Source organism: Finegoldia magna ATCC 53516 (genome assembly GCF_000159695.1).
GTDB classification, from domain to species: domain Bacteria; phylum Bacillota; class Clostridia; order Tissierellales; family Peptoniphilaceae; genus Finegoldia; species Finegoldia magna_F.
On record NZ_CM000955.1, the window covers coordinates 1,573,210 to 1,630,880 of the forward strand.

Annotated in this window: 51 protein-coding genes and 1 other RNA gene (2 of these 52 only partly in view); 9 read left to right on the forward strand and 43 right to left on the reverse strand. The window is 29.3% G+C overall.

Annotation, left to right across the window (positions count from 1 at the left end; genetic code table 11):
- The 7 genes from dnaJ to lepB form a co-directional block, all read right to left on the reverse strand.
- Positions 1-321 carry the beginning of a molecular chaperone DnaJ gene (gene dnaJ / locus HMPREF0391_RS07625; protein WP_002836443.1) on the reverse strand. The gene continues 798 nt to the left of window position 1, outside the view, so the window shows 321 of its 1,119 coding nt (coding positions 1-321); the start codon lies at positions 319-321; the stop codon falls past the left edge of the window.
- Positions 322-418: 97 nt separating this feature from the next.
- Entirely contained in the window at positions 419-2,245 is a 1,827-nt protein-coding gene (dnaK, locus tag HMPREF0391_RS07630) for a molecular chaperone DnaK (RefSeq protein ID WP_002836444.1), read from the reverse strand.
- Between the two features lie 42 nt (positions 2,246-2,287).
- The gene (locus tag HMPREF0391_RS07635; protein WP_002836445.1) at positions 2,288-2,848 is read right to left on the reverse strand and encodes a nucleotide exchange factor GrpE; all 561 of its coding nucleotides are present in this window, start codon (positions 2,846-2,848) and stop codon (positions 2,288-2,290) included.
- Complete coding sequence (gene hrcA, locus HMPREF0391_RS07640; RefSeq protein WP_002836446.1) at positions 2,838-3,884, reverse strand: heat-inducible transcriptional repressor HrcA; 1,047 nt, start codon at positions 3,882-3,884, stop codon at positions 2,838-2,840. The genes HMPREF0391_RS07635 and hrcA overlap by 11 nt, the downstream gene beginning before the upstream one ends.
- Before the next feature lie 81 nt (positions 3,885-3,965).
- Positions 3,966-5,069: a radical SAM family heme chaperone HemW gene (hemW, locus tag HMPREF0391_RS07645; RefSeq protein WP_035109514.1), complete on the reverse strand. Its 1,104-nt coding sequence runs from the start codon at positions 5,067-5,069 to the stop codon at positions 3,966-3,968.
- A 47-nt stretch (positions 5,070-5,116) separates the two neighbouring features.
- Positions 5,117-6,928, reverse strand: a complete 1,812-nt coding sequence (gene lepA / locus HMPREF0391_RS07650) for a translation elongation factor 4 (RefSeq protein WP_002836449.1) — start codon at positions 6,926-6,928, stop codon at positions 5,117-5,119.
- Positions 6,929-6,937: 9 nt separating this feature from the next.
- Entirely contained in the window at positions 6,938-7,462 is a 525-nt protein-coding gene (gene lepB, locus HMPREF0391_RS07655; protein ID WP_002836451.1) for a signal peptidase I, read from the reverse strand.
- A gap of 122 nt (positions 7,463-7,584) precedes the next feature.
- Between lepB and rpsT the strand changes: the two genes are divergently transcribed.
- The gene (gene rpsT / locus HMPREF0391_RS07660; RefSeq protein ID WP_002836452.1) at positions 7,585-7,848 is read left to right on the forward strand and encodes a 30S ribosomal protein S20; all 264 of its coding nucleotides are present in this window, start codon (positions 7,585-7,587) and stop codon (positions 7,846-7,848) included.
- 53 nt (positions 7,849-7,901) lie between these two features.
- Here the strand turns inward: rpsT and holA are convergent, their stop codons facing one another.
- From holA to HMPREF0391_RS07720, 12 genes are all read right to left on the reverse strand, one after another.
- Positions 7,902-8,900 carry a DNA polymerase III subunit delta gene (gene holA, locus HMPREF0391_RS07665; protein WP_002836454.1) on the reverse strand — a complete coding sequence of 333 codons (999 nt, stop codon included), beginning with the start codon at positions 8,898-8,900 and terminating at the stop codon, positions 7,902-7,904.
- Positions 8,866-11,172 carry a DNA internalization-related competence protein ComEC/Rec2 gene (locus HMPREF0391_RS07670; protein ID WP_002836455.1) on the reverse strand — a complete coding sequence of 769 codons (2,307 nt, stop codon included), beginning with the start codon at positions 11,170-11,172 and terminating at the stop codon, positions 8,866-8,868. The genes holA and HMPREF0391_RS07670 overlap by 35 nt, the downstream gene beginning before the upstream one ends.
- A 58-nt stretch (positions 11,173-11,230) precedes the next feature.
- Positions 11,231-12,517, reverse strand: coding sequence for a phosphopyruvate hydratase (eno, locus tag HMPREF0391_RS09435; protein ID WP_002836456.1), 1,287 nt, complete (start codon positions 12,515-12,517; stop codon positions 11,231-11,233).
- A gap of 3 nt (positions 12,518-12,520) precedes the next feature.
- Positions 12,521-14,068 (reverse strand): 2,3-bisphosphoglycerate-independent phosphoglycerate mutase, encoded by a 1,548-nt coding sequence (gene gpmI, locus HMPREF0391_RS09440; protein ID WP_002836457.1) that lies wholly within the window; start codon positions 14,066-14,068, stop codon positions 12,521-12,523.
- Positions 14,058-14,813 (reverse strand): triose-phosphate isomerase, encoded by a 756-nt coding sequence (gene tpiA / locus HMPREF0391_RS07685; RefSeq protein ID WP_035109731.1) that lies wholly within the window; start codon positions 14,811-14,813, stop codon positions 14,058-14,060. The genes gpmI and tpiA overlap by 11 nt, the downstream gene beginning before the upstream one ends.
- Positions 14,814-14,817: 4 nt before the next feature.
- Positions 14,818-16,005, reverse strand: a complete 1,188-nt coding sequence (locus HMPREF0391_RS07690) for a phosphoglycerate kinase (protein ID WP_002836460.1) — start codon at positions 16,003-16,005, stop codon at positions 14,818-14,820.
- Between the two features lie 66 nt (positions 16,006-16,071).
- Positions 16,072-17,073 (reverse strand): type I glyceraldehyde-3-phosphate dehydrogenase, encoded by a 1,002-nt coding sequence (gene gap, locus HMPREF0391_RS07695; RefSeq protein WP_002836462.1) that lies wholly within the window; start codon positions 17,071-17,073, stop codon positions 16,072-16,074.
- A gap of 73 nt (positions 17,074-17,146) precedes the next feature.
- Entirely contained in the window at positions 17,147-18,745 is a 1,599-nt protein-coding gene (locus HMPREF0391_RS07700) for a Na/Pi cotransporter family protein (RefSeq protein WP_002836463.1), read from the reverse strand.
- 8 nt (positions 18,746-18,753) lie between these two features.
- Positions 18,754-19,221, reverse strand: a complete 468-nt coding sequence (locus HMPREF0391_RS07705; protein WP_002836464.1) for a tRNA (cytidine(34)-2'-O)-methyltransferase — start codon at positions 19,219-19,221, stop codon at positions 18,754-18,756.
- Positions 19,222-19,364: 143 nt separating this feature from the next.
- The gene (tkt, locus tag HMPREF0391_RS07710; protein ID WP_002836466.1) at positions 19,365-21,332 is read right to left on the reverse strand and encodes a transketolase; all 1,968 of its coding nucleotides are present in this window, start codon (positions 21,330-21,332) and stop codon (positions 19,365-19,367) included.
- Between the two features lie 49 nt (positions 21,333-21,381).
- Positions 21,382-22,452, reverse strand: a complete 1,071-nt coding sequence (gene dprA / locus HMPREF0391_RS07715; protein ID WP_002836467.1) for a DNA-processing protein DprA — start codon at positions 22,450-22,452, stop codon at positions 21,382-21,384.
- A 93-nt stretch (positions 22,453-22,545) separates the two neighbouring features.
- Positions 22,546-23,955 carry a L,D-transpeptidase family protein gene (locus HMPREF0391_RS07720; RefSeq protein ID WP_002836468.1) on the reverse strand — a complete coding sequence of 470 codons (1,410 nt, stop codon included), beginning with the start codon at positions 23,953-23,955 and terminating at the stop codon, positions 22,546-22,548.
- A gap of 206 nt (positions 23,956-24,161) precedes the next feature.
- Between HMPREF0391_RS07720 and HMPREF0391_RS07725 the strand changes: the two genes are divergently transcribed.
- The 3 genes from HMPREF0391_RS07725 (at position 24,162) to HMPREF0391_RS07735 (ending at position 28,966) form a co-directional block, all read left to right on the forward strand.
- On the forward strand, positions 24,162-24,980 hold the full coding sequence (locus tag HMPREF0391_RS07725; RefSeq protein ID WP_002836469.1) for a pyruvate, water dikinase regulatory protein: 819 nt from the start codon (positions 24,162-24,164) through the stop codon (positions 24,978-24,980).
- A gap of 15 nt (positions 24,981-24,995) precedes the next feature.
- Entirely contained in the window at positions 24,996-27,626 is a 2,631-nt protein-coding gene (ppdK, locus tag HMPREF0391_RS07730; RefSeq protein ID WP_002836471.1) for a pyruvate, phosphate dikinase, read from the forward strand.
- 110 nt (positions 27,627-27,736) lie between these two features.
- A complete protein-coding gene (locus tag HMPREF0391_RS07735) occupies positions 27,737-28,966 on the forward strand; it encodes a lipid II:glycine glycyltransferase FemX (protein ID WP_002836473.1) in 1,230 nt (409 codons plus the stop codon).
- A gap of 40 nt (positions 28,967-29,006) precedes the next feature.
- On the opposite strand, the gene HMPREF0391_RS07740 is transcribed toward HMPREF0391_RS07735, so the two are convergent.
- The 12 genes from HMPREF0391_RS07740 to yajC form a co-directional block, all read right to left on the reverse strand.
- The gene (locus HMPREF0391_RS07740) at positions 29,007-30,347 is read right to left on the reverse strand and encodes an MATE family efflux transporter (RefSeq protein WP_002836474.1); all 1,341 of its coding nucleotides are present in this window, start codon (positions 30,345-30,347) and stop codon (positions 29,007-29,009) included.
- A 13-nt stretch (positions 30,348-30,360) separates the two neighbouring features.
- The gene (gene hslO / locus HMPREF0391_RS07745; protein WP_002836475.1) at positions 30,361-31,239 is read right to left on the reverse strand and encodes an Hsp33 family molecular chaperone HslO; all 879 of its coding nucleotides are present in this window, start codon (positions 31,237-31,239) and stop codon (positions 30,361-30,363) included.
- A 52-nt stretch (positions 31,240-31,291) separates the two neighbouring features.
- Positions 31,292-31,495, reverse strand: coding sequence for a cold-shock protein (locus tag HMPREF0391_RS07750; RefSeq protein WP_002836476.1), 204 nt, complete (start codon positions 31,493-31,495; stop codon positions 31,292-31,294).
- An 87-nt stretch (positions 31,496-31,582) separates the two neighbouring features.
- Positions 31,583-32,299, reverse strand: a complete 717-nt coding sequence (locus HMPREF0391_RS07755; protein WP_002836477.1) for a class I SAM-dependent DNA methyltransferase — start codon at positions 32,297-32,299, stop codon at positions 31,583-31,585.
- Positions 32,292-32,813: a hypoxanthine phosphoribosyltransferase gene (hpt, locus tag HMPREF0391_RS07760; protein ID WP_002836478.1), complete on the reverse strand. Its 522-nt coding sequence runs from the start codon at positions 32,811-32,813 to the stop codon at positions 32,292-32,294. Before hpt ends, HMPREF0391_RS07755 begins: the two co-directional genes overlap by 8 nt.
- Complete coding sequence (locus HMPREF0391_RS07765) at positions 32,788-32,958, reverse strand: hypothetical protein (protein WP_002836479.1); 171 nt, start codon at positions 32,956-32,958, stop codon at positions 32,788-32,790. The genes hpt and HMPREF0391_RS07765 overlap by 26 nt, the downstream gene beginning before the upstream one ends.
- Positions 32,958-35,576, reverse strand: a complete 2,619-nt coding sequence (locus HMPREF0391_RS07770) for a valine--tRNA ligase (RefSeq protein ID WP_002836480.1) — start codon at positions 35,574-35,576, stop codon at positions 32,958-32,960. The genes HMPREF0391_RS07765 and HMPREF0391_RS07770 overlap by 1 nt, the downstream gene beginning before the upstream one ends.
- 14 nt (positions 35,577-35,590) lie before the next feature.
- Positions 35,591-36,199, reverse strand: coding sequence for an MBL fold metallo-hydrolase (locus HMPREF0391_RS07775; RefSeq protein WP_002836481.1), 609 nt, complete (start codon positions 36,197-36,199; stop codon positions 35,591-35,593).
- Positions 36,199-36,645, reverse strand: a complete 447-nt coding sequence (dtd, locus tag HMPREF0391_RS07780; protein ID WP_002836482.1) for a D-aminoacyl-tRNA deacylase — start codon at positions 36,643-36,645, stop codon at positions 36,199-36,201. Before dtd ends, HMPREF0391_RS07775 begins: the two co-directional genes overlap by 1 nt.
- A complete protein-coding gene (locus tag HMPREF0391_RS07785) occupies positions 36,645-38,816 on the reverse strand; it encodes a RelA/SpoT family protein (RefSeq protein WP_002836483.1) in 2,172 nt (723 codons plus the stop codon). The genes dtd and HMPREF0391_RS07785 overlap by 1 nt, the downstream gene beginning before the upstream one ends.
- A gap of 64 nt (positions 38,817-38,880) precedes the next feature.
- Positions 38,881-40,623 (reverse strand): single-stranded-DNA-specific exonuclease RecJ, encoded by a 1,743-nt coding sequence (gene recJ, locus HMPREF0391_RS07790; RefSeq protein WP_002836484.1) that lies wholly within the window; start codon positions 40,621-40,623, stop codon positions 38,881-38,883.
- Positions 40,624-40,689: 66 nt separating this feature from the next.
- Entirely contained in the window at positions 40,690-40,998 is a 309-nt protein-coding gene (yajC, locus tag HMPREF0391_RS07795) for a preprotein translocase subunit YajC (protein WP_002836485.1), read from the reverse strand.
- 274 nt (positions 40,999-41,272) lie between these two features.
- Here yajC and HMPREF0391_RS09610 point away from each other — a divergent pair, with 274 nt between their 5' ends.
- Both HMPREF0391_RS09610 and HMPREF0391_RS07800 read left to right on the forward strand, forming a co-directional pair.
- Positions 41,273-41,680: an IS110 family transposase gene (locus HMPREF0391_RS09610; RefSeq protein ID WP_002836486.1), complete on the forward strand. Its 408-nt coding sequence runs from the start codon at positions 41,273-41,275 to the stop codon at positions 41,678-41,680.
- On the forward strand, positions 41,670-42,449 hold the full coding sequence (locus HMPREF0391_RS07800) for an IS110 family transposase (protein WP_230454550.1): 780 nt from the start codon (positions 41,670-41,672) through the stop codon (positions 42,447-42,449). Before HMPREF0391_RS09610 ends, HMPREF0391_RS07800 begins: the two co-directional genes overlap by 11 nt.
- A gap of 127 nt (positions 42,450-42,576) precedes the next feature.
- Here the strand turns inward: HMPREF0391_RS07800 and tgt are convergent, their stop codons facing one another.
- The 5 genes from tgt to ruvC are packed head-to-tail and all read right to left on the reverse strand — an operon-like array spanning position 42,577 to position 46,871.
- Positions 42,577-43,716, reverse strand: a complete 1,140-nt coding sequence (tgt, locus tag HMPREF0391_RS07805) for a tRNA guanosine(34) transglycosylase Tgt (RefSeq protein WP_035109520.1) — start codon at positions 43,714-43,716, stop codon at positions 42,577-42,579.
- The gene (gene queA, locus HMPREF0391_RS07810; protein WP_002836490.1) at positions 43,709-44,746 is read right to left on the reverse strand and encodes a tRNA preQ1(34) S-adenosylmethionine ribosyltransferase-isomerase QueA; all 1,038 of its coding nucleotides are present in this window, start codon (positions 44,744-44,746) and stop codon (positions 43,709-43,711) included. The genes tgt and queA overlap by 8 nt, the downstream gene beginning before the upstream one ends.
- 9 nt (positions 44,747-44,755) lie before the next feature.
- Positions 44,756-45,763, reverse strand: a complete 1,008-nt coding sequence (gene ruvB / locus HMPREF0391_RS07815) for a Holliday junction branch migration DNA helicase RuvB (RefSeq protein ID WP_002836491.1) — start codon at positions 45,761-45,763, stop codon at positions 44,756-44,758.
- An 8-nt stretch (positions 45,764-45,771) separates the two neighbouring features.
- Positions 45,772-46,368 carry a Holliday junction branch migration protein RuvA gene (gene ruvA / locus HMPREF0391_RS07820; protein ID WP_002836492.1) on the reverse strand — a complete coding sequence of 199 codons (597 nt, stop codon included), beginning with the start codon at positions 46,366-46,368 and terminating at the stop codon, positions 45,772-45,774.
- 8 nt (positions 46,369-46,376) lie between these two features.
- A complete protein-coding gene (gene ruvC / locus HMPREF0391_RS07825; protein ID WP_002836493.1) occupies positions 46,377-46,871 on the reverse strand; it encodes a crossover junction endodeoxyribonuclease RuvC in 495 nt (164 codons plus the stop codon).
- Between the two features lie 116 nt (positions 46,872-46,987).
- Between ruvC and ymfI the strand changes: the two genes are divergently transcribed.
- The 3 genes from ymfI to HMPREF0391_RS07840 are packed head-to-tail and all read left to right on the forward strand — an operon-like array spanning position 46,988 to position 49,776.
- Complete coding sequence (ymfI, locus tag HMPREF0391_RS07830; protein WP_002836494.1) at positions 46,988-47,725, forward strand: elongation factor P 5-aminopentanone reductase; 738 nt, start codon at positions 46,988-46,990, stop codon at positions 47,723-47,725.
- Entirely contained in the window at positions 47,718-48,437 is a 720-nt protein-coding gene (locus tag HMPREF0391_RS07835) for a response regulator transcription factor (RefSeq protein WP_002836495.1), read from the forward strand. Before ymfI ends, HMPREF0391_RS07835 begins: the two co-directional genes overlap by 8 nt.
- On the forward strand, positions 48,427-49,776 hold the full coding sequence (locus HMPREF0391_RS07840; protein ID WP_002836496.1) for a sensor histidine kinase: 1,350 nt from the start codon (positions 48,427-48,429) through the stop codon (positions 49,774-49,776). The genes HMPREF0391_RS07835 and HMPREF0391_RS07840 overlap by 11 nt, the downstream gene beginning before the upstream one ends.
- A 35-nt stretch (positions 49,777-49,811) precedes the next feature.
- Here the strand turns inward: HMPREF0391_RS07840 and rnpB are convergent.
- The 7 genes from rnpB to HMPREF0391_RS07870 form a co-directional block, all read right to left on the reverse strand.
- Positions 49,812-50,141, reverse strand: an RNA gene (gene rnpB / locus HMPREF0391_RS09245) — RNase P RNA component class A.
- Positions 50,142-50,160: 19 nt separating this feature from the next.
- Positions 50,161-50,940 carry a Nif3-like dinuclear metal center hexameric protein gene (locus HMPREF0391_RS07845; protein WP_002836497.1) on the reverse strand — a complete coding sequence of 260 codons (780 nt, stop codon included), beginning with the start codon at positions 50,938-50,940 and terminating at the stop codon, positions 50,161-50,163.
- The gene (locus tag HMPREF0391_RS07850; protein ID WP_002836498.1) at positions 50,930-51,622 is read right to left on the reverse strand and encodes a tRNA (adenine(22)-N(1))-methyltransferase; all 693 of its coding nucleotides are present in this window, start codon (positions 51,620-51,622) and stop codon (positions 50,930-50,932) included. Before HMPREF0391_RS07850 ends, HMPREF0391_RS07845 begins: the two co-directional genes overlap by 11 nt.
- A gap of 1 nt (position 51,623) precedes the next feature.
- Positions 51,624-52,793, reverse strand: a complete 1,170-nt coding sequence (gene rpoD, locus HMPREF0391_RS07855) for an RNA polymerase sigma factor RpoD (protein ID WP_002836499.1) — start codon at positions 52,791-52,793, stop codon at positions 51,624-51,626.
- Between the two features lie 18 nt (positions 52,794-52,811).
- Positions 52,812-54,608: a DNA primase gene (gene dnaG / locus HMPREF0391_RS07860; protein WP_002836500.1), complete on the reverse strand. Its 1,797-nt coding sequence runs from the start codon at positions 54,606-54,608 to the stop codon at positions 52,812-52,814.
- A 15-nt stretch (positions 54,609-54,623) separates the two neighbouring features.
- Positions 54,624-55,634 (reverse strand): deoxyguanosinetriphosphate triphosphohydrolase, encoded by a 1,011-nt coding sequence (locus HMPREF0391_RS07865; RefSeq protein WP_002836501.1) that lies wholly within the window; start codon positions 55,632-55,634, stop codon positions 54,624-54,626.
- Positions 55,635-55,748: 114 nt separating this feature from the next.
- Positions 55,749-57,671, reverse strand: the 3' portion of a protein-coding gene (locus HMPREF0391_RS07870) for a bifunctional 4-hydroxy-3-methylbut-2-enyl diphosphate reductase/30S ribosomal protein S1 (RefSeq protein ID WP_002836502.1). The gene runs 105 nt beyond the window's last position; only the last 1,923 of its 2,028 coding nucleotides appear in the window; the start codon falls outside the window, past its right edge; its stop codon occupies positions 55,749-55,751.

Sequence of the window (57,671 nt, forward strand, 5' to 3'; positions counted from 1 at the left end):
TGGATTTCTAGAATATGATCTAGAACTAAAACCACCAAATATATCACCGAAAAAATCACCAAAAATATCACCGATATCTGAAAATCCTCCACCTGATCCTTGATCAAATATTCTATCTCCGTACATATCATATTTTTTTCTTTTTTCTTTATCGCCTAAAACCTCATATGCTCCGTTAATTTCTTTAAATTTATTTTCAGCTTCAGGATCACCACTGTTTATATCTGGATGATATTTTTTCGCTAATTTTCTATATGATTTTTTTATTTCTTCTTGAGTTGCGTTTTCATTAACCTCAAGTATTTCGTACAAATTTTTCATTATTCACCATCCTAATCTACTGACTTTTCTATTTTACTAAAAGATACAAAAAAATCAAGGGGTAAGAATTTTACCCCTTTTTAAGATTTTTTAGTTATTATTTATTTTCGTCGTCATCAACAACTTCATAATCAGCATCTACAACATCATCATCTTTTTTAGATTCTTGTGTAGCTCCTGATTGTTGAGCTGTGTTTTCATATAGTTTAGAACTTAATTTGTACATTTCTTGAGTTAATTCATCTGTTTTTGCTTTAATATCGTTGTTATCTCCTGAGTCTAGGATTGATTTTAAAGCTTCTACTTTTGAATTGATATCAGATTTTTCAGATTCCGAAACTTTGTCGCCTAAGTCTTTTATTGTCTTTTCAACTTGGTAAATTACAGATTCAGCGTTATTCTTTGTTTCAATAGTTTCTTTTTTATTTTTATCTTCTTCAGCATACTTACTTGCTTCGTCAACTTTCCTCTTGATTTCTTCATCGCTCATTTTAGTTGAAGAAGTAATTGTCATAGCTTGTTGTTTTCCTGATCCTAAATCTTTAGCACTTACGTTTACAATACCATTCGCGTCAATATCAAATGTTACTTCAATTTGAGGTACTCCTCTTGGGGCTGCTGGAATTTCAGTTAAGTTGAATTGTCCTAACAAAGTATTGTCAGCTGCCATTTCTCTTTCACCTTGAAGAACTTTGATTTCTACGGATGTTTGACCATCGGCTGCTGTAGTAAAGACTTGAGATTTTTTAGTTGGAATTGTAGTGTTTCTTTCGATTAATTTTGTACATACTCCACCTAAAGTTTCGATACCTAATGATAGAGGTGTAACATCAAGTAACAATAAGTCTTTTACTTCACCAGTTAAAACACCACCTTGTAATGCTGCACCAATAGCAACACATTCATCTGGGTTAATATCTTTTTGTGGATTTTTACCTATTAATTTTTTTACAGCTTCTTGAACAGCTGGAATTCTTGTAGAACCACCAACTAATAATACTTTTTCTATATCATTGTGACTTAATCCAGCATCTTCTAGTGCTTGTCTTACTGGTTTTAAAGACTCTTCAACTAAGTCAGATGTTAATTCATCAAATTTGGATCTTGTGATATCCATGTTTAAGTGAACTGGTGTTCCATTTACTGCAGAAATAAATGGTAAGTTAACATTAGTAGAAACTCTTGTAGATAATTCTTTCTTAGCGTTTTCTGCTGCATCTTTAAGTCTTTGTTTTGAAGTAGCATCTTTTCTTAAATCTACACCATTTTGTTTCATGAATTCATCTGCAAGATAGTTTAATAATTTTTCGTCAAAATCATCTCCACCTAGTCTGTTGTTACCACGTGTAGCTAATACTTCGAATACGCCATCTCCAACTTCAAGGATTGAAACGTCGAATGTACCACCACCTAAGTCATAAACCATAACTTTGTGTTGATCAGTTTCTTTATCAATACCATAAGCTAATGCAGCTGCTGTTGGTTCGTTGATAATTCTTTTTACGTTTAATCCAGCAATCTTACCAGCATTTTTTGTTGCTTGTCTTTGAGAGTCTGTAAAGTAAGCTGGGACAGTAATTACTGCTTCTGTAACTTCTTCTCCTAAATAACTTTCAGTGTCGGCTTTTAATTTTTGCAAAATCATTGCTGAAATTTCTTCTGGAGAATAATCTTTACCATCAATGTTTACTTTGTATTCAGTACCCATTTCTCTTTTAATTGATGTGATTGTTCTGTCTGGGTTTGTGATTGCTTGTCTTTTTGCTGTTTCACCAACTAATCTTTCACCATCTTTAGTGAATGCTACGATTGATGGAGTAGTTCTATTACCTTCTGAGTTAGGAACTATGACTGATTCTCCACCTTCCATAACTGCTACTGCTGAATTTGTTGTACCTAAATCAATACCTATTACTTTACTCATTATAAAATCCTCCTTTTAGATTTTTATCTATATTTAAAATTCTTATTTACTAACTTTGACCATAGCTGGTCTAATGCATTTCTTATTTAAAATGTAACCTTTTTGGAATACTTCTAATATCATATCTGAACCCTTATCACTATCTTCAGTAATAACTGCATGATGGTAATTTGGATCAAATTTATCTGAACAATCTACTTCTTCCAACCCGAAATCTTTTAGTGATAGTAGAAGGTTGTCTCTAATTAATTCAACACCACTAGAAAACTCGTCTTTTTCTTCCTTACTATCGATAGCTCTATCTAAATCATCTATTATAGGTAGAATTTTCAAAATCAAAGACTCATTGGCTAATTCAATAGACTGTTGTCTCTCTCTATTTGTTCTATTCTTATAATTAATAAAATCCGCTTGTAATCTTTTTAAAGAGTCTTTTAAATCCTCTATTTCAGTATTTACAACTTCATCATTATCCTTATCAACTTCTTCTTTTATTGACTCATTTTCATTTTTATTTAAATCTTCTTTTTCCAAGTTTTGATCTTCGTTTTTTAACTCTTCAGAAGATTGACTTTGTTTCAAATTTTCTTCATTATCTTTCATAATAATCCCCCCTAATAATTAATCCATTAATTCTTCTAGATAATTTAAACATAGCTTCTATCGAAAGCTCATAATTCATTCTCATAGGAGCAACAATAGCTATAACACCTATGTTATTTTTATTGAAGAAATAAGAACTCTTAATGATTGTGTTTTCAACAAGTGATTGTTCATTATTTTCATTTCCTACTTTAATGTCCAAGAAATTATCTGAAGAATTCAAAATATTCACTATTTTGTCTTTGTCTTCAAGGTATTCTATTATGCTTTTGACTTTGTCTAAGTCACTATATTCACTATATTTGAAAATATTTGATAAACCTTCAACAGATACATACATTGAAGATAACTTATCTTTTTCATTTTCAATAATATCGGTAATTGCACCTTTAAAAAGATCATTATATTTATATTTTGAAGAAAATTCGTCTAAATTATCATAAACTTCATTTAGATTTTTCCCTAAAAAAAGTTTCTTCAATAGAAAATTAATCTTAATTAATTCATTTTGTTCTATGACTTGTTCTGATGAAATCACAGTATGATTTAAATCACCAGAATCATATAACGTTAATAAAACATAATTATATTCGCTAATTGGAAGTAACTCTATGTGAGATAAATGCATCCTATCTGATTTTTTTAACATAGAAATCACAGGATACTGAGTTATCTCAGAAATGAATTGAGAAGAAGATTTAATTAATTTCTCCGGTTCAACAATTCTTTCATAGGGTTTTCTTATAGACATTAATGAAGAACTAGAATCGTCAGTTTTATAGAGTTTGTCTAGGATATAATCCACATACAATCTGAAAGCTTTTTGAGATGGAATTCTTCCTGATGAAATATGAGATTGTACTAAATATCCCAAATCTCCTAAATCGCTCATCTCATTTCTAATAGTAGCTGGACTGAATCCTATATTATAATTCTTAGATAAAACTCGAGATCCAATTGGCTGAGCAGTCTTTATATAATTGTCTATAGTCGCGAGTAAGATATTAAATTTTCTTTGTGTTAAATTTTCATTCAAGACCTCACCTCTTTTTTGTTAGCAACCTATTACCTTGAGTGATAATAAAATTATACACTATGTTTTCTACTGTGTCAAGTGTTATACTAAAATATCTACGAAAAAACTATTTGACACGAAAAAACCTTGATTTGTAAAGCTTAGATGATTATTATCTAAAGTTAATAATCCTCTATTAATCCAGTTATCAATTAATTTTTTGTTCTTAGCATATAAATTTATTCCAAATTTATCTTGGTATACTTTTAAATCTAATCCTTCTTTTAATCTCATATTGGTTATTATGAATTCAAATTCTCTTTTTTCTAAATCAATTTTTTCAGAAAAACTAATAGGCTTTTCATTATTCAATATTTTTTTCTTATAATCTGGATAGAAAAACTCATTTGTGTATCTGTGTTGATTTAAATAACCGGAGGAAGATAAACCAAATCCATAATAATTTTCGTCTTTCCAGTAAATCTTGTTGTGAATGGATTCAAATTTATCTTTTGCAAAATTAGAAATTTCGTAATGTTTGTATTTTTCTAAACCATTACAAATCTTTAAATACATATCGTATTCTTTATCATCATTTCGATTTATGTCATCATATTCTTTGTAAAATTTTGTTCCCGGTTCTAATATCATGTTATACCGAGAAACATGATTTGGGTTGAGTTTTTCGATATAATAAAGATCATTATCCAGAGATTCTAAAGTTTGATTTGGAAATCCAAATATCAAATCAATTGAAATATTATCAATATAATCTCTAATTATTTCAAATGACTTTAAAACATCTGATACCTTGTGCCCTCTTCCTAAAAATTTGTTGTACTGATCATTAAATGATTGAACTCCTAATGATATTCTATCTATACCAATTTTTTTATAGTTTTCTATTTTTTCTTTTGTGACGAACTCTGGATTGCATTCAATAGCAAATTCCTTTAATTGTATGTTAAAACAGTTATCTATTAAGTTATAGGTTTTTTCAATATATTTAGAATTGACAAGATTTGGAGTTCCTCCTCCTATATAAATGGTATCTATTTTGTCATTAGGATTCTTGTACATATTTATTTCTGTTTGTAATAAATCAAAGTATTCATCAACTCTTTGATACTGTTTAGTCATTGTTGAAAAATCACAATAGTTACACTTATAATCACAAAAAGGTATGTGAATATAGATTCCTTTCATAACTCCTCCTATAAAAATAAGCCAAACTTTCGCTTGGCTTAACAAATTTAATTTCCTTCATCGTATTTTAATACTGATAAGAAAGCTTCTTGAGGAACGTCTACACTACCGACAGATCTCATTCGCTTTTTACCTTCTTTTTGTTTTTCTAATAGTTTACGCTTTCTAGTTATATCTCCGCCATAACATTTAGCAAGTACATCTTTTCTGTATGCTTTTATAGTTTCTCTTGCGATTATTTTATTTCCTATTGCAGCTTGCACAGGAATTACAAATTGATGTCTTGGTATTTCATCTTTAAGTTTTGTTACAATTTTTCTTGCTCTTTCATAAGCTAAATCTTCGTGAACAATTAATGTTAATGCGTCAACTTTTTCTGAATTAATCATTATTTCAAGTTTAATTAAATCAGATTTTTCATAACCAATTAGTTCATAATCCAAAGATGCGTATCCTCTTGTTTTTGATTTTAAGGCGTCATAGAAATCGTAAATTACTTCATTTAATGGTAATTTGTATTTTATTGTTACCCTTTTTTCGTCAAGGTAAGTCATGTCTATGAAGGTTCCTCTTTTTCCCTGACAAAGTTCCATAATTACTCCTACATAATCTGTAGGAGTCATGATTTCTGCATGGACAACTGGTTCTTCAACATAGTCAATTTCAGTTTCCTTAGGGAAATTTGTAGGATTTTGTATTTCTACTTCAGTTCCATCTTTTTTATGAACTTTATATATTACACTTGGTGCAGTAGCAATGATATCTAAGTCAAATTCTCTATCTAATCTTTCTTGAATAATTTCCATGTGTAACAACCCTAAAAATCCACATCTCAATCCAAAACCTAGTGCGATTGATGTTTCATTTTCAAATGTCAAAGCTGCATCATTAACTTGAAGTTTTTCTAGTGCATCCCTTACAGAATTGAAATCTTCACCTTCAGCAGGATAAATACCACAATAAACCATTGGTGTAACTTGCTTATATCCCTCGAGAGGTTTATCCACAGGATTATGTTTATCTGTTATAGTGTCACCTACTCTAGCATCTTTTACATTTTTGATACTGCAAACAACATATCCTACATCTCCAGCGCTAATTTCATCTGTGCTAACCATACCAGAAGATGTGTAACCGCATTCAGTAACTTCAAATGATTTGTTAGTAGACATCATTAAAATTTCTGATCCTGGCTTTATACAACCATCAAAAACTCTGACATAAACAACAACACCTTTGTAAAAATCGTAATATGAATCAAATATCAATGCCTTTAAAGGTTTATTTTCGTCCCCAACTGGAGCAGGAACATTGTTTACTATGTCTTCTAATACATCTACTATATTTATTCCTTCTTTTGCTGATACTGCTGGAACATTTTCAGCATCTAATCCAATAATATCTTCTATTTCCTTTTTTGCAAAATCAATGTCGGCACTTGGCAAATCTATCTTATTTATTACAGGCAAAATTTCTAAATTTTGGTCGATAGCCAAGTATACATTTCCTAATGTTTGAGCCTCAACACCTTGCGTTGCATCGACAATTAATACTGCACCTTCACACGCTTTTAATGACCTACTTACTTCATAAGTAAAGTCAACATGACCTGGTGTATCTATTAAATTAAGATTGTATACATTGCCATCTTTAGCCTTATAAGATAATTTAATGGCTTTTAATTTGATTGTTATTCCTCTTTCGCGTTCCAAATCCATAGAATCCAAAACCTGTTCACTCATTTCCCTATGAGTAAGCATACCAGTCTCTTCAATCAATCTATCAGCTAATGTTGACTTACCATGATCTATATGCGCAATTATTGAAAAATTTCTTATGCATTTTTTATCGTGTTTCATTTAAATCTCCTAAATCGAACCAATCTTATCAACAGGATATAACCTAAAGAAAACGACACCGATTATCGAATCTTTATTAATAGGTCCGATGTACCTGCTGTCATTATAATTATCTAGTTCTCTATCATCATTTATAACAAAATATTCATCTTTACTTAATACCCATTTATTATTGTTTAATTTTTTTGACTGTTGCAATAAAATATAGGGTTCATATATTCTTTTTCCGTTAACAAAAATATCATCATTTATAATTTCCACTGAATCTTTAGGCATTGCAATAACTCTTGCAATATTAGATTCTGAATTTTTCTCATCATAATACTTAACTATATCAGTTTTTTTAATGTATCCTGTTATTTTATTTAATTTATTAATAAGAACAAAATCTCCAGAAGTTAAAGTGGGACTCATATTTGATGATTTTACTATTTGTGTTTCTAAAATAAAAGTTTTTATTACGAAACATACTACTAAAGCTATAAATATTGCAAATAGCAAATTTGAAAACTTACTATCTAAAAATTTCTTCATACTATCACCATTCTTTACCAACCTATTATAACATAATTTACAATTAATGTTCTAGATTACTTGAAATAATTAATTCTATAGTGTATAATAATAACACTGTTCAAAAATAAAGGAGGGATATTATGGCAAATATTAAATCAGCAATTAAAAGAATTGATGTAACTAAACTTGAAACAGCTAGAAATAAATCTAAAAAATCAGCTATCAAAACTTTCATTAAGAAATTTGAAGCAGCTGTTGAAAAAAACGATAAAGAAGACGCTACTAAATTATTTAATTTAGCAACTAAAAAGATTGACCAAGCTGCAAGTAAGAACACAATTTCTAAAAACAGTGCAGCTAAAAAAATTAGCAGAATGGCTAAAGAATTAAACAAATTAGCATAGAAATAATGTAAAGGATCCATTACATTATTTAAAGGTTGAAGTAAATTCAACCTTTATTTTTTTGCTAAAATTTCGCAAATACTATTTTCTATATAGTACTTAGAATTTAACGTATTTGTTTTTAATGTAGTTTCTATTTCATACATTTTATGAATCGCAAATCTTAACTGGTCATATCTCCAATTTTTCACAAAACTTTGAACTTTATTTAATTCGTATGATGATATTTTTACTCTCTTTGTGATTTCAGTTTGCGAAACTTTCAAACGTAGAAGTTCTTTTATATATAATAAATTTCTAAATAATCTAATAACCATATGAAGTGCTTTAAAAGTGTCTGATGTGTCATTTATAAGTAAATTTAAGTAATATATCGTCTTAGATAAATCTTTTGATGCTATTGAATCTGTTAAATCGAAAATATTTTTATCATATTGATTTATTAGAGAATTCAAATCATGTTCTGTTATTTCATCTTTCTCTAAATTTATAAACTTATCTAATTCATTATTAACATCAATTAAAGTCTTTTCAGAATTTTTTATAAGATAAAGAGAATATTCAATAAAAATGTTAACGATATTATTATTAATCTTCTTCCCTTTTAGGTAATTTATTATATAAGCTTTTAATTGATTTCTGTTTAACTTATTGAATTCAATATCTGATCCATAGTTTATTATTTCTTTTAAAAATTTAGACTTAAATACATTTCCGTATGATGTCATTATAATCAAAGTATACTCTGGAATCTCTCTAATATAAGGTAATAAATTATCAATACTTTCCTTGTTTTTTGAAATTCCTGTTTTAGTTAAATCTACATCATCGATTAAAATGAGTCTTTTATCACTAAACATAGGAATAGTTTCAGAAGAACTATATATTTTTTCGAAATCTGATATTTCGTACTCATCAAAACTTTGAGCCTTGTAGTGCTTTTTTATTAATGACAGATATTTTTCTATATAAAACTTTTCTTCTCCGTGTATTAAAATTAGATTAGACAACAAATTATTATCTAATTTTTGTTTCGCCAATGAAAAATCCATCTTTTGCTCCTCTACTCTTAAAGTAATATAATACGAAAATTGTTGTAATAATTGAATTTTGTTCTTTCACTAAAATATTATAAATCGAATACTTATCTCTATTAGATCTTATAGTATTAAATATCTTGCTTGAGACAATCTCAATGTTTCCATCTTTATCAGTTCTTTTTATTGGAATATTTAGTTTATTTAAATTATCTAGTGTTTCATGATGTGGGTGTCCATAATCATTTCTTAGACCTACAGAAATAATAGATATTTTGGGATTAACCTTTTTTAAGAAATTTAAATCTGAACTGTTTTTACTTCCGTGATGGGAAATTTTCAACACATCAGATGTTATATCTTCATTTAAAATATTTCTTTCATATTCTCTAGAAATGTCTCCTGTAATTAGTAATGAAATATCATTAACATATACTTTGTAAACTATAGATTTATCGTTCTCTTCATCACTTATGGGTTTATCAATGACTTTGATATAAACATTTCCAATTTTTAGTAATTGATTATCTTGTAGATTTACGTAATGGTTATTTTGATTATACTTGCTTTTTAATATTTTTTCTCCATTAGTTCTAGATAAAACTATTGGATTATAAGATTTGTTAATATTAATTAAATTTTTACTATGATCTTCATCAAAATGAGTCAAGAATACATAATCAAGATTATTTAAACCTATTTTGTGTAGATATTCTACAAGGTAAGTTCCAGATTTATCTTCTGATTTGTATGAACCTCCTGTATCTATCATAAAACTTTTAAAATATTGTCTTACAAGTAAGCAATCACCTTGACCAATATCCACAAAGTTTATATGCGTAATAGGATTAAAAATATTTAAAATTATCGGCATAATTACGCTTATAAAAAACATATTTTTTAAAGTTTGTTTATTAAAAACGTTTAAAGTTTTAATGTAGTGTCTGTTATAAATCTCAAATATTATTATATAATAAACAAAAATCATCAATATAGAAAAGCTCATAAAACTATGAATTTGTATATTAAATGAATTAATTGTAATGAAGATATAATTTATAATCTTTAAACAAAATTTTATAATTTGAACAAATACATAATTAAAGCTATTAGGTATCAAAAGTACAAAAGCCGACAATTGTATGATAAGTGTAAAAATAGGTAAAATAATGGTATTTCCAATGATAAAACCAAATGTAAATTCATTAAAAAACCTAAGTTGTATTGGTAATAATATTATATAAACTAAAGAAGAAAGCATCAAATAATTACGTAGTTTGCTGTTTTGTTTTTTGAATTTTGGATACAAATATAAAATAGTAAATGTTGCTAAAAATGAAAAAATAAATCCGACATCAAATAGATTATATGGATTCATAAGCAAAATTAAGATAGCTGCAATAATTAAATTATTTAAATTATACCAATCTATCTGCATTTGATTAGATAATTCCACTATAAATAACATAATAAATGCTCTAACTATAGATGAAGGTAGACCTACTGCATATCCATAAATTGCAATGAGAAACAAAGATAACCAAGAAATAATTTTTCTGTTAATCTTAAAAATACCAAATAATTTATTAAAAATGGTGTATAGAATAATAATATGTAGACCACTTATCGCGAATACATGACTTATTCCTAATACTTTAACATCATTTGTGTAATCTTCACTCAAGAAATTAAATCCTGTAAATATAGACTTTAATACAGAAGATTCATTTTCGTTAAAATTAGAATCTAATTTAAAAACTATGTGGTTTAAAATTTTACTTCTAATTCTTAATAAATGTGAGTTAGATTTTCCTATTATATCAGGATCAGTTCTACAGTATATATCTCCATATATGTTGTTTTTTAGTAAATAAAATTTATAGTTAAACATATATGGATTACCATTTGTATATGCTTTATTAACTTTTGATCTTATATTAACTATATCACCAATATTCAAATCTCTTTTAGTTGTTAATAAAAATTTTACATTATTTTGATTAGTGACTTTTACAATGTACTTTTTATTGGATCTGTTTTTATTGATAACTACAGCATTAATATCTACAAATTCATTATCTTTAATATTTTTGTAATTATCATTAATAATGTTTAAATGAAAAATAGTCAGAAATAATACTAACAGTGAGACAATAAGTTTCTTCTTATCTTTAAAGAGAAGCAATCCTGTAACCACTACATCAACTGCTATAAAAATTGGATTGAAATATATGTATACAATTGTTGTTAAAATTATCTGTATTAATATTAATGTAGTGATTAGCATTTTACACCTAATTAATAGGAATCACAGCTAATAATCGCTGTGATTCCATGTATTTTCATTATTTGCTTAAATTGTAAAAAGTTTTTATTCCATCATATACTGCAGTAGATTCTAGCATATCTTCAATTCTTAATAATTGATTATATTTACAGATTCTGTCAGTTCTTGAAGTTGAGCCAGTCTTAATTTGGCCAGCATTAGTAGCGACAGCAACATCAGCAATAGTTGTATCTTCAGTTTCTCCGGATCTGTGAGATATTACAGCTGTATATCCATGTCTTTTCGCTAGTTCTATTGCATCAAGAGTTTCTGTTAAAGTTCCGATTTGATTTAATTTTATTAAAATGGAATTGCATACTCCCATTTCAATACCTTTTTGTAATCTCTTAACATTTGTAACAAATAAATCATCACCAACTAATTGAATTTTAGATCCTAATTCTTTAGTTAGTTTCTTCCAACCATCCCAATCGTCTTCAGCTAATCCGTCTTCAATAGAAATAATAGGATATTTTTCAACTAAGTTTTTGTAATATTCAATCATTTCATCGCTAGTTCTTACTGCATTATCCCCAGCCATATTGTATTTACCATCTTCATAAAATTCACTAGCTGCAGCATCTATAGCAATCATTACATCTTTTCCTGGTTCATATCCAGCTTTTTTAATAGCTTCAACTATAGTTTGTAAAGCTTCTTCGTTAGATTCAAGATTTGGTGCAAAACCACCTTCATCTCCAACAGCAGTATTTAATTTTCTAGATTTCAGTACATTTTTTAGATTATGAAATACTTCTGTACCAATTCTTAAGGATTCTTTAAAATTTTCTCCACCTACAGGCATAATCATAAATTCTTGAATGTCAACATTATTATCAGCGTGTTGTCCACCGTTTAAAATGTTCATCATTGGTACAGGTAAAGTCTTACCGTTTACTCCACCTATATATTCAAATAATCTTTGTCCATTTTCATCTGCAGCAGCTTTTGCAACAGCTAAAGAAACACCTAAAATAGCATTTGCACCAAGTCTAGATTTATTTTCAGTGCCATCTAATTCTATTAGATAATTATCTATTCCAACTTGATCAAATACATCCCAACCTACTAATTCATCTGCTATTTCTAAGTTTACATTATCAACGGCGGTTTCAACACCTTTTCCTAAAAATCTTTTTTTATCATTGTCTCTTAATTCTACTGCTTCGTGTACTCCAGTAGAAGCACCTGAAGGAACTATCGCTGATCCCATTGCTCCTGCTTCAGTATAAACTTCAACTTCAACTGTAGGATTTCCCCTAGAATCTAAAACTTCTCTTGCATAAATGTCAATTATTGAACTCATTATTTATTCTCCTTTTTTAATTAAAGATTTACCTGTCATTTCTGAAGGCTTATCTATTTTCATCAATTCTAAAATTGTTGGTGCTATATCAGCTAAAATACCATTATTCAACTCGATATCCTTGTCAGGATATTCTATAAAAGGCACCGGATTAGTTGTATGTGCTGTGAATGGCCCACCTGTCATTTCATCAATCAAATATTCACTATTCCCATGATCAGCAGTTATCAATGCATGATAATTTCCGTTTTTATCTATAGCTCGTAATATTTCCTCTAAACATTTATCAACGGTTTCAACAGCTATCTTATCGGCGGAAATTACACCAGTATGACCAACCATATCTGAATTTGCAAAGTTTAATATTATTAAATCGTAAATATCTTTATTAATAACATCAACAACATGATTTTTAACTTCAACAGCACTCATCTCTGGCTTAAGATCGTAAGTTGATACTTTTGGAGATGGAACTAGTATCCTATCTTCATTTTCGAATTCTTTTTCGATACCGCCATTAAAGAAAAATGTTACATGTGCATATTTTTCTGTTTCTGCAATTCTTAATTGCTTTAATCCGTTTTCAGAAATAATTTGTCCTAATACATTATTATACCCTTGTTTTGGATAAGCTATTTGTACATTTTTGATAGTTTTATCGTATTCTGTCATTGTTACAAATGAAATACCTTTGTATTTTGTTCTTTTAAAACCATCAAAATCATCGTCAACAAAAGCTCTTGTAAGTTGTCTTGCTCTATCTGGTCTGAAATTAAAGAATACAAAAGAATCTTCATTTTCAACTTTTATTGCGTTATTATTTTCATCGACTATTGCACAAGGTTCAATAAATTCATCAGTGATATTTTTATCATAACTATCTTGTAAATATTTTATTGGATCGTTACTTTTATTTCCTTCACCATTAGTTATGCAATTATAAGCTTTGTCTACTCTGTCCCATCTTTTGTCTCTATCCATTGCATAATAACGACCGCTAACAGATGCAATTTTACCTACACCAATTTCTTCTATATCGTCTTGTAATTGTTTTAAGTCTGTTATTGCAGATGTTGGTGACACATCTCTACCATCTGTAAAACAATGTATTACTACATCATTAAAATCTAATTTTTTGCACATTTTTAGGATTGCTACAAGGTGATCATAATGAGAATGAACTCCACCAAAAGAAACCAATCCTAGTAAATGAAGTTTTTTATTTTTTTCTTTGGTTTTTAAGATAATATTTTTTAAAACTTCATTTTCATAAAATTTTCCAGATTCTATGTCATTAGTAATCTTACTTAAATCTTGATAAATTATTCTACCAGAGCCAATATTCATGTGTCCTACTTCGGAATTTCCCATTTGTCCTGCTGGAAGACCTACTTCATTTCCTGAAGCAATCAATTGTGAATTTGGATATTCACTCATCAGTCTGTCAAAAATTGGAGTATCAGCTAATTTGATAACATTTCCTGGATAGTCTTTGCCTAATCCCCAACCATCTAAGATTATAAGAATTAATTTGTCTTTTCTATTTTCCATAATTAATTAGTTTAGAAAAACTGTCTGCTTCTAAACTTGCACCCCCTACTAAAGCTCCATCAATGTCTTCTTTTGACATTATATCAGTTACATTTTCAGGTTTTACACTTCCGCCATATTGTATTCTAATTGAATCAGCCAGATCTTTGCTATACATTTCTGCCAATAAATTTCTTATAAAGTTACACATTGATTGTGCATCGTCGCTTGAAGCTGTTTTACCAGTCCCAATAGCCCATATTGGCTCATAAGCGATTACAAGTTTGGATTTTAAATCTTGTTCGCTTATTCCTTTTAAGTCTGATCTTATTTGTGATTCTACAATTTTTTCGTGATTGTTAGATTCTCTTTGTTCTAAGTTTTCTCCGCAGCAAAGTATTGGCTTAAGATTGTGATTTAAAGCTGATATTATTTTCTTATTTAATAGTTCGTCATCTTCTTTGAATATTGTTCTTCTTTCAGAATGACCAATTATAACATAGTCAACTCCTAGATCTTTCAGCATATTCGGAGAAATTTCTCCCGTAAAAGCACCGCTATCTTCGAAATACATGTTTTGTGCTCCAGTAGAAATATTTGTATCTTTTAAAGCTTCTGTGAGAGTTTTTAGTGATGTAAATGGAGATATTATACAAGCTTCTACATTATCAGAAATTTCGAAATTCTTTAAATCATTTAGAAACTGCTTAGTTTCTCCATCTGTCATATTCATCTTCCAATTTCCTGCAATTAATGGTTTTCTCATATTACTATCTCTCATCAATACAATCAATACCAGGTAACACTTTGCCTTCTAAGAATTCCAAAGAAGCTCCACCACCTGTTGAAACGTGTGTTACTTTGTCTTTATTTCCAGATTTTGCAATTGCTGAAGCACTATCGCCACCACCAACAATAGTTGTAGCATCAGATTTTACTAAAGAATTTGCAACTTCAAAAGTACCTTTACTAAATTGTTTAATTTCAAATACACCCATTGGGCCATTCCATACAACAGTCTTGGACTTTTGTATTTCTTCATCAAAAATCTTTATAGTTTTAGTTCCAATATCAAATCCTGCAATATCGTCTGTAAATTCATCTACACCAATTACTTTTGAATCAGATTCTTCTGTCATTTCTTTAGCTGCAACAAAATCAACTGGTAAGAATATTTTAACTCCTTTTTCTTGAGCTTTTTCTAATAGAGATTTTGCTAAATCTAATTTATCTTCTTCGATTAAAGATTTACCGACATTTTTTCCTTGTGACTTAATGAAAGTATATGCCATAGCACCACCTATTAGTATAGTGTCAACTTTTTCCAATAGATTTTCTATTACTCCAATTTTATCAGAAACTTTTGCACCACCTAATATTGCTGTAAAAGGTCTTTCAGGATCTTCAAGAGCTTTACCCATTATTTCTATTTCTTTTTGGACTAAAAATCCTACAGCACTTGGTAAGAACTTTGACACTCCTACATTTGATGCGTGTGCTCTATGGCTTGTTCCAAAAGCATCGTTTACATACAAATCAGCTAATTGTGATAATTCTTTAGAAAACTCTTCATCATTTTTTTCTTCTTCTTTTCTATATCTTGTGTTTTGAATTAGCATGATTTCTTTAGGTTGTAATTGCTTACTTTGCTCAATAACAGAATTATCCACAACTTTATCATTATCTACAAATTTTACTTCTTGTCCCAAAATTTCTGAAAGCTTTTCTGCAACCGGTTTTAATGAGAATTCAGGTTTTGGTTCGCCTTTTGGTCTACCTAAGTGACTCATTAAAATAACTTTAGCATTATTATCAATTAAATACTTTATTGTTGCGATAGATGCTTCTATTCTATTCGTATCAGTTATAATACCGTCTTTAATTGGAACATTGAAGTCAACTCTTACCAATACTCTTTTATTTTCAACATTTAAATCTTTTAGTGTTTTTTTATTCATAGATTAACCTTTCTTTGAAAAGAGTCGATTGCAAAAATATTTTACCATCGACTCTAAATAGTTTTATTATCTTGTAGCTATAATCTTTGCTAAATCAAATACTCTTGAACTATAACCCCATTCGTTGTCATACCAAGAAGCAATTTTTACCATATTTCCTAAAGCATAAGTCATATCAGCATCAAATATTGAGCTTCTTTCATCTCCAATGATGTCTGAAGATACCAATTGATCTTCAGAATATCCTAAGATGCCTTTCAATTCGCCTTCACTAGCTTTTTTCATAGCATTATTGATATCTTCTTTTGTAACTTCCTTACCTAAAAGAACTGTCAAATCAGTAATAGATCCAGTAGGAGTTGGTACACGAACTGCAAGTCCAGTCATTTTTCCTTCTAATTGTGGAAGAACTTTACCAACAGCTTTAGCAGCGCCTGTAGTTGTAGGAATCATACTTAAAGCAGCTGCTCTCGCACGTCTTAAATCTTTGTGGTGAGCATCTTGAATGTTTTGATCGTTAGTATAAGCGTGAATTGTTGTCATTAAACCTTTTTCAATGCCAAATTCATCATCCAAAACTTTAGCTACTGGAGCTAAGCAGTTAGTTGTACATGAAGCATTAGATATAATATCATCAGTTTTTGGATCGTATTCTTTATCGTTTACTCCAACTACGATCATTTTAACATCTGCTTTACCTGGAGCAGTTAATAATACTTTCTTTGCACCTGCTTTAATATGTTTTGATAAACCTTCTTTGTCTTTAAAAGCGCCTGTTGAATCAATAACTAGATCAACACCTAATTCTTTCCATGGTAATTCTTCTGGATTTCTGTTATTTACAACAGTTATTTCCCTATCACCAATTTTAATTTTGTCATCTGCTAATACTTCAACGTCTTTTTCAAAAGTACGATAAATTGAGTCATACTTTAAAAGATGTGCATTTGTTTTAAGGTCACTTGTAATGTTCAATGCCACTAATTCAAGATCAGGGTCATTTTTTTGAATTAAAATTCTTGTTACATCTCTACCTATTCTTCCAAATCCACTAATTGCTACTTTCATTTAATCCTCCTTGAAATATTTCATAATACATACTTTAATTATATACCCGATTTATAATCTTATTAATCAAATTCTAAACCTCAATATGAAGAGTATAATTGGATATATTTGTGCAATGGTCAGATATTCTTTCCAAATTTGATAGAATATCTAAGAAATTGACTCCAACAGTGGAATCACATTCATTGTTGTTAATTCTTTTGATATGATTATGTCTATATTTTTTTTCTAAAAAGTCTACATTATTTTCAATGTTTGCGACCTTAGAAGCCAATGATTGGTCATTGTTTTTAAATGCCATAGTTGAATCTATTATTGCATTTTCTACATTTGAATATAAGTCTTTATACTCATCGATAGCTACTTTGCTAAATTCCTTTTCTTCATCATAAATAAGAGTTACAATTCCGCATATATTTTCAACATGATCTCCTATTCTTTCAAGATCATTAAGCATATCTTGCATAATAAAAATTTGTGTGTGTTCTTCATCTGAAATTGATTTGTTAGATAATTTTACAAGATACTCAACGATATGTTTTTCCAAATTATTAATTCTTTTTTCTTCTTCTAATATTATTGATCTTAGTTTTTTGTTACCTGTCATAAAATATTCATCAACATTTTTAAAATTTTGATAAACTATATCACTCATTCTAATAACTTCAAGTCTAGCTTGTTCAACTGCAATAGAAGGAGTTTCCAAAATTCTGTCATCTAAATATTGTAAGTCTTTTGCGTGTTCTTCTCCTGGAACAATTTTCATAGCAGCTTTAACTAAAAAGTTTGAAACTGGAAGTTGTATTAAAACATTTATTACATTAAACAATGTATGATAGTTAGCTATTTGTCTTGAAACATTTAATGGAGTTAACATGTATACTATGTTTTGCATCAATTTATTTAGGAATATAAGCACTATAACAGTACCTATAAGATTAAATAATAAATGTATTATTGCTGCTCTTTTGGCGTTTTTTCCAGCACCAATAGAAGACAATAATGCAGTAGTAGTTGTACCAATGTTTCCACCAAGTAATAATGGAGCAGCTTGATTTATTGTAAGTAATCCTTGTTTCCCTAAAGCTTGTATTAACCCAATGGAAGCAGAAGATGATTGTACTGCAGTTGTTAAGAAAAATCCTACAAAAACGCCGATTACTGGTGAGTTTAATTTTAATAAGGCATTTTTAAACCACAATTCTTTAGATAATGGATTTAGCCCATCTCCCATAGTATTCATTCCTATGAAAATTAAACCTAAGCCAACAAAAACCTCGCCTAAATTCTTTTTTCTATCATCCTTTGCACTTATGTACAAAAGCACACCAAAAGCCACAATTAAAGGTGCATATTTTGCTATATCAAAAGCTATTATTTGCGCAGTAATTGTAGTTCCAACATTTGCTCCTATAATTACTCCAACAGCTTGATTCAAAGGCATTAACCCTGCATTTACAAATCCCACAACCATTACTGTTGCTGCAGATGATGATTGTATTACCATCGTTACTACTATACCTAGTAACACACCTATGTATTTATTCCTAGTTAAAGAACCTACTATCTTTTTTAACTTATTACCTGACGATTTTTGAAGACCTTCACCCATTATTGTCATTCCAAACAAGAAAAGTGCCAATCCCCCTAAAACCGGAGTTATAATATCCATAAAACCTCCTACTTTAATCCTGGAAAATCTATTTGTCTTAATGCTTCAAATAAAACTATATTGCACGAATTTGCTAAATTTAATGATCTATCAATTGTCATATTCATTGGAATCTTTATAGAATGATCTTTGTGCTTATCCACTAAATCTTTATCTATACCTGAAGATTCCTTTCCGAACACGAAAAAATCACCATCTTGATATTCAAGCTCATGATAATAATTTGTTGCAAAAGTTTCGACATAAAATACTCTATCATTTCCCTTTATATATTCTAAAAATTCATCCATATCATCATGAATAACTAAATCAACTTTATCCCAATAATCCATTCCAGACCTCTTTAATAACTTGTCATCTAGTCTAAAGCTAAATGGCCTAACTAAATGTAATCTGGAATTAGTTAGAACACAAGTTCTTCCTATATTCCCTGTATTTGAAGGCTTTTCAGGTTCTAAAAGAACAATATTTAACATATCCACCTCTTTACGATTCTTTAACTATATTTTAATATTCCCATAAAAAATATACCATAAAAGAATTAGTATTTCAATTTTAAAAACGATTAAAATTTGAAAATAAAAAGACCATCAACATAAAATTGTTGACGGCCTATTGATTATAAATATTGTTTTATTTTTTCAACTATTTTTTCTGTCGTAAATCCAAAATGTTCCATTATCTTACTTCCTGGAGCGCTCATACCGAATTCATCTATACCGATATTTAATCCATTAAGTCCTGTATATTTTTGCCATCCATAAGTTGACAAGCATTCAATACTAACTCTTTTTTCTACATTTTTTGGAATAACAGAATCTTTGTATTCTTGATCTTGTTTGTCAAAAATTTCTTGACACATCATTGATACAACTTGAGCTTTAACTCCTTCTTTTTCAAGAGCTTCACTTGCATCTAATGCAAGTTTAACTTCAGAACCTGTTGCTATTATAACTAAATCAGGAGAATCTTGTTTTTTAAGAATATATCCACCTTTTAGAGCTTCTTCGTTAGTTTCTTTTAAATTTACTAATTTTTGTCTAGATAATACCAAGGCTGTTGGTGTTTCTTTATTTTCTAATGCTATCTTATATGCCATTGATGTTTCAAATCCATCAGCAGGTCTGATAGTATTAAGATTTGGAATAGTTCTAAGCATTGCTAATTGTTCTATTGGTTCGTGAGTAGGTCCGTCTTCTCCAACACCAATTGAATCATGAGTCAATATATATATTACTTGTCTCTTCATTAAAGCTGACAATCTCATCGCTGGTTTTAAATAATCTGAGAAAATCATAAACGTAGCGCAATAAGGAATCAATCCACCATATAAACTGATACCATTCGTGATAGCCGCCATTGCATGTTCTCTAACTCCGAATTGTATGTTTCTTCCAGATCTATTAGTTTGTGTAAACACATCTAAACCATCCATAAAAGTTTTATTAGAAGGAGCTAAATCAGCTGATCCTCCAACAATATTTAATTGCTTATCTTTTAATCTATTTAATAAAACATGTGAATATGATCTTGTGGCATCGTCTTTTTCAAAGCTAGTAAACTCTTTAGATGTTAAATAATCTTCATCAGTTTCTTTAGATAAGAATTTCATTAACTTATCATAAAGATCTTTGTGAGTTTGTTTGTAGTCTTCAAACATATTTTCCCATTCAGAATAATATTTTTCCTTTTCTGAAGCTGATTGTTCAAAAAGTTCCTTTACTTCTTGTGGAATATAGAATTCTTCTGTAAAGTCTAATCCTAATTTTTCTTTTAAACTTGGAATATTTTCTGCGCCAATTGGAGCACCATGAGCTTTTGCAGTTCCTTCAACAACACTTCCATAACCAATTTTTGTTTTTATTTCAATAAATGATGGTTTATCAGTTGTTTTCGCAATTTCAATAGTTTCTCTTATTTTGTCTATATCATTTCCATCTTCTACAAAATAAGTATCCCAGCCCAATGCTTCATATCTAGCTCTGACATTTTCTGAGAAAATATTTTTTGTATCGCCTTCAATTGTTATATTGTTAGAATCATATAAACAAATCAGTTTTGATAGTTTTAATGATCCAGCTATTGAACTAGCTTCATTAGTTATTCCTTCTTGAAGACAACCATCACCAACAATTGTGTAAGTATAGTTGTCAAAAATTTTGTGGTTTTCAGTATTAAATTGACTGGCCATATATTCTTGAGCAATTGCCATACCAACAGCCATACTTAATCCTTGTCCTAAAGGACCAGTCGTCGCATCAATTCCTTTTGTATGCAAATATTCTGGATGTCCTGGTGTTAAGCTGCTATATTGTCTAAATTCTTTTAAATCATCTACAGTTATTCCAAATCCAAATAAATGTAAAAGTGAATATAACATTGCAGAACCATGACCAGCTGATAAAATAAATCTGTCCCTATTTATCCAATCGCTGTGTTTTGGTGAAAAATGCATTATGTCGTTAAATAATGTATATGTCATAGGGCTTGCACCTAAAGGAAGTCCAGGATGACCTGAATTCGCTTTTTGAATCATTTCTACAGATAATAATCTAATAGTATTAATAGCTAATTGTTTTTTGTCCATATCATTCTCCTCTTTAAAATTCCAATGTTATTATATCACATTATTCAATCTACTTTAATGAGTATTTGCTTCCAATATCCACAACAATTCCCAACAATTCCATTTTGGTCAAACTCATTAAAACATCAGATATATCTTCATTTAATTTTATAGAAATTTCATCTGGTGAATTTGCGCAAATTTTCAATAAATTAAATATTTTACGTTCCAATTCATTCAAATCAAAACTCAATTGTGGTTTTTCTATATATTTATTTTGAAATTCAGGGATTTGAGTTATAATATCCAAAACGTCAGTTAATATGTAAGCCCCATCTTTTATTAATTGATTAGTTCCGGTTGAATAAACTGAGTTAATATTTCCAGGAACAGCAAATATTTCTCTACCTTGAGACAAGGCATAAGATGATGTGATTAATGTACCGCTTTTCTCTTTTGCTTCAATAACGACAGTTGCAAGTGATAAACCAGAAATTATTCTATTTCTAAACGGAAAATTATATGGCAATGGTGCTATTCCAAAAGGATATTCACTCATAATTACTCCGTTATGTGATGAAATCATATCTTGAAACACTCTATAATTGCTCCTTGGATAAACTTGATCTATTCCACACCCTAAAACTCCAATTGTTTTATTATTATTTTCAAGAGAAGTTTGATGAGAAATTTTGTCTATACCAAGAGCCAATCCACTAACTACGGGTATTTTATATTGTGAGATTTCAGATACAAATTTTTTACATGCATAAGATCCATATTGACTGCATTTTCTAGCTCCGACAAATGAAACACAATTATCGAAATCTTCATTCAAATTACCTTTATAGTACAAAGTATATGGTGCATCATCTATTTCAAGTAATTTTTTCGGATATTTTGAATCACCGTATGTAGTAAATTTTATACTGTTTTTCCATAATTTTTCTTTGTACAAATTTATATCGAATTTTTTCATATTTTTTAGAATAAATTCGTAAATTTTAGAATCTACTTCTAAAAGTTTTTTTGCATTATCGTAGATAATATCATCTAATGTGTCATAATTTTCAATAATTGGACCTATCCAATTATAATTCGTGTTTAAACTACTCAAAAATAATAATAAATCTGAATCCATAATTTACCCCTTTTCTTTACATATAGAATACCATTAATTTTTATTTTTTTACAATAAAAAAAGTCGACTATTATAAAATAATCGACTAATTAATTAATATATTACTACTGGCATACCATTTTCTGCTGAATTAAAAATTGTACGAACATGATTTATTGGAGTATTGATACAACCATGGCTACCAGCTCCATTAAAGATTTGTCCACCGTAGGCGGCTCTTCCTTTTGTATCATGAATTCCTACACCAGTATAGTCAATTTGCATCCAATAATCTACATGAACTTTATATTTTGATCCATCTGGATTGTATCCTCTTAAAAATCTATCAGTTTCTTTTGACCAAATTTCAAATAATCCTGTTGGTGTTTCGTGGTCAATTGATGGATCTCCTGTAACAACAGGTGTGTCTAAGACTAGTTTACCATCTTTAAAATACCACAAATGTTGTGCTCCCAAGCTTATTTCAATATAGCTTTTTCCAAGAACTCCATTATTTCGGCTTCTTCTGCTATATACTAAATCACTGTCTATGGTTTTACCGTTTTTTAAAGCATCTGTAATCATAGCTACTGTTTGTTTTTTGTTAATTTCATTTCCAAAAACTTTTGCTTTAACTTTTATAGATTTACCATTATGAGTTGTAAAATCAAAATCTTTTCCAATAACTTCAAATTTTTCTTTCAAGTCATCTACAAAAATTCGAATTTTTTTATCTTCAAACTTATAATTTTCATCTAAGAACATAGAATTATCTTCTAGTTTTTGTGATTCTCCGTTTGGCAATTTTAAGGTAATAGAAGCTTTTGCAATATTTTCAAGTTCTTTTTTGTTTGGCTCCAATGATTTTTTTGTAACTTGAGGATTAATATATTCTGAAGATAATTTGATTTCATCCTTGTGTTCATTAAATCCTTTTATTACGGATTTACAAACTTTATCTAAATCAAGTTTATTACCTAATTCTTCAGGTTTGATTAATGCTTTTTTGTTTTCAAAAATCAATTGGGCGTTTTTTGGTTCTTTGATATTTTTGAATAGCTCACTATTTTTAATCGTTTCTTTTAATTTTTCAGAATCTACACTTTTCTTAACTTTTACATCTGTTTCTATTCCTTTTATAAGTTCTACTGGCCACAAAAAACCATGTTGTACATAGGTTTGATTTTCCAAAGCAACTTGTTTTAAACCCGCTTGTGAATTATTCAATGTAACAGTTTTATTATCTCTTCCAATAATTGATGTAGTTTGTTCATCAAAAATATTTTTAACATCAGAAATTTTTCTTACACCTAAATTTTCACCATTGATTTTGGCGTTAGGATAAGTCATGAAGCTAAAAAATATTGAAACTAATATATAAATACCTAGAAGAATTGATACGACCCAAATCCATGAGTGTGATTTTTGTGATTCTTTCAGTTTATAAATGCTATTATTTTTTGAAGACTCTTTATTCATTTGACTAGTTTTATTGTCTTTATCTTTTTGTAAATCATCTTTCAATTTATCACCTTCTATTAATTATTTCTGTACCTAGAATGATATCATAAATACACATCAGTAGTAAACATTTATATTAAATTATACTTTTTCTATAATCTATACTTAATTAAATTTGTGATAATTTTAAATAAAATAACAAAGATTTGCTTTAAAATTGTAAAAAATGATGTATAATTAAAATGATAATACAAATAAAGGGGTGAATTATGGAAAATATTAATCTGGTAGTTTTATCAGATTCTACCGGGGACACAGGTGATCAAATAGCAAGAGCCGCTTTAGCTCAATTTGATATTACTTGTGAAAATGCTAAATTTCACTTATTTGGACATATCCGATCTATTGAACATCTTAATTCTACATTAAATAAATGTTTAGAAATGGATAATATTATCATATATTATAGTCTAGTTGAAGAAAGTTTAATTGATAGTTTAAAAAAATTCTGCGATATGAATAATCTCATATCGGTAGATATTTTAACTCCATCAATTGTAGCCATCCAAAGGTTAACAAAACGATCTCCAGCAACGAATCCAGGTGCTTTACGTAAGCTTGACGAACATTATTTTAAAAGAATTGATGCAATAGAATTTGCCGTAAGATACGATGATGGAAAAGATCCAAGAGGAGTTTCCAGAGCTGATTTAACGATTATTGGTGTTTCTAGAACTTCGAAAACACCATTATCCATGTATCTTGCAAATAAGCATTACAAAGTTTGTAATATTCCACTTGTACCAGAGTCACCAGTCCCAAAGGAACTTTTTGAAATCGAACCAAAAAGAGTCATTGGTCTTACTAACTCTCCTGATAAACTAAACAAAATCAGAAAAGAAAGACTAAAATCTATGGGATTGCCAACTGAAAGTACATACTCTGATTTGGGTAGAATACTTGACGAATTAGATTATGCTGAGAAGGTAATGAAGAAAATCGGATGTCCTATCATAAACGTTTCTGACAGAGCAATTGAAGAAACGGCAGAAGTTATTATCAGACATCTAAAAAAAATGAATGATTAAAAAGGAGTTTTTTAAATGACAGAAAAATATGTTTACGGTTTTAAAGAAGGTAATAAAGACATGAAAAGCCTTCTTGGTGGAAAAGGTGCCAACTTAGCCGAAATGACTAACATGGATATACCTGTTCCAACAGGATTTACCATTACTACTGAAGCTTGTAACAAATTTTATCAAGAAGATGAAAAATTATGGGATGGATTATTTGAAGAAATCAAATCTCATATTGAAGAAACAGAAAAAGAATTAAACAAGAAATTTTCCGATGAAGAAAATCCTCTACTATTTTCTGTTCGTTCTGGCGCTGTAATATCTATGCCAGGTATGATGGACACAATCTTAAACCTAGGTTTGAATGACAAATCTGTTATTGGCTTAGCTAAATCAACTAATAACGAAAGATTTGCTTATGATTCATATAGAAGATTTATTCAAATGTTTTCAGATGTTGCAAGAGAAATTCCTAAAGTATTATTTGAAAACGAATTAGATAAAATAAAAGAAGAAAAAAACGTTACAGATGATACAGATCTTGATAGCGAAGATTTAAAGAAAATTGTTGAAAAATTCAAAGAAATCTACAAAGAAGAAATGGGCGAAGATTTTCCACAAGACCCTATCGATCAATTACGATATGCTATAGAAGCTGTTTTTAGATCTTGGAATAATCCTAGAGCAAAAATTTACAGACAATTAAACGGCATAGATGATAATTTAGGTACTGCAGTAAACATTCAATCAATGGTATTCGGTAACATGGGAAATACATCTGGAACAGGTGTTGCATTCTCAAGAAACCCTGCAACTGGTGAAAATAAATTATTTGGTGAATTCTTAATGAATGCACAAGGTGAAGATGTTGTTGCTGGTATAAGAACTCCTCAACCAATCAGTCAATTACAAGATGTTATGCCTGAAGTATATGAACAATTCCATTCTATAACTAAAAGATTGGAAGAACACTACAGAGATATGCAAGACTTGGAATTCACAATAGAGAATTCTAAATTATATTTACTTCAAACTAGAAACGGAAAAAGAACTGCTATCAGTGCGTTAAACGTTGCAGTAGATCAAGTAAATGAAGGTTTGATTTCAAAGGAAGAAGCTATTTTAAGAATTGAACCAAATAGTTTAAATCAACTCCTACACCCTACTTTTGATCAAAAAGAATTAGAAAATGCGGAAGTTATTACAAAAGGTTTAGCTGCTTCACCTGGAGCCGCTAGTGGTCACGTTTATTTTAGTGCTGAAGATTGTAAAGCAGCTGCATCTAAGGGCATTAAATCAATATTAGTTCGTCAAGAAACATCTCCTGAAGATATCGAAGGTATGATTAAAGCTGAAGGTATCTTAACTGCAAGAGGCGGTATGACATCACACGCTGCTGTAGTTGCACGTGGAATGGGTGCATGTTGTGTAGCAGGTGCTAGTGAAATAAGAGTAGATGAAGAAAACAAAGTAATAAGAGGTAAAAATATCGAAATCAAAGAAGGAGATTTGATTTCTTTAGATGGTAGTACTGGATATGTTTATAAAGGAGAAATTTCTAAAGTAAGTCCAGAACTAACTGGTAACTTTGCCCAATTTATGCAATGGGTTGATGAAATTAAAAGATTAGGTGTAAAAACTAATGCAGATACTCCTAAAGATGCACATCAAGCAAAAGAATTTGGTGCTGAAGGAATTGGATTAACAAGAACTGAGCACATGTTCTTCAACGAAGAAAGAATTCCAATCGTTAGACAAATGATTCTTTCAAACACTACAGAAAGAAGACAAAAAGCTCTTGATAAATTAAGACCTTTCCAAGAAGAAGACTTTTATAATATATACAAAGAAATGGGAGATTTATCAGTTACTATTAGACTTTTAGATCCACCTCTTCATGAATTCTTACCAAAAGAAAAACACGACATTGAAGAATTAGCAAAAGAAATGGATTTAACATACGATGAAGTAAATGATATTATTTTGGAACTTCACGAAGTAAACCCAATGCTTGGACACAGAGGTTGTAGACTAGCTGTAACTTATCCAGAAATTTATAGAATGCAAGCAAGAGCAATTATTAGTGCTGCTCTAAAAGTCAAAGAAGAAACTTCACATGAAATAGTTCCTCAAATTATGATTCCACTTGTTGGAGAAAAGAGAGAATTAAAATACGTTAAGGATCAAATAATTGAAGAAATCAATCAAGTATTTGAAGAAACAAATCAAAAATTAGATTATCAAATTGGTACTATGATTGAAATACCAAGAGCATGTTTAATGGCTGATGAAATTGCTGAAGAAGCTGACTTCTTTAGTTTTGGTACAAATGACTTAACTCAAATGTCATTTGGTTTCTCAAGAGATGATGCCGGTAAATTCTTATCAGAATATAAAGAAAAGAAAATCTATTCAAGAAGTCCATTTGAAAGATTAGACCAAGAAGGTGTTGGTCAATTAATAAAGATTGCTATTGAAAGAGGTAAATCTTCAAATCCTGATTTGCACGTAGGTATTTGCGGTGAACACGGTGGAGATCCTGAAAGTGTGGAATTCTGTCACAGAATTGGATTAGATTATGTATCTTGTTCCCCATACAGAGTTCCAATCGCAAGATTAGCAGCAGCTCAAGCAGCAGCAAGAGAAAAATTAAAATAATTAGTTTTATTAGATAGAGTAACTATGTTTACTCTATCTTTTTTTGGTTTCTATTAAATTATTATAGGCACAATTTATGGTATAATGTATGAAGTTAAGGAAGTGATAAAATGGCTTACGAAATGGTTACACTTAGTAGTGAAGAGCATGATAATTTTGTTAAAAACCATAAATATGGAGAATTAAATCAAATATATAAATGGCAGTTCGTAAAAAAAGGATGGATCGGAAAAAATATTGGAATTAAAAAAGACGGCAAACTTGTTGGCGCTTGTTTAATCTTATTAAGAAAACTCCGGGTTCTTCCCTATTATTTTGCTTATGCTCCAAAAGGACCTGTAATTGATTATGAAAATAAAGAAGACTTAAAAGCAACTATCCAAATTTTAAAGGATTTTTGTAAAAAGAATAAAGTTTTTTCATTGAAATTTGACCCTCAAATCTCTGTAGAAACTGATGGATTGATTGATTATTTAAAAGAACTCGGATGCTACCATCATGGTTTAAAAAAAGGATTAGAATACAATCAGCCTAGATATTATATGATAACTGATATAGATAAGTCAGAAAAAGAAGTCATGAATTCTTTTCAATCTAGAACTAAAAGTGTTGTAAAAAAATCGTTGAAAAACGGACTTGAGTGTAAAAGATGTGACAAGAATGAATTATCTAAGTTTTCAAAATTAATGGAAATTACAGCTAAAAGAGATGAGTTTAATCATAGAAGTCACGAATATTTTGAGAATTTATATGATGTTTTAGCTCCAGATGACGATTGTGAATTATATCTAACTAAACTTATACCTTCAAGTGTAAAGAAATCCAATGAAAATGAGTTAGATCAAATAGATAAACAAAAACTCAAAACTAAAAATAAATTGGAAAAGGATATAACAGATGAGAAAAAGAATAATTTTTTAAAGGAACTAGATGTATTAGATAATAGAAGAGCAAGATGTAAAGATTTGATTGACCAAATGGATGAATATATTGAAAATGGTGTTGATGAAATTGTATTATCAGGAGCTTTGTTAACATTTTGTGGCAAGAAATCATATTACCTTTACGGAGCATCTTCAAATGATTTTAGAGATTTAAGTCCAAATTATTTAATGCAATGGACTATGATAAAAAGAGCTATAGAAAAGGGATGCACTTCGTATGATTTCGGAGGAGTATCAGGTTATACTCCGGAAGATAATGTTGAAGACCATGAAGCCGGACTATATGAATTTAAGAAAAGATTTGGTACTGAAATGTTAGCTACAATTGGAGAGTTTGACATAGTATTTAATAAATTTATCAATAAATTATTTGAGTTCGCTTTAAAACACAGATAATATAAAAACAAGGATTGATTATGATATCAATCCTTGTTTTTTAATCCAATAAATATTTTAATTTATTTTTGTACACTTTTCTGTAAAATACAATAAACAAGCTAATTCCCTTACATATAACAAGTGAGGATATAATTACCCATATCCACTCTATTCTCAAGTTATTATACATAACTAAAAGAGATAATGGAATTCTTATGAAATTAAATATAATTCCATTTATTGAAGGATACTTTGTTAATGAAATTCCATTAAAAAATCCTGTAGTAGCTATTTCTACACACATGAATATTTCTGAGATTGATAATATTCTTAAATACACTACCCCTATATTTAACGTATTAGGATCATCTGGAATAAATAGCTTAAATAATTGAGGTGAAAAAGTAAATAAAAATATAGTAGTAAATATTCCTATACCAATACATATTTTCATTCCTTTTTTATAACCTTCCATTACTCTAGAATAGTTTTTTGCTCCATTATTCTGAGCAATGAAAGTAGATAATGCAACACTGAATCCACCAACTGTTAACCAAGTTATAGATTCTATTTGATTGCCTATTTTTTGTGCCGCTATAGCTTCTTTTCCCCAATGAGCTATAATAGCAGCCATTATTATAGAAAACGTCGCAAAAAGGCATTCTTGAAGAGCTATAGGAAATCCTAAATCAAAAAGTCTTTTTGCATAAATTAAATGCATTTTTTCCTTCAAATATTTAAAATATTCAAATCTAACTATCATAAACATAATACATGCGGACATTTGAGCGATAAAAGTTGCAAGAGCAGCGCCTTTTATTCCCATTGGTTTTATAAATCCAAATCCAAATATCAAAACAGGGTCTAATACTATATTAATTCCCAATGCAATTGTGTTTATTATAAAAGGAATTTTGCTTTCGCCTTGTCCATTTAATATTCCAGTTAGAACTGGATTTATAAAGTTAAAAAATATTGAAGCTACAAAGAATCCGTAATATTCAAAAGCTAGCTTTGTAACAGATTCATCCAGATTAAAGAAATGTATTATTTGTACTTTAAATAAAACCATTAAGGAAATAAATACAAATCCAACTATTAAGGCAAATTTTATAGCATTAGATATGTATTTTTGTACAGAATCCATATCTTTTTTACCAATGCTATCTGCTACAGATATTTGTACCCCTACACTAAGCATCATACATATTGCATAACTTAACCATCCAAAAAAACCTACAGTTCCAGCTGCAGCCACTGATTCAATAGAGAGTCTTCCCAACCAAAATAAGTCCATCAAATTATAACTCATCTGTATAAAAGACGTTGCCATAATTGGTAATGATAGGCTTATTAATTCCTTATAAATATTACCTTCAGTAAGATTTCTAGTTTTCAATTAACACCATCCTCTATATATTATCTCTTAACTCTATTAAGTCCTCTTTAGTAAAATTATATTTTTCATGACAAAAATCACATACCAATTCAGCCTTGCCATCTTCTTCTATCAATTCATTTAATGTTTCTCTTCCCAATGAAATCAAAGATCTTTCAACTCTATCTCTAGTGCAATCACATAAATATTTCACTTCTTTTTCACCCAATAATTTTAAATCAAAGTCTGCAAAAAATTTATTTAAAACATCAAAAGGATTTTCATGATTTACAAATAGAGAAGAAATTGGTGGAAATTTATTGATATCTTTTTCCAATTTATCAATTAATGATTCATCATATCCTGGTAATGCTTGAATAAATAAGCCTCCAGCACTTTTAATTGATAAATCAATATCTACCAATACACCCAAAGCGACAACAGTTGGTCTTTGATCTGATTGATAGAAATAATTACTAAAATCTTCAGCTACTTCACCACTCACCAGACTAGTTTGACCTATGTAAGGTTCTTTTAATTTCAAATCTTTTATTACTGTAAGCAGACCATCATTACCTACAAAATTACCAACATCCAATTTTTTATTAGATTTTGGAGGTAAATCTACTTCTGGATGACTTACATAACTTTTTACCTCTCCTCTACCATTTACTGTAGATATTAACATTCCTCCATGTCTGTTTCCTTGCAAATTTAATGTAATATTATGTTTGTCATTTTTTAATTCGTGACTCATAATTGAAGCCATTGTACTCAATCTTCCCAACGCAGCAGATGCTGTTGCTGATGTATTATGAATATCTCTAACCGATTGTACTAATTCCGTTGAATCAACAATTATAAATCTAAATGATTCTGTAGAATCGGTAGCAATATATAATTTATTTATCATATAACCTCCAAATAAAAAACCCCCTAAAAAGGGGCATATTAATAATATTTTATTATAATTTTTTTACATTACAAGCTTGAAGACCTCTAGGTCCATCGGCGATATCAAATTCAACTTCTTGATTTTCTTCTAGTTTCCTATATTCGCCGTTATCTTCCAATGCAGTATAATGCACAAACACATCTCCATGATCTTCTGTTGAGATAAATCCGAAGCCTTTTGTAGCATTAAACCATTTTACAGTCCCTTTTGTCATATTTCCTCCAATATTTAACGTAGTTTTCATTTACTATATTAATATAACATACACAATAAAAATATACAACGAAATAATTATCGTTAACTAATAACATATAAATAATGCACGTTGGGTACAATTATTAAGAGTTTTACCTGTATCAAAATCTATTATTTTAACAGTATTAAAACCACTGTTGTACAACATAAATCTTAGTGCATCCAAACTATAAACTTTTTCTGTTTGAGTTTCCCTAATCCTTTGATAAGAATTATCCTGATTTTTCACAAAAAAGTCAATATAAAAATCTATCAAATTATCTTCTTCATAATATTGATTAACCCAAGTATAAAAAATATCCTCATATTCATACACAAAGTGATTGTTACCCATTACTTCTATTAGCTTATAAGGAGTGTTTACATCAAACATAAACACTCCTGTACAATTTTCATTAATATTTGAGAACAAATTCTGTAGTTTTTCTGAGTCTAGTATATAGTTTATTGTATCTAAAGTAGAAAAAATAAAATCATAATTTTTTGTTAGCTCTAATTGACATAAATCCTCATTAATAATATTGATATTAGAAAATTTATCTGCACAAATTTTCAACATTTCTTTACTAAGATCCACTCCAGTATAATTAATTGAAGAGTTATAGAAGTATTTTGTCATATTTCCACTACCGATTCCTAACTCAAGAATAGATTCTGGTTTTATGTCTAATTTTTTTAATTCTTTTTTGATAACTTCAGAATACTCTTCATAATCAATATCAAAAGTTAATTTATCATAAATATACGCAAATTCTTTATACATCTTGATTCCAAATGAAAATGTAAGGTATATTTCGATATGATGATTTATAGTTCAAACCATAACCAACTATAAAGACATCATCGATTTCAAAACCAACATAATCAGCGTTATATTCAACTTGTCTTCTGCTTGGTTTATCAAGCAATACACATGTTTTAACACTTTTTGGATTTTTTTGTTTAATATATTCCAAAGTATTTACAATTGTATTTCCAGAATCAATAATGTCATCAACTATTAACACATCATAGTTTTCTAAATTTTCTCTTACATCAGTAAGAATTTTTACTTTACCTGTAGATTTTTCAGCGTCTTCATAAGAAGATGTAGTCATAAAATCAATACAAATTGGCATATCTATCTGTCTAACCAAATCAGACATGAACATAAAACTTCCTCTAAGAAGAGATACTACACATAAATTTTTATCTTTGTAATCTTTGGTAATTTGAGCACCTAATTCTTTAACTTTTTCTTTAATTTGTTGTTCACTTAATAATATTTCTTCTTTCATCATTCACCCCTGTATTAGAATTAATTACATCCTCATCTATCTTTTTTTCGATCTTCTTCAATGATACTAAAATTTTATTTAAAGTATATTGTACGCTGATCAAAACCATAATCAAAACAAAATCAAATATGATTTCGAATTTCATTACATATTTTCCTTAATAGAACTAATCGAATTATTAATATCGTCGATTAAATGTGAATATTTTTCAACTTTTTCTTTTTCCTTTTCTACAAGAGCTTCAGGAGCACCTTTTAAGAATCCTTCATTTTTTAGTTTTGATTCCGCTCTCTTTAATTCTGATTTAGCAGTATTTAATTCTTTTTCTAGTCTTTCCAATTCTTTAGAATAATCGATTAAATCATTCAAAGGAATGATAATTTTATAAGAATCTTTAACAATTACTATATTATTATCTTCTGATATTTCTTCGTTAACCTTATATTCGTTAATAGAAACACTTGATCTAAATAGTGATTCTAGTTGTTTAAAATCTTCTTCCAAGTTTTTATCAGAAGTCAATATATATACATCAGATTGCTTTTTAGGTGCAATATTCATTTCTTGTCTAGAATTTCTAATACTAATTACAGATTCAACTAACTTGTCAATAATTTGTTCTTCGTTTTTATATGATTTGCTTTCAGAATATTTTGGCCATGTTTCATTGATCAACATATCATTTTTATTAGGAAGATAACTATATATTTCTTCTGTGATATATGGCATGAATGGATGTAATAATTTTATTACATTAGTCAATGTATAAATCAAAACTGAGATTGCAGATTCTTTTAAATTAGAATCATCTCCATAAAGTCTTGGTTTAACTAGTTCAATGTACCAATCGCAGAATACATTCCAAGTAAAATCATATATTTTTTCAGCTGCAATACCAATTTCGTATTTATTTAAATTAGTAGATACTTCATCAATTACATCATTTAAGCTAGATATAATCCACTTGTCTTCAATTTGTAATTCAACATCATCTATATTTTTGACCTCATCTTCTACATTCATGAAAACAAATCTAGATGCGTTCCATAATTTATTACAGAAATTTCTATTAGCTTCTACTTTTTCCATGTAGAATCTTGAATCATTTCCAGGAGTGTTACCGGTAATTAATGCAAATCTTAAAGCATCAGCTCCGTATTGATCGATAACTTCTATCGGATCAATACCATTTCCCAAAGATTTTGACATTTTTCTTCCTTGAGAGTCTTTAACTAATCCTGTCAAATAAACATCTTTGAAAGGAACTTCTCCCAAATTATAAAGTGAAGAGAATACCATCCTAATTACCCAGAAGAAAATAATATCGTATCCTGTTACTAACACATTTGTTGGGAAGAAATATTTCAAATCTTCTGTTTCGTTTGGCCAACCTAATGTTGAAAATGGCCATAACGCAGATGAGAACCATGTATCTAAAGTATCTGGATCTTGAGTGTATTTTTCAGGATCTGGATTTTTTCTTGCAACTACAACTTCACCAGTTTCATTGTGATAATAAACTGGAAGTCTGTGTCCCCACCATAATTGACGAGATATGCACCAATCTCTTATGTTTTCTAACCAATTTACATAAACTTTTTCAAATCTTTTTGGAATAAATCTAATTTCTTCATTTTTATAAGCGTCTAAAGCTAATTTTGCTAGTTTATCCATCTTGACAAACCATTGTTTACTGATTAATGGTTCGACAGTCGTATGACATCTTTCACAATGACCTACAGCATGTTCGTGTTCTTTTACTGAATCAAGTTGTCCGATTTTTTCCAAATCTTCGATAATTAATTTTCTTGCTTCATATCTGTCTAATCCAGAATATTTTCCATATCCTTCAACAATTTTTGCGTCCTCATCAATTACGATGCATTGTCCTAAATCATGTCTTGCTCCTACTTCGAAGTCATTAGGATCATGTGAAGGAGTAATTTTAACAATTCCCGTTCCAAATTCCATATCAACATAGCTATCAGCAATAACTTTAATTTCTCTATTAACCAATGGTAATATCAAAGTTTTTCCAACAATATCAGTGTATCTTTCATCATCTGGATTAACAGCAACTGCCAAATCCCCTAATAATGTTTCCGGTCTAGTAGTAGCAATTACAATGTAATCATCAGAGTCTTTGAATTTATATCTAATATTCCAAAAATATCCTGATTCGTCTTCGTGAACTACTTCTATATCACTTATTGCGGTATGACAATTTGGGCACCAATTTACAATTCTATCTCCTTGGTAGATCAAATCATCATTGTACATCTTTATGAATACTTCTTCTACTGCTTCTGTTAAATTGTCATCAAGAGTAAAAGCTTCTCTACTCCAATCACAAGATACACCTAATTTTTTTAATTGATTTTTGATATTTCCACCGTATTCATGTGTCCAGTCCCAAGATGCTTCCAAAAATCCATCTCTACCTAAAGATTCTTTGGATTTCCCTTCTTCTTTTAATTTACTTACAACTTTTGCTTCTGTTGCAATACTAGCATGGTCTGTCCCTGGAACCCAAAGAGCACTATATCCATCCATTCTATTTTTTCTAATTAAAATATCTTGTATAGTGTTATTTAACGCATGACCAAGGTGTAAATTCCCAGTTACATTTGGTGGTGGCATTACAATTGTAAATGGTTTTTTATCTTTATCAATAACGCCTTTGAAGTAGCCTTCATTTTCCCAAATTTTATATATTTTATCTTCAAATTCTTTTGGATTGTAATTTTTTTCTAAGTTCTTCATAATTCTCCTAAATTTTATTTAAAATATGGATTGTATTTCTTTTCATCACCCATATTGGTTTCTGGTCCGTGTCCAGGATAAACTTTTATATCATTATTTAAAAGCTTTAACTTTTCAACACTGTTTTTTATATCTTCAAAACTTGCAGTCGGTAAATCATATCTACCTATTGAATTCTTAAACAACATATCTCCTGAAAACATTACGTCTTTGTAAATATAGCAGCTAGAACCATAAGTATGCCCTGGAGTTTCTAGGACTGATATTTTAGAATCATTAAACTCAATCGTATCTCCTTCTTTTACATAATGATCTGCAATTAAAGTAATTGGATTACCAACTTTTCTTGTATAATTTTTTTCGGGATCTTCAAGTAAATCTTTTTCTTTTTCTGGAGCATAAATAACAGTATTTAGCTTATTTTTTAATTCTTCAGCTGCAAATATATGATCAAAATGGCCATGTGTAATCAATATAAATTGTATTTCTAAATTGCGATTTTTGATATATTCACAAATATCATCAGCTTGTGCACCTGGATCCACAACAAAACATTTATTATCTTCCGATAAAATGTACATGTTTTCTCCATATTTTGTAGTAACTATTTTGTCTAATGTCATTATTCACTCCTACTATCTATAATTATCGTAACTGGTCCATCATTTGTAAGTGATACCTTCATATCAGCTCCAAATTCCCCAGTTTGAAAAGGTACATTTTCTTTTTTTAACTCTTCAATAAACTTTTCGTATAAATCTCTAGCAAATTCTCCTTTGGCACATTTATCAAATGATGGTCTATTCCCTTTTCTAGTACTTGCATACAATGTAAACTGAGAGACCAGTAAAATTTCATAATTTAAATCTTTGATTGAAAGATTAAGCTTATCTTCTTCATCAGAAAATATTCTTAAATTAACAAGTTTTCTGATGCAATAATCAATATCCTGTTCATTATCATCTCTATGAATTCCTAGTAGTACTAAAAAACCATCTTTAATTTCACTTTTTGTTGTACCATCTATTTCCACTTTTGCTTTATTAACTCTTTGAACTAATAATTTCATTATGAATTCACCCTAAAAACGTCAATAGTTCCTTTAATATTTTTAATTCTAGCAATTACTGTATCGATTTGAGAACTATAGCTGATTTCTAATATTATATTAATCGTTACTGTTTTGTCTTTATTTGTTCTTGTGTTAAATGTTTTAATGTTTAATTTGCACTCACTTATAACTTTAGTTATATCAGCAAGATAACCGACATTACTAAAAGATATTATTTGAAGTTCAACTTGATAATTATGATTTATTAAATTACTTCCCCATCTAACTGTGATTAATCTATCTTTGTCATTGACAGTTTTTACATTGGAACAATCTCTTCTGTGAACACTAATTCCTCTACCTCTAGTAATGTATCCGACTATTTCGTCACCAGGAATTGGGTTGCAACATTTAGCAAGTTTTATCTCTACATTGTCAATTCCATCAATTACTACTCCACTTTCTTTTGGCTCTTCATTAACAAAATCGACATGATTTGGTTTATTGACAACTTGGTCTGTTTCATAATAGTCTTTGTGGTATTCCTTTAGCTTAGGAATAACTTGCGTAACCCTTGTAGAACCATAACCAATAGCTGCGTACAAATCATCAATAGATGAAAAACTTAATTTACTTGCAATTTCTTCAAGCCATTCTCTTTTTAGTAATTCGTTGAAACTATAGCCCATTTTTGCAACTTCTTTTTCAAGCATATCTCTTCCAGAAACAATATTTTCAGTTCTTTGTTCCTTTTTAAACCACTGTTTGATTTTTGTTTTTGCTTGAGAAGATTTTACGATTTTAAGCCAGTCTTTTGAAGGGCCTGAATTTGGGTTTGTAAGGATTTCAACCACATTTCCTGTTTTTAATTTGTAAGTTAATGGTACAATCTTTCCGTCTACTTTTGCACCAACACATTTGTTTCCTACTGCAGAGTGAACTTTATAAGCAAAATCAATAGGTGTTGAACCAGATGGCAAATCCATTACATCGCCTTTTGGTGAGTAAACAAAAACTTCATCATTGGCAAATTCTTCTTTGAATAAATCCATAAATTCTTTTGAATCGGTATAATCTTTTTGCCAATCCATGATTTCTCTTAGCCATGCTAATTTGCTATCATATTTCGATTTTTTATTAGTTGTACCTTCCTTGTATTTCCAATGTGCAGCGATACCATATTCAGAAGTTTTATGCATTTCCCAAGTTCTTATTTGTATCTCATATGTTCTTCCGTCATGAGCTAATATTGTAGTGTGTAAAGATTGGTACATATTAGGTTTTGGAGTTGCAATATAATCTTTGAAAGTATTAGGTATTGGCCTGAAGAATCTATGAGCAATTCCCAAAACATCATAGCATTCACTTTCTTTGTTTACTATAACTCTGATGGCTGATAAATCTTTGATTTCTTCAAAAGCCAAATGTTTTTTGTACATTTTCTTATATATTGAAAAAACACTTTTTGGTCTTCCAAAAATCTCTGCTTTTATATTATATTTTTCAAGTTCATCTTGGAATTGTCTTATAATGTTTTGAATTTGGGATTCTCTTTGTTGTCTAGTTTCGTTTATTTTATTTACAATATCTTGGTAAATATTTGGTTCCAAATACTTTAAGCTTAAATCTTCTAATTCCCATTTAATCGTAGACATACCAAGTCTGTGAGCAAGTGGTGCATAAATTTCTAATACTTCATTGGCTTTTTCAATCTGTTTTTCACGAGTCATGTATTCCAAAGTTCTCATATTGTGAAGTCTGTCAGACAATTTGATTATTATAACTCTGATGTCCTTGGCCATTGCCAATATCATTTTCTTTAAATTTTCTGCTTGATTATCTTTTTTAGTTTTAAATTTAATTTGTTTTAATTTTGTAACACCATCGACCAGGTCAGCTATTTCTTTACTAAACAGATACTCTAAATCTTCGTAAGTAATTTCTGTATCCTCTACGACATCATGAAATAGTCCGGCTATGATAGTTGCATCATCCATATTCAAAGAAGCCAAAATTTTTGCTACAGCCATTGGATGAATTGCATAAGGCTCACCAGAATTTCTAAACTGTCCCTCATGAGCTCTAACCATGTAGCCATATGCTCTAGTTATCTCATCTACATCAGTATTTGGATTATACGATTTTATAGATTTTATCAAACTTTGTAAATCCGATTGTTCATAATGCATAAAGCTACCTCCTAATAATTATTTTGTTATAATTATACCATAACATGAGCATTATTGTTAACATTTATCTTAAATCAATTAAATTTAATTGAATATTCTTAACATTATTAAAATCATTTATTTCGGGATAGTATATAATATCGATATTTGCGTTACAAGCAATATTGTTTTCAAGTTGACTCATTACATTTTCACCGAATTTTTCTAATAAATAATTATATTTATCTATAGCTTCTGAAAACAAAATTGCATCAATTGTTTTATTATTTTTGAGTAACTTCAACTTCAAAACATTCTTATTTTTCCCAATCATCTTTGCAAAAATAATTTCCAAGTCTCTATCTCCCAAAATAGGTCTAGGGTTATCTTTTCCAAATGGACGCAAACGATCGATTTCTTCTATCAAATCAAAATCTATCTTGTCGACATAAAAGCTTGAATCAATCAGAATTTTTTTTACAAAATCTTCTTCTGTTAGTTTGCTATTTTGATTAACTTTAGTCCTAAACTCATCTAATTTATCCTCTTCAATTGATAATCCACATGCCATAGGATGTCCACCAAATGATACAAACATTTCTCTAAACTCATCAAATTCTTTGAATATATCATACTCAGAAATACTTCTTCCTGATCCTTTAAGAATATTTTCATTTTCAGATTTTGTTAATATTAAAGTCGGTTTATTGTATTTTTCTTTGATTCTTCCAGCTATGATTCCACAGACACTCTCATGAATCCCTTCAACATTACAAATCAATATATCATCGTTTATAAGTTCTGTATTTTCAATTATTTCAACAGCTTTATTAAATCCTTCTTCTGTTAGTTTTTTTCTTTTTTCATTGAGATCAACTAAGATTTTAGCGTAAGCTTCCACATTATCCATATTTTCATCACGAAATAGTTCAACGCCTAATTTTGCAGTATCTAATCTTCCAGCAGCATTGATACATGGACCAATTATAAATCCTAGACTGTAAACATTTACTCCATTTCTAATTCCAGTCATCTCAATTAAGCATTTTAAACCGTAATTATCAGTATTATTAATTTCTTGTAATCCTTTAGTAACAAAATATCTGTTTTCGTCTTTTAAATCGACGATATCACAAACAGTTCCCATTGCAACATATTGAAGTAAATTTTCACATTCTAACATGCCGTATCCTTTTTTGACATTAATAGCTTGAATTAATTTATAACAAACCCCTGCGCCACATAAACTTTTAAATGGATACTTGCAAGATTGTTGCTGTGGGTTAATAACTGCATCAGCATTTGGAATGATTTCTTTTCCATCATGTTTTATTGTTTGGTGATGATCAGTTACAATTATTTTTAATCCATTTTGTTTGGCATATTCACATTGTTCTATAGCGCTTATACCATTGTCACATGTTATTATCAAATCAATATTATCTTCAATACATTTGTCTATTATATTAAAAGAAATCCCATATCCATCAGTCATTCTATTAGGAATATCATAAGAAAGTTTATCTGTAAAATATCCAAGACCATCAAGTAAAGTCATCGTCGACGAATTTCCATCTTGATCATAATCTCCAACTATTCTTATGTTTTGATCATTTTCAATAGCATTGATAATTATATCTACCGCTTTATCCATATCTTTCATTAAAAAAGGATCATGATATGAATTTTCTGCAATAGGATTTAAAAAAGTTTGGAAATCAGTTATGTTTCTATTTAATAAAATTTTTGCTATTAATGGATGAATATTATTTCGTTGTGACACTTCGCTAAAATTATTCCCTCTATTATTTATTAACCATTTATTCATTCATTATCTCCAAATAAAAAAATGGATTTATAGCTCAAACTTAAAATTTGAGCTATAAATCAATTTCTATTTTTCTTCATTATCTTCTTTTTTGTCTTCTGTTACTTTTGCTGCCTTTACATTAGATGCAATAGCATTTTTAACGAACTCAAGTCTTGTTTTTTGTGATGCAGTTTCTAAAATAACACTATCATCAGTTACAGAAACTATTGTTCCTTTAACTCCACCAATTGTAATTACTTCGTCTCCAACTTTTATAGCGTTTCTCATATCCATTAATTGTTTTTGTTGTTTTTGTTGTGGACGAATCATTAAAAAATACATTACAGCAAAAAGTGCAATCAAAGGCAATAATGATGCTAACATTTTTGGCATAATAATCCTCCTCGTATAATATAGTTGTAGTAATAAATACTACATTTTATTCTCAATCCCACTTTCTTATGGGATAATAATTGTATAGATAGAGGTCGTAGTCTCCCTCCTTGAAGCTAGTCTTCCTATTTAAGGGTTACGCCTCTACTTTACGTCCTTATCAGTATGAGCTGGATAGCACATTTCGTTGCTGTATGTCTAACGAGGTTTGATTGTCGTAAAGTTCTTGAGGGTTCTTTCTCTATCTAAATTTATATTAAAGCTAGGTGATTTTATGTTTTACATTGGTGTTGATATTGCAAAGAATAACCACGAAGCCTCAATAATTGATTCTAATGGTAAACTTGTTTCTGAGTCTTTTTCTTTTTCTAATTCTATTAGAGGATTAGAGAAGTTTCAGAAATTTATTTCCTCTTTTTCGATTGATTTTAACAATTGTATTATTGGTATGGAAGCTACAGGTCATTATTGGCTGTCTCTTTATTCTTTCTTGATTGATTTAGGATTTTCTTGTATTGTTATTAATCCTATTCAGTCTGATGCTTTTAGAAAGATGTATATTAGACAGACTAAAAATGATTCTGTGGATTCTTTTGTTATCGCTCAAATTCTTAGGTTTGGCGAGTTTTCTGTTTCTCATTTTTCTGATGAGGATACTTTTGCTTTAAGAAATTCTTTCTAGGTTCAGGTTTGCTCTTGTTGATGAAGCTTCTGATTGGAAGAGAAAGCTTGTTTGTATTTTAGATCAGGTTTTCCCTGAGTATTCTTCGCTTTTTTCTAATATTTATGGTGTGGCTTCTAAGGAGCTTTTGAGTAAGTATCCTTTGCCTGAGGATATGATTTCTATTCCTGCTGATGAGCTTGCTAAGATGTTGTCTAAGTGTAGTAAGGGTCGCTTTGGTATTGATAAGGCTAAAGAAATCCAAGAGAAAGCTTCTAATTCCTTTGGTGTTAAGTTTGCTTTGAAGTCTTTTTCTTTTCAAATCAAACAAATTATTGCTCAAATTTCTTTTCTTGAAGATCAGATTTTTGAGATTGAAGATGAAATTTCTTCTATGATTAATTCTTTATGCCCTGTTATTACTTCTATTACCGGTATTGGTGATGTCTTAGGTGCTGCTATTTTCTCAGAAATCGGTGATATTTCACGATTTGAGAGAGCTAATCAGTTGGTTGCTTATGCTGGTTTAGATGTTGCTGTTAAGCAATCTGGTAATTTTAATGCTACTGATACTAAGATTTCTAAACGTGGTTCTCCTTATCTTAGACGTGCTATTTGGCTTGCTGCTTGTGTTGCTGCTTTTAAAGATCCTGCTTTGTCTGTGTATTATCAAAAACTTAGACAAAGAGGTAAAGCTCATGGTACAGCTATTGGTGCTGTTGCTAGAAAACTTACTAACATTATTTTTGCTGTTTTGAGGGATAACAAAGCTTACATACCTAATATTTAGTTGTTGTGTAATTCTTATTAAATTTTTCTAAGCCTAATTTTTTAGGCTTGTTTGACATGCCTTAAATTTCAAGATAAATTATTTTTTATTTTCTCTTGACATTTGATAGCTGGTCTTAAATATTTACTTATTTAATATTATCACATTTTTGGTGATAATCATAACCATAATTTCTATAGAATTCATCTTTGAATTCTAAGTATCTATCTTCTTCTATAGATTTTCTGATATTTTCCATCAATTTTATCAAAAATCTCAAATTATGAATAGACAATAATCTTGCTCCCAATATTTCATCTACATTCAGTAAATGTCTAATATATGCTCTAGTATGATTTTTACAAGCATAGCAATCGCAATTTTCATCAAGTGGCGAAAAATCATCTTTGTATTTTGCGTTTTTTACTACTAATTTACCTTTAGATGTTAGAGCTGTACCATTACGGGCAATTCTTGTTGGAAGTACACAGTCACACATATCAACACCATGTTCTACCGCTTCGAATAAATAATCCGGTGTACCAACACCCATTAAATATCTTGGTTTATTTTCAGGCATAAAATCAGTTGTAAAATCTAATAAATCAATCATCAAATCTCTAGGTTCGCCAACGGATAATCCACCTATAGCATAACCTGGCAAATCAAAATCAATAGTATTCTTAGCAGAATATTCTCTTAAATCTTTGTACATACCACCTTGAATAATCCCAAAAAGATTTTGCTTATCAGTGTTTTTATGATAATCTTTACATCTTTTAAGCCATCTTAGTGTTCTTTTCATTGAGTCTTCTGTGTATTCATAACTTGCTGGATAAGGAACACATTCATCAAAAGCCATCATTATATCAGATCCCAAATCATTTTGAATTTCCATTGATTTTTCAGGAGATATAAAATGTTTTGATCCATCAATATGGCTTCTAAATTGTACTCCTTCTTCTGTAATTTTTCTGGTCTTACTCAAACTAAAAACTTGAAATCCACCACTATCTGTTAGAATTGGTTTATCCCAATTCATAAATTTATGAAGTCCATCTGCTTTTCTTATAATTTCTTGGCCTGGTTTTAAGTATAAATGGTATGTGTTAGATAGAATTATTTGAGAACCAATAGACTTTAGTTCATCATTGTTCATCGCTTTGACTGTAGCTCTTGTGCCTACAGGCATAAACACAGGTGTTTTGATAACACCATGATTTGTTTCTATTGTCCCTGTTCTTGCTTTGCATTGAGAAGACTTTTTCTCTAGTGTAAATTTAAACATTCTTTCCTCCATTTATGAACATAGCATCTCCAAAACTAAAAAATCTAAAATCATTTCGTTTCGCTTTTTCATAAGCATCAAAAATGTATTCTTTCTTAGAAAAAGCACTTACCAACATCATTAAAGTAGATTTAGGTAAATGGAAGTTAGTGATTAAGCTATCAACGATATTAAATTCAAATCCCGGATAGATAAAAATATCTGTCCAGCCACTTTCAGCTACTAGTTTTGAATTATTATTGTGCGTAACTGTTTCTAAAGTTCTTACGCTTGTAGTCCCTACCGCTATGATGTTATGTCCTTTACTTTTTTGTCGATTAATAATATCAACAGTTTCTTGACTTATTGTGTAGTATTCAGAATGCATGTGATGATCCTTAACATCATCAACTTTAACAGGTCTGAATGTTCCTAATCCTACATGTAATGTTAAGAATACTACATAAATTCCTTTTTCTTTGATTTTTTCTAAAAGTTCATTTGTAAAATGAAGACCTGCCGTAGGTGCTGCTGCACTTCCTTTGTGTTTTGAATAAACAGTTTGGTATCTTTCCTTATCATTCAATTTTTCTTTTATATATGGAGGAAGTGGCATATTACCAAGTTCATCCAATCGCTCTTCAAAAATTCCTTCATAATCGAATTTTAAAATTCTAGATCCATCTTCTGTAATGTCTACGACTTTTGCGCTTACTTTATCAGAAAATTCTATTACTTGATCTAATTTCATTTTCTTTCCAGGTTTTACCAAACATTCCCACTTATCTTCTGTTTGTTGTAGAAGTAGAACCTCAATTTTTTCTTCTTTTCCTGGTCTGTGTCCAAAAAGTCTAGCAGGAATAACTCTTGTGTTATTACATACTAAAACATCACCAGGGTTTAAATAATCTATAATATTATAAAACTTTTTTATTTCTGTATTTCCGTTAAATCTATCCATAACCATTAGCTTAGATTCATCTCTTTTATCTAATGGAGTTTGTGCGATAAATTTTTCATCTAACTCGTAATCAAAATCATCTGTATTCATCTTATAAAATCACCTCTTTCGAACTATATTAAAATGCTTATACGCTTTATCTGTGACAATTCTTCCTCTTGAAGTTCTATTGATAAATCCTATTTGCAACAAATAAGGTTCATAAACATCTTCAATAGTAATTCTTTCTTCGCCAGTGGCCGCTGCAATTGTATCAACACCAACAGGTCCACCATCAAAATTATTAATCATTGTCATTATTATTTTTCTATCAACATAATCTAGTCCACATTTGTCTACTTCTAACAAATTTAAACCACGATTACTTATTTCCTTTGTAATAGTTCCGTCTGCTCTAACTTCTGCGTAATCTCTAACTCTTTTTAATAATCTATTAGCGATTCTCGGAGTACCTCTACTTCGTCTTGCTATTTCCATAGCACCTTCTTCATCAATTCCTATTCCCAAAACTCCAGCAGATCTAGTAACTATCTTCTTCAAACTTTCTATATCATATAACTCTAAGTTTAATAGCACACCAAATCTATCGCGCAGCGGTCCTGTTAATTGACCAGACCTTGTTGTAGCACCAATAAGTGTAAATTTTTCCAAATCTATTCTTAAACTTCTTGCAGAAGGTCCTTTTCCAACTATGATATCTAAAGCATAATCTTCCATTGCAGGATACAAGATTTCTTCAACAGAACGATTAATTCTGTGGATTTCATCTATAAACAAGACATCATCTTTTTGTAAATTTGTAAGAATACTTGCTAAATCAGAAGGCTTTTCAATTGCAGGTCCACTAGTAACTCTTAGATTAACTCCCATTTCATTTGCAATAATGTGTGCTAAAGTAGTTTTACCTAATCCCGGTGGCCCATATAACAAAGCGTGATCCAATGGTTCGTTTCTATTCTTTGCAGCTTCAATAAAAATTGACAATTTCTTTTTGACTTTATCTTGACCGATATAATCGCTCATCCACTTTGGTCTTAAATTAAAGTCGATATCTTCGTCAGTTTTTGTAAAAGATGCTCCAACAATCCTATCGTTCTTATCTTCCATTTTCTCACCTACCTACTACTATCCAAGCTTTTCATAGCTTTTTTCATTATATCTTCAATTGATAATCCAGAAATATCAGTGTTTTCGATAAACGCATCTACATCATTTTTGAAATAACCAAGTTGTAACAATGCTTCTCTTGCAAATTCTGAATCACTAGATTTTTTAACTTCTTTTGTAACAGGTTTTTCTGACGGTACGAAATCTTTTTCGATTTTTTCTTTTAGCTCTAAAATTATCCTTGATGCGGTTTTTTTGCCAACGCCTGGTGCTTGTGTCAGAAGTTTAATATCGTCAGTAATAATAGCAGTCTTGCATTCATCAACTGTCATAGTTGATAGTATATTCATTGCATATTTTGGACCAATAGATGTTACATCTGTTAACAAGTTAAATAAGTCTCTTTCTTTTTGAGATGAAAATCCGTACAAAATACTTGCATCTTCTCTTTCAACAAATTCGGTATATACTTTGTATTCATCAAATGCACTGACATTATCCCTAAAAAAATCAGTTATGAATACTTTATAACCAATTTTGTTGTTTTCTAATACTATGTAATTTTCATGAACTTCTGTAATAACTCCAATAATATACGAATACATATTATCTCCTATTTCATTTCATTTAAATATTTAAATTTACTTCCAAAAATATGACACAAAGCCACAGCTACAGCATCTGCAGCATCATCAGGTTTAGGTATATCGTTAAATTTTAAAATTGTTTTGACAGTTTCTTGTACTTGCCTTTTATCCGCTCTTCCATATCCTACAACCGCTTGTTTAATTTGAAGAGGTGTATATTCGTAAAGATTTAAATTCTTATTGATACAGCTTAGAATTTCTACTCCTCTTGCTTGAGAGACCGTTATTGCTGTCTTTACGTTTTTATTGAAAAACAATTCTTCAAATGCACAATCTTCCGGTTGAAATTCATCGATAATTTTGTTCATTTCATTGTAAATAAATGATAATCTGTCAGGTAATGGTGATTTTGAACTTGTTGTGATGCAACCATATTCAAGACATTTTATTTTGTTATTATCATAATCCAATATAGAATATCCAACGATTGCTATACCAGGATCAATTCCTAAAACTCTCACTTATTATCAAATCCTATACTCAAATATATTTTAACATGTTTTAATATTATATCATAAACATTTTGACTTGTTAATTTGCCTATATGTTATAATATAATCAGTTACAAGGAGAAAAAATGAAGACAATTTTAATAACTGGTGCTAGCGGTGGTATTGGAGAAGGGATTTGTAAAATGTTAGAAAATCATCCAGAATACAGAATCGTGGTGCACTATTTTAATAATGAAGAAAAAGCAAAACAAATCGTTGAAAATATTAGAAATAAAGGCATAGATGCAATAGCTTATAAATGTGATTTAAGAAAATTTGATGAGTGTGAAAAAATGTTCGAATTCATCAGAAATAAATTTAGATGTGTTGACATATTGATTAACAACGCTGGAATATCTATTGTTAACCAATTTCAAGATATAAAGGTTGATGATTGGTATAATATGTTCGATGTTAATGTACACGGAACTTATCATATGTCTAAATTAGCATTGGAAGATATGTTAGATAATAAGGAAGGAAATATTATTAATATTTCTTCAATTTGGGGAATGATCGGTGGTTCGATGGAATCTTGTTACTCAGCAACAAAAGCTGCAATAATAGGTCTTACAAAATCTTTAGCTAAAGAATTTGGATACAGCAACATTAAAATAAATGCTATCGCACCCGGAGCTATAGATACCCCTATGTTAGACAATATCTCAAGAGATGATTTAGATTACGTTATAGAAGACACTCCTATGGGAAGACTTGGAACACCTGAAGATATTGCAAATCTTGTAGAATTTTTAATATCTGATAAAAATTCATTTATGACTGGACAAATATTAAGTCCAAATGGAGGTTTTGTAATTGTTTAAAGAAAATTTGACCGACATAAAAATTTTAATTGTTGAAGATGAGAAAAACATATCAAACGCAGAAAAAAAATACTTAGAAGTTGAAGGATTTGAAGTTGATCAAGCATTTGATGGACAAGAAGCAATTGATATGATTAATACAACTGATTATTCATTAATTATTTTAGACTTAATGTTGCCAAAAGTCAGTGGTGAAAAGGTAATGGAAATAATTAGATCAAGAACTGAAACTCCAGTAATAATGGTTACAGCTAAAATAGATGAATCCGAAATATTAGAAGGTTTAAAACTTGGAGCTGACGATTATATTACTAAACCTTTCAGTTTAAAAATATTAGTCCAAAAAGTAAAAACTATTCTCAGAAGAGTTGAAAAACTTGGTCTTCCAAAATCAGAAAAAATTTATTTTGATAATGGACGTGTAAGTATTTCTTTTGATGATAACACATTTATTAAAGATGGAGAAAGTATTAATCTTACAAGTAATGAATTTCAAATAATTAAAACTTTATTTTCGAATCCTAACAAAATTTTTACTAGAGATGAAATAATTGAATTATCATTTGGTTATGATTATGAGGCATTTGATAGAGCTATAGATACTCACATTAAGAATATTAGACATAAAATTGAAGATAATCCAAAAAAACCTCGTTATATTAAAACAATTTATGGCGTCGGCTATAAGTTAGGTGTATACGATGAAGCTTAAGTCGGAAATATTATATGAGTTTTTAAGAGCTATTATATTTCCTATCATGTTATTGTCATTAATTGCAGTATTCATTTTTCAATTATCGTTCAGAAATTTTGTTAACAATGAAGAACTAAATAGACAAAATAAAATTGAGCAGCTAACTAAAAACTTATTTTTAGATCAACAGCGAGGACTTAGTATAAAAAGTATTGATAAGTACATGTGGTATTTGAGCGAATTAGATCTTGATGTTATTTTTTATGACAATAACGATAAGGAATTATATTCTTTTAAAGAAGGATTTGAACTTGCTAAGAAAACTTCGCTGTATAACACCGTAGTCAGAGATGTCTATGATGAAAATAACAAAAAGTTAGGTCATATCAAATATATTTATAGGATTAATAATAATTTCAAACAAAGAGGAGAATTATTTATAACAAACTTGTTAAGATTAATAATTTTATCCACATTTTTATCATACTTTACAAGTTTGATAATATCAATTTTCCTTTCAAGAAAAGTGACTAACCCTATTGAAGAATTAACTCAAGCTACAGTCAATATAAGGAAGCAAAACTATATTCTACCAATTATAAAAAGCAATATAGTTGAAGTAAATCAATTATCACAAAATATTAATTACATGGCAAATTCTTTAAAATCTCAGGAATTTAATAGAAAACAATATGCACAAAATATTAGCCATGAATTAAGGACTCCATTGACTAACTTGAGAGTAAATTTGGAATTGATTCAAGACGGAATTATGGAACCTAATGAAGAAAATGTAAGTACTCTTCTTGTAGAAATTGATAGATTGACTAGCTTAATTAATCAGCTTAATAATACATTTAAGAAATCAACTCCAGAAACTATTTATAATCCTACTGATTTTAATTTATCTGAATTTTTAAATGAAATATTTAAATCTATGAAAACCCAATATGATAAGGCTGGAGTTTTATTTGATATGGAAATTTCTGAGGATTTGGATATTCATACTGACAAAGAAAAGTTAGCTAATATTATCATTAACTTATTATCTAATGCACTTAAAGCTTGTCAGAAAAATGATTCAGTATTATTAAGAGCTAGACATATCAACAGAAAAATTGTTATCTCCGTAAAAGATACTGGAATAGGTATTAGTGAAGAAAATAAGCCGAAAATTTTCGAAAGATTTTACAGAGTTGATGATTGCAGAAACACAAAAGAAAATGGTTACGGACTAGGTTTATCAATTGTAAAAAACTACGCTGATATTATCGGTGCTGATATATCAGTTAATTCAAAACTAAACTTAGGTACAGTAATGATGATTTCTTTTAATGACGATATAATTGTAAAATAAAAAAAGATTGGTAACAGTATTGCTACCAATCTTTTTTTATGACCAAATCTATAAGCCGTGTTCTGTATTTGATAATCATCTATCTAGACTAATTGTTACCAATTAGTTCAAGCAATCTACCTACCGGAGACGACGAGCAGCCGTCTTTAATCCTATTTGATTTTGCACTGAATGGGGTTTACATAGCCATAAAGTCACCTTTATGCTGGTAGGCTCTTACCCTACCTTTCCACCCTTACCATTAAATGGCGGTATATCTCTGTTGCACTAGCCTTAGGGTCGCCCCCACTGGACGTTATCCAGCATCCTCGCTCTATAGTGCACGGACTTTCCTCATGAATTCATGCGATTATCTGATTTAGTCACCATAACATTATAACACAATTAGAAAATTTTTCTAGTTGGTTTTTCTAAATAATTAACATCAATTTTTATTTCTGGAAAAGATTTTTGAATAGTTTGTCGTAAAGGTTCCAGAATGAATTTTTCTGATTCATAGTGGCCAATATCTATTAGTACAAGATTATTATCTTGTGCATCTATCTGTTCATCATATTTAAATTCAGAAGATACAAATACATCACAATTATTATCAATACAATTTTGAATGAAGTGTCCACCACTTCCACCTAATACCGCTATTCTTTTAATCTTTCGATTTGTATTACCGTAAACAATTACATTTTCAAGATTTAATTTGTTTTTCAAATCATAAATAAAATCCTCGGCAAAAATCTCATCAATATCAGCATATTTCCCATATCCTGTATTATTTTTATGAGAATCTAAAAATTTCGTATTAATCAAACGCAATTGTTTAGCTAACGCATCACTGACTCCAAATTCGACACTATCTAAATTAGTATGCGATGAATAAATGCAAATATCATTTCTTATCGCATTAATTAATCGTGTATTTACACTATTATCTTGTTCTATAATATTTTTTAATGGATGAAAAATGACTGGATGATGTGTAAATATCAAATCATACTTCTCTTTAATAGCTCTATTCAAACAATTATCATCTAGATCTAGTGAAATGAAAATCTTTTTTATTTCTTTATCTAGATTACCAAATTGTAGACCACTATTATCAAAATCTTCTTGAAGTTCTAATGGAACTAATTTTTCATACCAATTTATAAAATCTTTAAGCTTCAATTTTAATCAACACTTTCTCAAGTTCTTGTATTTCTTCATTGATATTATCAACAGCATTTTTAACATTGTCAGATTCTTTTTCTGAAATATTCGATAATATTGTTTTCTTATTATCTATCTGTTGTTTTATATATTGCTTCAAATTTTCAGATCTATTATCTATTAAAAATTCTCCAAATTCATACTCATATTCATTTAAGAATAATTGTTTACCGACTTTAATTTTTAATATTTGATAATATTTGTCATTTTCAAATAAATCAACTTCTTCGATAATTTCAAACGAATTATCATGTAAAAATTTTCTTAATACTGAAAGCGAATTATTTGCTCCTAAGATTAAGCAATTTGCACTTTTAGCTACATCGATATTTTTTCCAAGAATATCAGCGATTAAATTTCCTCCCATTCCTGAAATTATTATCGTGTCAACTTGATATTCATTCAAATCATCCAAACCATCAGATACATTTAGTATTATTTTTTCCGGTTCATCAAGATAATCTAATTTTTCTCTTAATTTATCTAATGATTTTTCGCTAATATCCGATGCGATCACTTTCTTTGCTTTATTTGACTTTATTAATTCATACGGAACAATTCCATGATCTGTTCCTATATCAGCAACTATTGAATTATCATCTACTAAGTTAATTATTTCTTCAAGCCTAAGTTTTTTCATTTTATTCCAAAAAATCCTTTAATTTTTGACTTCTAGATGGATGTTTTAATTTTCTCAAAGCTTTTGCTTCTATTTGTCTAATTCTTTCTCTAGTCACATCAAAGTCCTTGCCAACCTCTTCAAGTGTTCTAGGAGTACCATCAACAAGTCCAAATCTTAATGCTAATACTTTTCTTTCTCTTTCATTTAAAGTGTTTAAAATGCCTTCTAATTCTTCTCTAAGCATTGTAAAGTTTGCAGCTTCATCTGGAGCGATTGCAGTGTCATCCTCAATAAAATCTCCCAAATGACTGTCCTCTTCTTCACCAATAGGTGTTTCCAAACTTACAGGTTCTTGAGCAATTTTTCTGACTTCTCTAACCTTTTCTACTTCAATTCCCATTTCTTTTGCTATTTCTTCATTTGTAGGGTCTCTTCCCAAATCTTGTAATAATTGTCTTTCAATTCTAACAAGTCTATTAATAGTTTCCACCATGTGTACAGGAATTCTTATTGTTCTAGCTTGGTCAGCAATTGCTCTTGTAATAGCTTGTCTGATCCACCAAGTAGCGTATGTCGAGAATTTGAATCCTCTTGTATAGTCAAATTTATCAACTGCTTTCATAAGACCAAGATTACCTTCTTGAATCAAATCCAAAAAGCTCATTCCACGTCCAACGTATCTTTTAGCAATACTTACAACCAAACGTAAGTTTGCTTCTGCTAACTTTTTCTTTGCTCTCTTAGAGCCATTTTCCATTTCTTGTGCTAATTTGACTTCTTCTTCAGCTGATAACAAAGGAATTTTTCCGATTTCTTTTAAATACATTTTTACTGGGTCGTCAACGTTAATTCCTTTAATATCAGAAACATCTTCGATGATTTTTTTGTCATCTTTAATATCGTCATCGTCTTCATCATCAATAGATTCGTCATCTTCGATATCGTCATTGTCATCATCCTTTGAAGATGATTTCTTTTCTATTTCATCATTACTTTCAAAAATTTCAATATTATTTTCAATTAACAAATTTCTTATATCTTCTATATCATCTTCATCAAGGCAAGAAATATCATCAATATTTTTGAAGTCTTTGATAGTTACTATGCCATCATTCTCATTACCTATCTCTATTAATTGGTTTAATGCATCTTTTTTTATTTGTTCAACATCCAAGTTTTCTTCTGACATAAAAAAACTCCTTTCTGACTATTTGTACTCTTTAATTTGTCTATTAATTTCTAAGATTTTATTCAAAATTTCATTATACTCTTTATTAATCTTTTCATTAAATTCTACTGATTGCATTAGATCTAGCTGAGATTTAATATTATCTTTTTCTTGAGTCATTAGGTATTTTTTAATCTCCAATACAACTCTACCAATATTATTAATATTAATTGAATATCTAGATTTCTGATATAAATAATCGATAGTTCGATCCATTTGAATATCGTTTTTGAAATAATCTCTAGCCGCTTTTTCATCAATTTGATTTTCATTATTTTTAGAATAATAAAAATCTACAAACTCCATAAAATTATTATAAGAACTGATTTTAGTTTTGAATTTTGAGAATTCTTCTTTTAAATCATAGTATATATCTTTATGAAAACAAGCAATTGTCATTATATCAATTGCAGTTATTTTTTCTTGATTATTAATACTATCTTTTTCTGTATTTTGATTATCTTCAGTTCTCTCATTATGAAAATTCACGTTAGGCTTAGTTTCTTTCAGCTTATTATAGACATCTTTTTTCAAACTCACGTATTCTATGTTTAAATCATCAGAAAATTTCTTAATATATTCATCCCTAATGACTTCCCTATCTAATTTTGATAATAAAGTTGTCAAATCATCTATAAGTTGTATTTTTTCTTTTACATCATTAATATCGTATTTTTGAAGTATTTTCTTATATTCATAAATAACACTATCCATTGCGTTATCTATTAACCTATTAAAACTTTCATTTCCGTATTGTTTAATATAATCATCAGGATCCATATTATCAGGTATGACAATAATGTTAGGACTAATATCCTGCTCTTTAAATATTTCTATAGCACGTGATGTTGCGTTTTGACCCGCTGAGTCACCATCATAACATATATAAATATTCTTACAATATCTCTTGATTAATTTTGCTTGATCATGTGTTAGAGAAGTACCTAATGAAGCAATTGCATAGTCAAATCCATAATTTGTCAATGAGATAACATCCATATATCCTTCAACCAATATAATCTTACCAACTTTAGTAGAATTTTTTAAATTGGAAACTCCATAAACATTTTTACTCTTATCGTAAGCTAAGCTCTGAGGAGAGTTCAAATATTTTGCCCTCGCTTCTGCAAGAGCCCTTCCTCCAAAGCCGATAACATTGCCTCTTATATCTATAATCGGAAACATTAACCTATTTCGAAACTTATCATATACATTCCCTTTTTCATCCTGATTTATGAGGCCAACTTCTATTATATCATCTTTTTGATATCCTTTTTGTAGTAAATGACGATAAAGACTATTTTTCCCATCAGCATAACCGATTATAAACTTATTAATCAAATTATTATTGAGATTTCTTTTCTTTATATATTCCTTTGGAATGTCGTTTATCAATAAATTTTTGTAATAAAATAATTTGGCTTCATTATTAATTTCAAATAATTTTTTACGGTGTTCGTATTTTTCCTTATTGACTTCATTTGTTTCGACTAAAATACCCAACTTATCTGCCAAAAATTTGATAGCTTCAGGATATGATAAGCCCTCTTTTTGCATTATAAAAGAAATAACATCGCCACCAACACCACAGCCAAAGCAATGAAAAATTCCTTTTGATGGAGATACGCTAAAAGACGGTGTCTTCTCATTGTGAAATGGACATAAACCAACATAATTAGAACCAGCCCTTTTCAATTCAACATAATCTCCAATTACAGAAACTATGTCAGCAACACTTTTTATCTCATCAATTTTATCTTGTGGTATAAATCCCATCTTATCATCCCATCTTTATATGCTCCAAGAATCTGGTATGAAAATCTCCTTAAAAGTTCTTCTTGCAAATGAATCAGTCATACCAGCAATATAATCTGTAACTATATCATCTTCTGTTTTATCTTGTAACTCAATATTATTATAAATATCTGTGTGTGATTTTGGTAATCTACTAATATCTTCTAAATAGTAGCTGTATAAATTACTTAGTACGTATTCTACTTTTTTATCATCTTTTCTTACAATATCGTTAAAATAAACATTGTTAAACATAAATGATCGCAATTCTTCCATTAGTTTATAAGTTTTATCAGACATTTCAATGTGATTCTTTCCAAAACTATTATCAACCAAATCATTAACCAAAAAATTAATTCTTTTTGACCCTCTATCTCCTAGTTCATCTGTAATTTCTACTGGTAGATCACTATTTTTTATAATATTTGATCTTATAGAATCATCAATATCGTGATTAATATAAGCAATTCTATCGGAAAATTTGATAATTTTCCCTTCTAATGTATTTGCCTTATTGCTACCTGAATGATTCACTATTCCATCTAGTGTTTGTTTCGTTAGATTAAGACCTATTCTATAACTTGAATGTTCTAAATATTGGACAACATTAATGGATTGTTTATAGTGTTTGAATCCTTTTGGATTGAGTTTATCTAAAATCTTTTCACCGACATGCCCAAAAGGTGTATGTCCCAAATCATGTCCCAAGCCTATTGCTTCCACTAAATCTTCATTTAAACGCAAACACCTTGCAATAGTCCTAGCTATTTGGGTAACCTCTAGTGTATGTGTTAACCTCGTTCTATAATGGTCTTTTTCAGGATTTAAGTATACTTGTGTCTTATGCTTAAGTCTTCTAAAAGATTTTGAGTGAATAATTCTATCTCTGTCAATTTGAAACGGATTTCTTAAATTATCATTTGGTTCAAAATTAATTCTTTCAGCTTCATTTGATTTTGTGGCAAATTCACTATAATAATTTTCATATAATTTAAAATCTACATTCATACTAAATCACACCCTAATCTATATGTTTTATATACCCCAAAACACGGTGTATAATTCATAAATACATTAAAAAAAGCCAAACACCTGTTTGGCTTTTTGGATTTAAAGTAGATTTTAGTTTTCTTCTTCGATTTCTTTTAATTTTAAATCTAATAATGCACCTAAATCACTGTTAATCAAAGTTTCTTCACTTGATTCTGGTTTAGTTTCTACTTTTTTAGGTTTAACTTTTTTAGGTCTTGGTTTTCTTTCTGGTTTTTCAGGTTTTGGTAATAAAGCTTTCATACTTAAAGCTATTCTCTTCTTTTCAGGATTGATTTCTAAGATCTTAACTTTAACTGTATCACCAATATTTAATTCATCTGATGGTTTGTCAACGTGTTCATTTGAAATTTCAGAAACGTGAACTAAGCCTTCAATTCCTTCAGCTAATTTAACAAAAGCACCAAAGTCAACTAAGTTTACAACTTCGCCTTCAATAACATCTCCTTCGTGATTATTTTCAACGAAAGCGTCAAATGGTTTTTGTTGTAATTGTTTCAAGCCAAGTGAGATTCTATTCTTTTCTCTGTTAGCTTTAAGAACTAAAGTTTCGATTTCATCTCCAACTTTTAAAACATCTTCTGGTGACTCAATTCTATTCCAAGAAATATCTGAAATATGAAGTAAACCATCTACTCCACCTAAATCGATAAATGCACCAAAGTCTGTTAATCTTTGTACTTTACCAGTAATTGTTTCGCCAACAGTTATGTTTTCCCAAGCTTTATCTTCGATTTCTTTTTGTTCTGCTTCTACAACAGCTCTGTGAGATAAAACTAAACGTCTCTTCTTTTCATCTATATTCAAAACTTTACATACCAAAGTTTCTCCTACATATTTAGATAAATCTTTTACAAAGTGAGTAGTTACTTGAGAACCTGGTATAAAAGCTCTTACATTATCAATTGTAGCTATTAAGCCGCCTTTTACTACTTGTGTAACTTTTGCTTCTACAGTTGAATCATTGTCGAAACTAGAAACTAAATTCTTCCAGTTTTTAATTCCTTCAACTCTTTTTGTAGAAAGTACAACATTTCCTTCTCCGTCATCTAGCTTAATAACGTAAACTTCGATTTCGTCGCCTTGTTTGTACAAATCCTTAGGTAATTTACCTTCTTCTGTTGATAATTCGTCTAGTTTAATAATACCATCAGCCTTATAGCCAATATTAACCATGACTTCATCATCTGTTACATAAATAACTTCACCCTTTACGATTTCTTTTGGGTAAATCTTATTCATGCTTTCTTCTACTTGTTCCATAAAATCCTTGCTGTAATTATCCATTAAATTTACAACCTCCTCAATAATCCAAGCCGGTGTGGACGCACCAGCTGTAATACCTAATAATTTAGATTCAATAATACTATCATCGATACAAATATCCTTGTATGTTTCAATTCTTAAAACTTTTTTGCAATTTTGTTTTGCAATTTCATACAATTTATTTGTGTTAGAACTATTTAAGCCACCAATCACAATCATACAATCGACATTCTTAGAAAGCTCTAAACAAGCCATTTGTCGGCTTTTTGTAGCCCCACAAATAGTATTATCTATCACAACGTTAGTATTACCTCTTACTATTATATCAGAAATTCCCAAAAATTTCCTCTTTAAATTAGTAGTTTGTGAAATTACATATAATTTTTCACCTTTTATTTTTTTCGCCTCATCAATTGAGTTAACAACTTCAACATTATTTTCAACTTGTCCTTTCATCGCTATAATCTCCGGATGATTAGGATCTCCAATAATAACAATCTTGTAACCTTCTTCGTGTTTCTTATTTATTTTTTCATAAATTTTTAATAGTGATGGGCAAGTTAAATCTACTAATTTGTATCCATTATTTTTTATTTCTTCTTTTAATTTTAATGTTGCTCCGTGAGATCTAATAAAAATCGTGGAGCCTTTCTCAGCTTGAGTATAATCATCTATCTGTTTTATACCTAGAGCTTCTAATCTTTTACATTCTTGTTCGTTATGGATTAG

Coding starts and splice junctions, on each gene's coding strand:
- dnaK (WP_002836444.1), bottom strand. CDS start 2,245: ATGAGTAAAGTAATAGGTATTGATTTAGGTACAACAAATTCAGCAGTA.
- HMPREF0391_RS07635 (WP_002836445.1), bottom strand. CDS start 2,848: ATGAAAGATAATGAAGAAAATTTGAAACAAAGTCAATCTTCTGAAGAG.
- hemW (WP_035109514.1), bottom strand. CDS start 5,069: ATGAAAGGAATCTATATTCACATACCTTTTTGTGATTATAAGTGTAAC.
- lepA (WP_002836449.1), bottom strand. CDS start 6,928: ATGAAACACGATAAAAAATGCATAAGAAATTTTTCAATAATTGCGCAT.
- lepB (WP_002836451.1), bottom strand. CDS start 7,462: ATGAAGAAATTTTTAGATAGTAAGTTTTCAAATTTGCTATTTGCAATA.
- rpsT (WP_002836452.1), top strand. CDS start 7,585: ATGGCAAATATTAAATCAGCAATTAAAAGAATTGATGTAACTAAACTT.
- holA (WP_002836454.1), bottom strand. CDS start 8,900: ATGGATTTTTCATTGGCGAAACAAAAATTAGATAATAATTTGTTGTCT.
- HMPREF0391_RS07670 (WP_002836455.1), bottom strand. CDS start 11,172: ATGCTAATCACTACATTAATATTAATACAGATAATTTTAACAACAATT.
- eno (WP_002836456.1), bottom strand. CDS start 12,517: ATGAGTTCAATAATTGACATTTATGCAAGAGAAGTTTTAGATTCTAGG.
- gpmI (WP_002836457.1), bottom strand. CDS start 14,068: ATGGAAAATAGAAAAGACAAATTAATTCTTATAATCTTAGATGGTTGG.
- tpiA (WP_035109731.1), bottom strand. CDS start 14,813: ATGAGAAAACCATTAATTGCAGGAAATTGGAAGATGAATATGACAGAT.
- HMPREF0391_RS07690 (WP_002836460.1), bottom strand. CDS start 16,005: ATGAATAAAAAAACACTAAAAGATTTAAATGTTGAAAATAAAAGAGTA.
- gap (WP_002836462.1), bottom strand. CDS start 17,073: ATGAAAGTAGCAATTAGTGGATTTGGAAGAATAGGTAGAGATGTAACA.
- HMPREF0391_RS07700 (WP_002836463.1), bottom strand. CDS start 18,745: ATGGATATTATAACTCCGGTTTTAGGGGGATTGGCACTTTTCTTGTTT.
- HMPREF0391_RS07705 (WP_002836464.1), bottom strand. CDS start 19,221: ATGTTAAATATTGTTCTTTTAGAACCTGAAAAGCCTTCAAATACAGGG.
- tkt (WP_002836466.1), bottom strand. CDS start 21,332: ATGGACAAAAAACAATTAGCTATTAATACTATTAGATTATTATCTGTA.
- dprA (WP_002836467.1), bottom strand. CDS start 22,452: ATGGATTCAGATTTATTATTATTTTTGAGTAGTTTAAACACGAATTAT.
- HMPREF0391_RS07725 (WP_002836469.1), top strand. CDS start 24,162: ATGGAAAATATTAATCTGGTAGTTTTATCAGATTCTACCGGGGACACA.
- ppdK (WP_002836471.1), top strand. CDS start 24,996: ATGACAGAAAAATATGTTTACGGTTTTAAAGAAGGTAATAAAGACATG.
- HMPREF0391_RS07735 (WP_002836473.1), top strand. CDS start 27,737: ATGGCTTACGAAATGGTTACACTTAGTAGTGAAGAGCATGATAATTTT.
- hslO (WP_002836475.1), bottom strand. CDS start 31,239: ATGATAAATAAATTATATATTGCTACCGATTCTACAGAATCATTTAGA.
- HMPREF0391_RS07750 (WP_002836476.1), bottom strand. CDS start 31,495: ATGACAAAAGGGACTGTAAAATGGTTTAATGCTACAAAAGGCTTCGGA.
- HMPREF0391_RS07755 (WP_002836477.1), bottom strand. CDS start 32,299: ATGTATAAAGAATTTGCGTATATTTATGATAAATTAACTTTTGATATT.
- hpt (WP_002836478.1), bottom strand. CDS start 32,813: ATGAAAGAAGAAATATTATTAAGTGAACAACAAATTAAAGAAAAAGTT.
- HMPREF0391_RS07765 (WP_002836479.1), bottom strand. CDS start 32,958: ATGAAATTCGAAATCATATTTGATTTTGTTTTGATTATGGTTTTGATC.
- HMPREF0391_RS07770 (WP_002836480.1), bottom strand. CDS start 35,576: ATGAAGAACTTAGAAAAAAATTACAATCCAAAAGAATTTGAAGATAAA.
- HMPREF0391_RS07775 (WP_002836481.1), bottom strand. CDS start 36,199: ATGACATTAGACAAAATAGTTACTACAAAATATGGAGAAAACATGTAC.
- dtd (WP_002836482.1), bottom strand. CDS start 36,645: ATGAAATTATTAGTTCAAAGAGTTAATAAAGCAAAAGTGGAAATAGAT.
- HMPREF0391_RS07785 (WP_002836483.1), bottom strand. CDS start 38,816: ATGCATTATGAACAATCGGATTTACAAAGTTTGATAAAATCTATAAAA.
- recJ (WP_002836484.1), bottom strand. CDS start 40,623: ATGAATAAATGGTTAATAAATAATAGAGGGAATAATTTTAGCGAAGTG.
- yajC (WP_002836485.1), bottom strand. CDS start 40,998: ATGCCAAAAATGTTAGCATCATTATTGCCTTTGATTGCACTTTTTGCT.
- HMPREF0391_RS09610 (WP_002836486.1), top strand. CDS start 41,273: ATGTTTTACATTGGTGTTGATATTGCAAAGAATAACCACGAAGCCTCA.
- tgt (WP_035109520.1), bottom strand. CDS start 43,716: ATGTTTAAATTTACACTAGAGAAAAAGTCTTCTCAATGCAAAGCAAGA.
- queA (WP_002836490.1), bottom strand. CDS start 44,746: ATGAATACAGATGATTTTGATTACGAGTTAGATGAAAAATTTATCGCA.
- ruvB (WP_002836491.1), bottom strand. CDS start 45,763: ATGGAAGATAAGAACGATAGGATTGTTGGAGCATCTTTTACAAAAACT.
- ruvA (WP_002836492.1), bottom strand. CDS start 46,368: ATGTATTCGTATATTATTGGAGTTATTACAGAAGTTCATGAAAATTAC.
- ymfI (WP_002836494.1), top strand. CDS start 46,988: ATGAAGACAATTTTAATAACTGGTGCTAGCGGTGGTATTGGAGAAGGG.
- HMPREF0391_RS07840 (WP_002836496.1), top strand. CDS start 48,427: ATGAAGCTTAAGTCGGAAATATTATATGAGTTTTTAAGAGCTATTATA.
- HMPREF0391_RS07850 (WP_002836498.1), bottom strand. CDS start 51,622: ATGAAAAAACTTAGGCTTGAAGAAATAATTAACTTAGTAGATGATAAT.
- rpoD (WP_002836499.1), bottom strand. CDS start 52,793: ATGTCAGAAGAAAACTTGGATGTTGAACAAATAAAAAAAGATGCATTA.
- dnaG (WP_002836500.1), bottom strand. CDS start 54,608: ATGGGATTTATACCACAAGATAAAATTGATGAGATAAAAAGTGTTGCT.
- HMPREF0391_RS07865 (WP_002836501.1), bottom strand. CDS start 55,634: ATGAATGTAGATTTTAAATTATATGAAAATTATTATAGTGAATTTGCC.